The organism is Secundilactobacillus paracollinoides DSM 15502 = JCM 11969 (assembly GCF_001311135.1).
Classification (GTDB): Bacteria; Bacillota; Bacilli; order Lactobacillales; family Lactobacillaceae; genus Secundilactobacillus; species Secundilactobacillus paracollinoides.
Window position 1 is genome coordinate 57,672 of the sequence record NZ_BBAG01000003.1, and the last position, 57,671, is coordinate 115,342.

Below are 57,671 nucleotides of genomic sequence, written 5' to 3' on the forward strand. Positions count from 1 at the left end.
AGACGAGAAAGCACTAGAGTAACTGCCCTACGTGAGAAAAAGCTCGCAGGCGCCGCTTTAGACGTCTATGAGAAGGAACCCATCACCACGGACAATCCGCTTTTATCCTTGGACAACGTTTTCGTAACCCCTCACGTTGGATCCAACACCGTTGAATCCAACCAACGCATGGCTATGGGCGCTGCAAGATGATTGAACAGGTTCTTCGGGGGCAGAAACCGCAGTGGGCCGTGAATGCGCCTGAAGTGTAATTAATATAATTTAATTTCAAAAAAAAGACGCGCTTTACCTCTTTGTCAAAACCGTTAATCTCAATAGTTAATGATGACTAAAACCCTTGCAAGTTATCTCAGTTTTGGTATAATTATTTAGTGTTGTTAGTTAATGGAGAGTTGGCAGAGTGGTAATGCACCGGACTCGAAATCCGGCGAACCGGCTAATACCGGCGCGCAGGTTCAAATCCTGTACTCTCCTTATATTTTTAAAGGTTTTGACGACCATTTGATGTGGTTGTCAAACCTTTTTTTGTTTTTAATTCTGTCTCGTGTTGATGTGGGAATGAAACTATCAAAAAAGTGTGGTAAGTCTACTTGTCCAAATAGGATTTGTAAGCTTACCACACTTTTTATTCACGTTTTTCAATTTGATAATGATTATTTTAGCATTTGGATTTCTAGCAGTCGAGGTGAAATGCGTTCTGCAGCCATGGTGGCCACGTAACATGGCTTTGGGAAAAATGGCAGTTTAGGCATTTTTTGTTTTACTTTCTATTAGCCTCGAGCCGAAACGTGTTCCGCCCTCAAACCGCCTTGCTCCACACTCTTTAATACTCCATCAAACTAAAAATATCATGCCCCTTAATCTTATCACGGCCATGAAGGTCCTTCAGTTCAATAATAAAGGCAGTTCCCACAACGATACCGCCAAGGTCTTCAACTAATTGAATCGTTGCAGCAATTGTGCCACCCGTTGCCAACAAGTCATCAGTCACTAAGACACGCTGACCTGGCTTGATTGCATCCTTGTGCAAGTACAAAGCACTTGTACCATATTCAAGGCTGTACGTTGCTTTAACAGTCTCTCGGGGTAACTTCCCTCCTTACGAGCTGGTGCAAAGCCAACGCCTAATTCATAAGCGACTGGGCAACCCACGATGAACCCGCGAGCTTCTGGGCCCACAATCATTTCAACGTTCTTGCCACGCGCGTAGTCCACCAGCTGGTCAGTTGCATAACGGTAGGCTTCACCGTCTGCCATCAATGGGGAAATGTCCCGGAACATCACGCCGGGTTCTGGATAATCTGGAACAGTCGCGATGTATTGGGTTAAATCAATTGCCATTTTAAATAAACTCCTTTATTTATCGGCTGTAAAGCTCGTCAAAAGTTGTTTTAGAACCGCTGATTCGCTATACAGTAGCTGTTTCTCGGTTTCAATCTGGGTTTGTCGGGATTGATAACTCGGTGCCGTTTCGATCTTCTGATTCGCCGGCTGTGCAATGGGGGTTAATTGACCGTTCTCAATGGTTACAAAGTGCAGTTCCGAAAAGATCTGAAGCATTAAAACGAGTTGACTGGCGTCGATCTTCAAATAGGCGGCTAATTCAGCCATCCGTTTGCCAACGTCCACGTTTTGATGCGTTTTAACGAACCTAAACAGTTTAGCATATTGTGCGCGTTCTGGCATCCCCAAAAGGTAATGACTTTGCTTAAGATAAAAATAAGCAACGATTCGATCAGCCGTAATATGGCCCAAAACCCGCTGTAGATCAGCAATTGAGGCAGGACAATCCACTAAAAATAGCGTGTTGATCTTTTGGTCAGAAATTTCTTGTCCAGCCGTAACAACGATACTTACCGCGGTTGGCGGCAATTGCGTTCGGAGTTGCTCGTAGACTCGTTGATTAAAGAAGACATAGGTACCAGCTTCACTGAACATCGTTTTGTGCAGCTGCTGAGTCCGTTTATCTTCAACGACCATGCCGGTTACAGCGATATCTTTAACCATCAACTGCATGTTGGTCCGGCCCTGCCACACATTAATGTCGATCTGTGCCAACAATTTCACTTGATCAGGCGCACTGGCTAACACCGGTGCAAGCGCACCCTGGCCAAAATCAATGGCATCCACCGCCTGACCGTTATCTTCGACCTTAAACTTCAAATGTTTGCCGTCAGCCCCGATGGCCTTCACATTTTGTAAGGTTTCAGGATCGAACGCAAACAATGGGACCGGGTTATCGGTACCAAATGGTGCGAGAAGCTGAAGTTGTTCATACAACGGCATCGTCACCTTGTCAGCCGTTAACCGTGCGGCAACGTTAAGCTGGCCCTTAGGTTGATCAGTGAGATGCTGCGTTTCAGCAGCGTCATCAAACGCCGTCTGAAGTGCCGTTAGCTGATCGGCTTTGGCCGTCATTCCGACGGCACCAGCGTGACCCCCAAAGGCAACCATCAGGTCACGGTGCCCATCAAAGGCTTCAAATAAGTTGAAACCAGCCACACTTCTACCGGAACCCTTGGCGGTATTGCTATCAGGATTCACGTTCAAGACGACGGTCGGCTTCCCCATCGTTTCAACGACCTTGCTGGCGACGATTCCTAAAACGCCTTCGTGCCAGTGTTCACCTGTAATGACCAATGCTGGGTGGTCGCGGTGATCAGCATCCTGTGCTTGTGTCAAAGCTGTCTCACTAATATCCGCAACCAGTTGCTGGCGATACTTATTCTGTTTTTCAGTTAGTTGCGCAAGCTCACTTGCCCGCTCATCGTCCAGGGTCGTTAACAACTCAACGGCCGGGGCGGCATCATCTAGGCGTCCCAGTGCGTTGAGTCGCGGTGCAATGCCAAAACCAATGGATTGTTCCGTTAATTGGCTGGGATCGATGCCCGCGCCCTGCATCAGATTCACAAGGCCCAAACGATCCGTTTGCGCTAAAATCTTAAGGCCAAGGGAAACGAGGACCCGATTCTCGTCCACGACTGGCACAAGGTCAGCAACCGTCCCAATAGCAGCAAGATCTAAGAGTTCCTGTGGGACCTCTTCTAATAGTGCAGTGGCCACTTTAAAAGCCACCCCAGCACCGGAGAGCCCCCCAAATGGGTAATCTCCTTCTGGATGCCGCGGATGAATCACGGCTGCAGCGTCCGGTAACGTTTCAGGCAGTTCATGGTGGTCAGTCACCACCACATCGCATCCCAGTTCATTAGCACGAGCAATGGCATCATGACCAGAAACCCCGTTGTCAACGGTAACGATCAGTTGGGTACCCCCTTCAATCAGCCGCTCAAACGCTGCTGTGTTAGGGCCGTACCATCTACAAACCGATTGGGAATAAAGTAGTCAACGTTAGCACCGAACTGATCAAGCGTTTCATACATGATGGCCGTACTTGTCACACCATCCGCATCATAATCACCATAAATCGTGACTTTTTCAGCGTTCATGATGGCGTTTTGAATCCGATCGACCCCCTTTTGCATATCGTGCATCGCAAATGGGTCGTGCAATTGACTCAGGTCTGGCGTCAAAAACGTCTGCATTGTGTCAATGGTATCGTACCCCCGATTGATCAAAATTTGCGCGATCATCGGGTCAATCTTCAGTTGTTCAGCGGCCTGTTGGGCTGCTTCCGTCGGTTGGTCAACATCTTTGACCTGCCAATCATAGTGCGATTCGATCACTTACGGTCATCCTTTTCGTTTTGATCCTGCGTTGTTTGAGCCGCCTTGTTTTGCTCAGCGACCGCCCCAGTAATACGCCGGTTATGCTGTTTGACAGTTTCCGGTTCAAGCTTAGTTGCCGGTTGATCAGGCTGCTGTTTGTCCTGCCGGCGTTTTTGAAAATGCGTCACCGTCGTCAGCAAAAACATCAGCAGTGCACCAATGAACACCGCACCCAGCAACACAATGACCAGTGGCCAGCGAACGGTCACGAACCAAAATTGATTGGGACCGGTGTCACGTTTAAAATCGAAAAAACGGCAATAATGATAATCAAGATAATGCCTAATATCAACTGTCCTTGACGTTTCAACCCCATCGTCCCCCTAGTTTGTTTGACGTTCTTTATCAAACGGAATATCGATTAAATCGAAATCCTTAACGACCTTCGTCCGCGGAAAGATCGACTTGGCCTGTTTTTCAAGCTCTAACGCCATTTTTCCGGTATAACGTGCCGAAATATGGTTGAGCAATAGCCGACCAACGTGCCCGTCACGGGCGATATTTGCAGCCTGCATATTTGTTGAGTGGTAGTAGTTATGTGCTAAATTGGCTTCGTCCTTCGCAAACGTGCTCTCGTGCACCAGCACATCCGCATTTTCAGCCAACACACTGCTATTCGGTGTCCGTCTGGTATCACCTAAAATCGCGATAATTCGGCCTTTCTGTGCGTGCCCGATATAGTCGTGACCGTTGATCACCCGACCGTCAGGCAGTGTGACCGTTTTTCCAGCTTTCAGCTGGCCGTAGACGGGACCGGACGGAATCTGGTCCTCCCGCAATTTATCAACCATCAATTCACCCTGATGGTCGTGCTCTTCAATGCGATACCCAAAGCATTCGATCTTATGATCCAGCTTGCGCGCATAGACGGTAAACTTATCATCGCTATAGATTTCACCTTCGTTTTCAATTTCAACAAATTCAATGTAGTACGACAACTTGGTTTCGGAAACCTTTAAGCTCGTCAACACAAAGTTGCGAATGCCCTTTGGACCATAAATCGTTAATTTTTCGTTGCCACCCTGAAATGAGCGACTGCTCAGCAACCCAGGCAGACCAAAAATATGGTCGCCGTGCAGGTGGGTAATAAATATTTTATCAATTTTACGTGGCCGAATGGTCGTCCGTAAGATTTGATGCTGCGTGCCTTCACCGGCATCAAACAGCCAAATTGAATTCCGTTCTTCAAGTAGCGAAGTGCCAAACTGCTGACGTTTCTAAATTTTCCCGGGGAACCAGCACCCGTACCTAAAAATTCTATTTGCATTTATGTCGTCCTTTTCTAATGTTAAGTCCGCAGGTGAGCGCAATGGTCGCCATAACTGAGATGTTCATTTCAGTTCGTCACCACCGCTCACCTCAACCTTACAATTGTAGCATATGCCACCCTAATTTTCGTCCTTTAACGTCGATTAAAATTGGAATCTTTGCTGTTCCTTTCTGAACTGCGAAGATGGTGGTTCTGCCAAAGTACGGTATAATGAGATACGACACACCATGGTATCAGCAATATCAAGGAGGCCAGCATGAACGTCATTGAATTAAAGATCCTGACCAGTCACTTTGATCCCGCATTGAAGATTGCTTTGGATCAGGATCCATTGTGCCGATTACGCGCATCACACTGGATCATGACGGCTTTCAGTTTATCAGTCAGGCCGGGCATGAGCCTTTAGATCTGGCCACATTGAAGCACCAAACAAGAGAGTTAAAGGGGCAGCCGACCCTCTTTTATCAGGGGCAACGACTATTTGGCTTTCGCCATAGTCAAAAATGGCTGTTATTTAAATAAGGGGGAATCATCACATGAGTCATCGCAATCACTTGTGGGTCGCCGGTCTAGCCGTCATCGCTATTTCCTTAGCCGGCTGCCAGCAATCCACCAAGAGTCAAGCAACCTCGTCGGGATCACAATCCTCACAGGCAAGCCAGTCTTCAACAAAAAAGGCAGAATCTGCGGCGAGTGCGTCGTCGTCTAACAACACCGCTGCAACAATGAAGAATTATCAAGTACCAGCTAGTGAAAAACAGAAAAAATCGTATGTTAAGTCTGGCCTGCTCACGATTCCAGGTGAATTTTCGTACGACAAAGCGGGCACAAAGTTAACGTTGAAAAAGAAACAGAACTCCACTCGAAAAACGGCTAGTACCGGATTAAGTTACCAAATGATCAGTACCAAGATGATCACGAACAGCGCCAAAACGTCGGCGGCTAAGCAAATGGCTGAACAGGCCTTTAATGTGACCACCATCGCTAACCCCTACCAGACCATTCAGATCAACTTTAAAATTAACAACCAGCTTGATCAAGATGTTCGGACTGATGGGATCAATAAGGTTGTCTTTAACGGCACCAATACTGCAACAAGTGCCAGCGGTCTCAGCGACAGCAGTGCTGGCCAGACCATTAAGGCACACCAAACAAGAACCTTTCACGCCATGGTGTTGACGGGAACCGCTGACACTACTGTGACGAAACTTGCCATTCAGTTTTCCGGCAGTTTTTCTGCTAATGGTGAAAAACGGTCTTCGTCGCCGAAGACGTTGGATGTTGCATTGAATTAGAGATTCTTTGAATAATTGAGACACAAAAAGACCGGGAATTGACGTTCCCGGTCTTTTTGTGGTTTTATGGTTTCGTTGAACCTGATTATACAATTGACACATTGCATGTTAGGCAGTTCTGGCACTCAAGCCACATCTGGTTATAAGTCCGTGCCTTTCTTGGCTGCCTTGCCAAAACACGGTACAGAAGGCAGGCGTTGCATGTAAGGCACTTTCGGGACCAAATCCACATCTGGTTGAAGGCCGCGCCTTTCTTGGCTACCTTGCCGAAACGCGTTTCGGAAGGCAAGGGGCGGCCATGTAAGGGACTCTAACAAAAATGCCAAGTTCAGGCATTTCTGTTAGAGCCCCTTACATTCTGCCCCTTAAGCGCCTTCCTCCACGCTCTTTAATCCGTCATATGCTTCGCCACCAACGCCGTAAAGTACCTATTCCCTGTTGGGTTGGGGTGCACATTGTCGTTATAGAACCAGCTCTTATGGTCGGCGCTCAAACCGTGCCAATCGATTACTGTCACGTTTGAGAAACGCTTGCTTGCTTCGTGGATCGTTGTATTTGTTTGGGTTTCCCAATTTCTTGTTGGGACGTGCGTGGTTACCCAGAAAATATGCCGCTTTGGACCAATTGCGTGAATCACATCATTGATCTGCTGCGTGGTCATTGGGCCATTTGTTCCCAAATTGATCAGCACATTTTGTGACAGCGCGCCCTTTGCCTCTAACCCGTGGATCTCAGACGGTGCTTGCCAAACTTGACGGCCAACTTTCGCCATCACATAGGTGTTTGGAAAGACCTGACGTAAATCCGTTGAGACGTCGACCATGACCGAATCACCAATCGCTGTTACCGGCATATTTTTTGCTGTCAGCAATTGCGTTTTGGTCAGGTCATAGTCCTTTGCTACACTGCGTTGCTTAGACGTCAGCTTAACCTTGGCGTACTTACTTGCCGCCGTCTTCGGCTTAGCGGCCTTCTTTTGGGCCGTTTTTTGCTTCGATAAAACAGCCTCATTATCCTTCGTCACTGTTTTTTGGTTGCGCTGAATATGATTCTGAAGCGCGTTATCCTTTGCTGGTAAGTGGTTTGGCGCCGCTGCTGCACCATAAAGGGCAATCAATGTCACCATGACTGCCGGAATAGCGACCCACCGTTTCCAACCATATTGAGACTGCGAGAAAAACAGTTTTTGACCAACTGTGGCAATTCATGATAGTGATAGTGCCGTGTTGGTGACTCTAGGTACCGGTAAGACAGATCGCTCACCACTAAAATTAAAATGGTTTCGATCAACGCATTTAAGACTGGATGTGCGGCAATGTTTGTCACCCGTGCCTCATAAAAGATCATGATCGGGAACTGGTACAGGTAAATACCATAACTGCGTTTCCCGACCCAATCAAATAGCCGGTTGGTCAGCACCTGGTTCATAACCCCTGCCGGATGTGCGACCGTGGCGACTAGTACCGTTGACAGCAGTGTAAAGATAAACATGCCGCCGCGATAGGTAAAGCTCGTTTCACCAGAAAGTTTAAAGAACAGGATCACGATCAAGATAAGACTCACAGCACCAGTTATATTCAAAGCGCGGCGTGCCTGATCTGGCAATTCCGTTTTGAGCTTGGTTGCGGGCCACATAAAGGCCAGCCCGACACCCAGTAAAATGGCAAACATTCGCGTATCCGTCCCGTAGTACACCCGGTTCGTATTAGCAGGATCGTAGAGAACTGCCATCGCAATTGCGGACAGAACCGCCACGCCGATGACCAGATAAAAGATCGTCTTACGCTGATGGAACACATAGAGCAGCGCAATTAAAATCAGTGGCCAGAACAAATAGAATTGACCTTCGATCGACAGCGACCATAAATGGGTAAACGGTGATTCGCCGTTAAACCGGTCAAAATAGGATTGGCCGTGACCAATTTCCCACCAGTTGTACACGTACAGCAAATTTGTCCAAATAATTGACTTCAAATTCACAAATAATGATCGCTGAAACAGGGTAATGTACGCTGCAGTCGTTAAGACCATGGTCACTAACGCCGGGTAGAGGCGTTTCATCCGGCGCCCATAAAAGGCCCAAATGTCGATCGATCCGTTTTGCTCGTACTCCTGTAACAGCAGATCCGTAATTAAATATCCTGACACAACGAAAAATATTGGTACCCCCAAATAACCACCTTTTAGGCTGTAAGGTAGCAAATGGTACACAATAACACCAATAACTGCAATCGTTCTAATGCCATCAAACCCTGAGATGTAGCGGCTGTGTTTTAGCCGCTTGCTCCCACTTTGTTGTTGCATGATTCTCCCCCGTTCTCCTTTAATCACAACCTAATGTCGTTCATTGTGTTACTTATTCAACGAATTCAAAGGTAAAGTCATCAATTTGAACGAGATCACCATTCTTTGCGCCCTTTTCTCGTAGCGCATCATCAACACCCATTCCCCGCAACTGACGGGCAAATCGAAGGGTGCTTTCTTCGTGGTCCATGTTGGTCATCTTAAATAAGCGTTCCAACTTCTCACCACTAAGGACCCAAGTCCCGTCTTCATCCTGTTCAACTGTAAAGTCGCTATCAGGTTCGGTCGGCAGACCCAATGCTTCATCCAGATCATCCAAGCCCTTTACAGGGAATGCTGGCGTTTGGTCAAGAATTTCAGCCGTTTTAGCAATCAGTGGTTGCAGCCCATCATGAGTGACACTCGAAATCGCCATCACAACCGGTGGTGTTGGCAACGTATGGTCGTCAGCCAACTTCGCCTTAAGTTGCTCAAGGTTCTCCTTAGCATCTGGGAGATCCATCTTTGTCGCCACCACAATTTGTGGTCGGTCCAACAGCGCTGGATCATACTTCTTTAACTCTTCATTGATCTTTAAAAAGTCTTCATACGGATCGCGTTGCTCGTATCCGCCCACGTCGATCACGTGCAACAGAACACGGGTCCGTTCAATGTGGCGTAGGAATTCGATACCGAGGCCAACCCCGTTAGCGGCGCCCTCGATCAACCCAGGAAGATCCGCCACCGCAAAGTCGTGATCCACATCAATGCGAACCATTCCAAGGTTTGGCGATAACGTTGTAAAGTGATAATCCCCAATCTTTGGTTTGGCATCCGTGATCACTGAAAGCAATGTTGACTTTCCGGCCGAAGGAAACCCAATCAACCCCACGTCGGCCAACAGCTTCAATTCTAGTCGGACTCGGCGTTCTTGACCAGGTTCACCGTTTTCAGCAAGCTCGGGAGCCGGGTTCTTCGGCGTCGCAAAATGGACGTTGCCCCGTCCGCCACGACCACCTTGAACGGCAACGATCTCATCATCTGGATCAACCAGGTCCGCGATAACCGCGTTCGTTTCGTCATCAATGATGGTGGTTCCTGTGGGACGATAACGATCTTATCGTCTGCACCGCGGCCAGTCATGCCTTTGATGCCGCCGTTTTGGCCACTATCAGCTTTAAATTTTTGGTTGTACCGGAAGTCCATCAACGTCCGCAAGCCAGTGTTCACTTTAAAGATCACACTGCCGCCACGGCCGCCATCACCACCAGCAGGCCCGCCATTTGGCTCATATTTTTCGCGACGGAACGCAACCATCCCGTTACCGCCGTTTCCTGCTTTTACATTTATCGTTACTTGATCTACAAACATATTTTATTCTCCATAACTCTTCTAAACTAGTTACCTTGCCTGTGTCATTATCTAATGAATCCAGGAAAATTACCATCATAAATTGGAATATTTTCACTGAAAATGATAATTTTACGATTTTTCGACCTTTTGCGGGGTCTCATTGGCAAGTGTCAGCTTGATTGTATCCACCACAGTGTGGGAGATGCCAAGCTTCGTGAGTTCTTCCGTATCCGCATCCGCAATCTTTTTCAGGGAGCCGAACTTCCGCAACAACTTTGTCCGGGTCTTTGGCCCAACCCCTGGAATATCATCCAATCGCGAACTGAGGGAATGCTTGGTATGGACTTGGCGATGGAAGGTGATGGCAAACCGGTGCACTTCATCTTGAATTCGTTGCAGGAGATAGAACCCCTGTGACTTAGGATCAAGATGCATCGGCGTATCGTTGACTTCGGACAGCAGGTCGGCCGTCTTGTGCTTGTCGTTCTTGACCATCGCCGCTACAGGGACGTTCAAGCCCAACTCATTTTCCAGCACATCACGCGCTGCATCCAGCTGAATGTCGCCACCATCCATGAGAATTAAATCTGGCAACTCAGTGTGTTCCTTGAGCACCCGACTATACCGTCGCCGAATGACTTCCCGCGTGCTGGCGGCTTCATCCGCATGGTCCACCGTTTTCAGTTTGTATTTCCGGTAAAGATTCTTGTTTGGCTGCCCATCCACGAAAACCACCATGGCAGACACTAGATCAGCCCCTGAATATGAGAGTGGTCAAAGGCTTCGATCTTGTGTCCCGGGCGAATCCCTAACGCATCCGTAATTTCCTTCATCGCACCGGTCGTTTTTTGTTCATCTAGCTCCAATAGCCGGAACTTCTCTTCCAAAACAAGTCGGGCGTTCTTGCCCGCCATGTCCAGCAGCGCCCGTTTTTCACCCCGCTGCGGCGTCCGAAACGGCACCCCGAGCACGTTACTTAAGACGTCCTTAGGCATCTCTTCCGGGACTAGAATTTCCTTTGGCAACACGCTGTTCTTTCGATTGTAAAACTGCGTGATAAAACTACTCATCTCAGAGACCGCATCATCACAATGGGAAACAAGCGCTTCTCTCGTTTGATCAAACGGGTCTGACGAATGAAGAAGATCTGAACGGATAACCACCCCTTATCGAGATAAAAATTAAAGATATCTCGCGGTGTCTTATCTGTTGAAATGATCTTTTGCTTTTCAACCGTCACCTCAATGTAGTGCATTTGATCACGGATCTCAGCAGCCCGTTCAAATTCCAGCTTATCGGAAGCCGTCTTCATCTGACCGTTTAAGTGCCGCTTGACCTCAGCGACATTTCCATTCAAGAAAGACTTAATGCGTTCGATTTGTTTTGCATATTCTTCTTCCGGCACCTCTTTAAAACAAGCACCCAAACATTGCCCCATATGATAATAAAGACACGGACGGTGCTGAAACCCATTACACCGACGTAACGGATAGACCTTTTGCAGGAAGTGCAACGTTTCTTCTGCCGCGTAAACGTTCGGATACGGGCCAAAGTAGTACGCGCCATCTTTACGCACCTGACTCACAATTTTTGTTTCTGGATCTCGTTCGTTCGTAATTTTAATGTAGGGATAGCCCGTCCCCTGCTTTAATTTAATATTGTAATGCGGTTGATGTTTTTGAATCATCGTAATTTCCAACAGGAAGGCTTCCTTGTCATTGGAAACGATGATCGTCTCAAAGTCCGCAATTTCAGATACTAACCGGGCAGTTTTGCTTCGTGACTGCTCTTAAAATAGGAGCGGACCCGGTTCTTTAAATTTTTAGCCTTACCCACATAAATGATGTGCCCGTTGATATTTTTCATCATGTAGATGCCAGGCAGATCAGGCAGCAACGCCAGTTTATGCTCTAAGTATTCAGATGCCACGCTGAGCCCTCCTTTTTACAATGCGCTCGATTGTTCAGAAGCCCTATTATAACGCGAATACGTGTTTGGTTCAATGGAAGTGCGTGTTTGGTATGGGATACCCCCTTATCACTTTGTCACACAGCCAATAAATGGTTGTAACCGACAGAATTCACTTGTGCGTAGTTTAGCACAGTTTGTGACAAACGGGGCCGTGTTTGCACCTTGTTTTCTGATTGGTTCATTCACAAAAAAGGGCCTTGCAACCTGGGTGGTTAGGCAAGGTCCTTTGATTTTTGAGTTTTATGGTTTGACATGTTCGCTTGGGCACGATTTTTGGTGTCTTTGATTGTTTATTATGGATTAGACTATTCTCAGTTACAACAAACAGAATGGTTCTTGCTGCGGCTTTCTTGGTTACGTAGCCGAAACGCGTTCAGCAAGGCACGGGGCTAACGTGTAACGCGCACTGACCGCCTTGCTTCACGCTCTAGGCATTAATAATCTTCCCAATAAAGTCCTTCGCCCTGTCGTTTTGCGGGTTGTTGAACAATTCGTTTGGTTCGTTCTTTTCCAGGATATAGCCATCGGCCATAAACCAGACCTCGTCGGCCACCTCACGCGCAAAGCCCATTTCGTGAGTCACAACGACCATGGTCATCCCTTCATCCGCCAATTCCTTCATAACGGCCAGCACTTCGCCGACCATTTCAGGATCCAACGCACTGGTTGGTTCGTCAAACAACATCACTTCTGGATCCATTGCTAAGGCACGCGCAATCGCAACCCGTTGCTGCTGGCCACCTGACAAACTGCTTGGATAGACATCCGCTTTTTCTGCTAGGCCGACCCGTTCCAGTAATTCTGTTGCCTTCTTTGTAGCGTCCGCATCACTCATATGCTTCACCCGCACCGGCGCCAGTTTCAAGTTTTCGATAACGGTCATGTTGGGGAACAGGTTAAAACTCTGGAACACCATCCCCATTCGTTCCCGCAACGTGGTCAGTTCGTTGGTTTTTAACGACACCAGGTCAGTGCCTTCAAACAAGACGGTTCCCGATGTGGGTTTTTCCAACAGATTCAGACACCGCAAGAAAGTACTTTTCCCGGCACCAGAAGGCCCGATCACACAGATGACTTGCCCCTGATTAACGACGCCGTTGATATCCTTTAAAACGTCTGCTGAATCATACTTCTTCTCTAAGTTTTTAACTTCAATAATTGGTTTACTACTTTGCATGGTTCATCTTCCCTTCGTAGTGGTTCAAAATTCTGGTTAGGATAAAGGTCATGATGAAGTACAGGATCATCGCGATGAAGACTGGCATTACACCACGGTAAGTATCTGCCCGCACAATGTTTAACTGGTAGATCAGATCCGTGACCCCAATGATGGACACGATTGAACTTTCCTTAATCAGGGAAATAAATTCGTTCCCAAGGGCTGGCCAGATATTCTTTAAGGCTTGTGGCATCACCACGTACCGCATCGTATCTGTTCTGTTTAACCCCAGTGATTGAGAGGCCTCAGTTTGTCCCTTAGCAACGGAATCGATCCCGCCACGGATGATTTCCGCGACGTACGCCCCACTGTTCAAGGATACCGCAATGATACCAGATAACAAGGCCGGCAAATTAATAATGATCCCGATTCCAAAGTAAACGAACATCACTTGAACCATCAACGGTGTCCCACGAACGAATTCAATGTAGGCAACGGCAATGGCGTGCACCAGCTTATTGTGGCTGAACCGCATCAGTGCCAGAATCGTCCCAAGCAGAACCCCAAAGACAACTGAGATGGCTGAAATGATCAGGGTGTATTCGACCCCTTTTGCGAAGTACTTCCAGTAATGGAACATGCTGGTGTTGTTCGTGTTGGTCTTCATGTACGTCCCGGCGGTCTTGAGATAGCCGTCAGTCAGGTTTTGTTTCTTGATCTGGTCAACGCTCTTATTCATGGCATCGATCAGGGCTGTTGATCCCTTTGGCGCGGCAATCGCTGCCCCAACATCGTTCTTATTTAATTTATAACCGGAAGGAATCATCGCTAAGCTTGAATCGTTTTCGACGTAGGCCTTAGCAGTTGGGGTTTCCATCCCGACAGCTGCGATCTTGTGGGTCTTTAACGCCAACACAAGGTCGGTGTTCTTATCCATCCCCTTGACGGTCACGCCGGGGATTCGTTGTTTTGCTAAATCATATTGGAGGGTCCCAGTTTGGCACCAACCTTTTGATTCTTAAGCTTCGCTCGGCTGTAATACTTCAACTTTTCAGCTTGTTAACAAGGAAGCTTTGACCACCTGAATAATAAATGTGGGTGAAGTCAACGGATTGACGCCGCTTAGCCGTCGGGTTGATTCCCCCAATGGCAACGTCAGCTTTACCAGTTTCAATCGCAACCAGCAACGAGTCAAAGCTCATGCTCTTCACGACAAGCTTAACGCCCAAGCCCTTGGCAACTTTCTTGGCGACGGACATATCCATCCCAACAATTTTACTGTTCCCATTTTTAGTGGTTTGAAATTCATATGGTGGATAATCTGGTGATGTTGCCACCACCAGTGTCCCCTTTTGCTTAATCTTTTGTAAAGAATTATCAGCCGCATAAGCTGTTTGGTCGTTGGTTGTCACATTGCTGAAACTGACAAAGAATAATAGCGATAAACATAATGCAAGCACGACTTGCAACACGTGTTTCCCCTTAATGGTCATCCGCGAACTTCCTCTCTAAATTTGTATCCTCTAATTTTTGATACTATTAACAATACACCATTCACATTCTTTATGCAATAAAATTTAATAAAAAGACTTTTTTATACACATATTATTGATGTAACCGCTTTTTTATTCAAAAATAATCTGAGATTTATTTATGAGAATCCGTAAAAAATGACAAATGGCGCAAATTCTGATAAGATATAGTCCAAAGTAAGGAGGCATCAACCATGGGTCTTAAGGTAAAACGACAAGATAATCTCGACTCCATGTTCGGCAAATTTGCTGAAATGGATTTAAAAGACGACAAGCGCGATAAGTTCCTGAAGCGCGATGAACAAAAAGATACAACTAAGGCAGCCAAAGATTTGATTAAAGAAAAGCGGAGTTACCACAAGTAGAGTGCGGAACAAAGCGGTTAGAGGGCGGAGCATAAGTTAACTCTGACAGAAATGCCTGAACTTAGGCATTTTTGTCAGAGTTGGCTTATGCAGGAGCCCTCTGCTTTGTGGAGCACGTTTCGGCGTGGTGGCCTAGAAAGACTAGCCAATATAAAATAAAGAACACTCAATTAACTCGCGATGTTATCCGCTGGTTAATTGAGTGTTCTTTTTGGTTGTCTTTAGTTGATTGTTTTTCACGGCTAACCATTTTCAGTACTGAGTTAACAGCAACGGACCAAAGTCAAACCTGGACTTACCGGACTTAGACAGCCGAGTAATTTTGGCTACTGCGCTCCCTTTTTACGTAGACTAAACGTGTTCCGCAAAGCAAGGGGCGGCCATGTAACGGACTCTGGCAAAAAATCCAGACCCGGGATTTTCTGCCGGAGTCCGTTACATTCTGCCCCTTAACCGCTTTGCTCCACACTCTCACCCATCCAACCGATCACTATCCTCATTAAACCGCATCCCAACAAGCACGATCTGCATCACCACGACCACCATTTGTAAAGCTGGCAGATACATCAGAATGATCACCATCACAATCGTTTGAATCAACACCAGCTTCCAGTTTGTGAGATAGCGGTAAATATTCATCCGTTTAATATTGGTGGCCACCTCAGGATGGCCGCTCGCTTCGTTCGCTTTGATCAGACTTCTCGATAATTCAACATAAGCAAAACTCCACGCCGAATACACGATGAAATAAAAAATCTCCGGTCCCTGTTTGTTAATACCGCGACCAACCCAAGCCGTTGCCACAGGTAAAAACGACGTCGTAAACATCCAGAAGTTGTTTGTCCAATAGATGTCACGCGTAATATGGCGCGTTTGCGTAAACATATAGTGGTGGTTATACCAGGCAGTCCCGATGAATAAGTAACCGATCGCATATGAAATAAGATAGGGTAACTGTGCCAGCATGGCTGACAACTGAAACGACTCTGGTACCTTAAACTCGAGAATCATGATTGTTAAAATAATGGCTAAAACAGCATCCGTGAAGGCTTCAATTCGTCCTCTATTCATTTTGCGCACACCCCCGTTTAATCCAGAATACCCCACCATTATCCATATGCCTATTATTCCGTCTCAACGCATAAAAACAGCCAAGCATGTGCTTGGCTGTTTTTATACATTATAAACTCAATTCTTGCTTTGCAACTTCAATTTGGTGACGAACCTGATCAAACCCAGTACCGCCCTCGGAATGCCGGCGTTCCACCGCAACTTCCGACTTTAAATCATTGTACACGTCGGCTTCGATTGCTGGGGAGGCCTGTTTAAGGTCATCTAGGGACATATCCTGCAGATTCTGGTGCGTTTGGATGCCCTTGAGCACCAATTGACCAACAATCCCATGTGCTTCTCTAAAGGGAACCCCCTTGGCAGCTAAGTAGTCTGCTAACTCAGTCGCGTTTGAAAAGTCATTTTCGGTCGCATGCTGCATATTTTCTTTCTTAACGGTCAGCGTTGACAGCATCCCGTTGAAGACCCGCAGTGCTGGCAGCAAGGTCTTGACGGTATCAAATACGCCCTCCTTGTCTTCCTGAAGGTCCTTGTTATACGCCAACGGCAACGACTTCATGGTAGCCAATAAGCCCATTAAATGTCCATAGACCCGGCCACTCTTACCGCGAATCAGTTCCGCCATATCGGGGTTCTTCTTCTGCGGCATGATAGAGCTGCCAGTAGTGTAGGCATCGCTGAGTTCCAAATACTGGAATTCATGGCTCACCCACATGCTGAGTTCTTCACAGAACCGCGACAGGTGCATCATGAGAATCGAGCTGTTGCTGAGAAATTCAAGCGCAAAGTCCCGGTCAGAGACAGCATCTAGCGAGTTTGCGTACACTTCAGAAAATCCGAGTGTTTTCGCCGTCATTTGCCGATCGATTGGAAACGTGGTCCCCGCAAGCGCAGCTGCGCCCAATGGCGACATATCGGTGTGCTTCTCGTTGAACGTCAACCGTTCCTTATCACGCTTAAACATTTGGTAATACGCCATCAAGTAGTGGCCATATGAAATCGGTTGGGCGTGCTGAAGGTGGGTGTACCCCGGCATAATCGTTTCAACATTTTCTTCAGCCATCTTCACGAGCGTCGTTTGAATCGTCGTTAATTCATCAATGACCTTGGGCAACCGTTTCTTTAAATATAAATGAAAATCAGTTGCCACTTGGTCGTTTCGTGACCGGCCCGTATGCAGTTTCCCAGCAACGGCGCCGATCCGCTCCGTTAAGATCGATTCAATATTCATGTGGATATCTTCGTTTTCAACGGAAAATTCAAGGTTGCCAGCTTCTAAATCGGTCTGGATACCCTCCAAGCCAGCAATGATCTGGTCACTGTCGTCAGCGGTCAGAATCCCGGTAGCCTTCAACATCTTCACGTGGGCCAGTGACCCTTCGATGTCTTCCTCGGCCATCAGTTGATCAAAGGAAATGGAGGCACCAAAAGCATCGACCCAAGCGGCAGCCTGTTCCTGAAACCGACCGCCCCATAGCTTTTTGGTACTCATTATTTAGCCCCCGTTTTTTCGGATTCAGCCTTCTTGTCGGTCTTCACAGCGACCTTGACCTTACTCTTGGCATTCTTGGTCACAGCGTTCACAAAGGCTGATTGTTGGTTCTTCATCTTAACTTGTGAGTATACCTGAGTTGGTAAGCCCCAAAGCTTAATGAAGCCTTTAGCAGCAATTTGGTCAAACGAATCTGAAGCCGTGTAAGTTGCCAGGTTCTTGTCATACAATGAATTGTCTGACTTCCGACCAAGTGTGATCACGTTGCCCTTAAAGAGTTCCACCTTGATAACGCCGCTCACAACTTCCTGAGTCGTTTTTAAGAAGGACTGTAAGGCGCCCATCAATGGTGAGAACCATAACGCGTTGTAAATCATTTCGCTTAACTTGTCTTCTACAACGGGCTTAAAGTGCGCCAGATCACGTTCAAAAGTCAGGTCTTCAAGTTGTTTGTGGGCCTTCATCAAAACGGTTGCTGCGGGTGCTTCGTACACTTCACGAGACTTGATACCGACTAACCGGTTTTCAATGTGGTCGATCCGGCCAATGCCGTTTTCGCCGGCAATCTTATTTAAGTCTTGAATCAGGTCAGCCAGTTTCATTGCCTTGCCATTCAGCTTGGTTGGGACCCCTTTAACAAACGTAATTTCAATGTCCGTCGGTGTATCTGGAGTCTTATCGATTGGGTTGGTCAGTGCATAGGCATCTTCAGGTGCTGAAACCCATGGGTCTTCCAAGACGCCGGCTTCGTTAGCCCGGCCCCAAATGTTCGCATCGATCGAATATGGTGAGTCCAGATCAATTGGAATTGGAATATTGTGTTCCTTAGCATAGTTGATTTCTTCTTCACGAGACCAGTGCCAGTCACGAACTGGACTTAAAACTTCCAGGGCTGGATTGAGGGCGTGAATGGCAACCTCAAACCGAACCTGGTCGTTTCCTTTACCAGTGCAACCATGGGCAACGGCGGTAGCATTTTCTTGTTGTGCAACTTCAACAAGTTTTTTACTGATTAATGGACGGGATAATGCTGAAATCAATGGGTATTCACCCTCGTAAAAGGTATGACCCTGTAACGCAACCAGCGCGTAATCTTCGGCGAATTCGTCTAAGGCGTCAATGACATAAGCTTTGACGGCGCCGACATTTAAGGCCTTTTCCTTGATGAAATCTAAATCTTTTCCCTCGCCGACATTAATACAGCAGGCAATCACGTCATAGCCCTTGTCTTTAAGCCAAGGAATGGCAACTGAGGTATCTAAGCCTCCGGAATATGCTAATACTACTTTTTGGTTTTCTGTCATATGATTATCCCTCTCATTTCTTAATTTCAACTTAATAAATTAGAGGTTAACACCTTTATTCAGAAATTACAACCTTTTTTGAAATTTATACATGAATTTAACGATATTCACGTTTAATATACATTAAGTTTTCTAATATTCAGGATGAAAACAGGTAATAAAATTAGAATAGTTGTAATAATATACAAAAAAACGACTTAAAATCATATAAAAATTGATCTTAAGTCGCTCTATTTTTGATTTTTTAATGTTGTTTTCTGAAACCGTCACCAATGGTAATAATTGCAAGTCACTTATGATTCCGGTTGGTTTTGATACCCGTTTGGATAGCGTTCGTTCAATCGTTGGATGTTGTCCTTAGCAACCTCGTCAAAGGGAATGTTTGCCCATTCAGCAACCTGTGACAGATACCAGAGAACATCACCCATTTCCTTGGTCAGTGTCTCACGGTCGAGATCCTTTCCTTGAAACGTGTACTGCTTAACGAGGTCGACAACTTCGCCAGTCTCGCTTGAAAGTCCGAGGGCGCAGTTTGTTAACACCTGTTCACTGCCGTAAAGTGTCCGGTTCGCTGCTTGTTGGTAATCGTTAAAATTCATCCTAATTTGCCTCCAAATGCTTGTGTCTCGATCCAATCCCACACCGCATCCTTGCCCATTTTCGTCTGGGCGGAAAACGGCAACAACGCGTCTTCAGGCTTCAGCTGCAACGTCTTTTTGATCATGCTGAGCTGCTTATTCCACTTTCCCCGTGAAATTTTATCCAATTTAGTGGCAACGACTAGGGTTGGAATATCGTAGTACGCCAGCCAGGTATACATTTGCTGATCATCCTTGGTTGGCTCGTGACGACCGTCAACAAGCGAAACAACGCCGCGCAATTGTTCTCGTTGGGTTAAATAAGTTTCAATCATTTGCCCCCATTTTTCCCGATCGGTTCGCGAAGCCTTGGCATAACCGTAACCTGGAACGTCAACAAAGTACATCTGGGATTCAACGTGATAAAAATTCAGAGTCTGCGTCTTACCCGGTTGACTAGACGTGTGCGCGTAACTGTTTCGATTGATCAACACGTTGGTCAACGACGACTTCCCAACGTTGGAGCGTCCCACCAACGCAATCTCCGGATCCCCGGTCGTTGGATATTGTTTGGGGTCAACGGCGCTCATTACTAATTCCACATCATGGACTTCCATGCTGAAATCCCTCCTTAAATATGCTGTGTTCTATCATATCATGGCTGGCGAACTGGGTGTACAGAATTTGTATGACCCAAGCTCGTCACCTGTAAAAAGGCCACAAAAAATGCCCATCAACGCGACTGTCATTCACATACAGCCGTTGGTGGACATTTTTGATAGCCGCTATAAGTGGCAATTGGTTCCCCAATTAAGAGGCTTTTTGATCCTTTAAAATCAATTGTGGTTCCTCATGGTCCTTTACCGTTTCACCGGTAACCACAACTTTTTCGACATCATCACGACTTGGTAATTCGAACATGATATCGCGCATAACGTCTTCAATGATGGACCGCAGACCACGAGCACCAGTATTACGCTTCAGGGCTAATTTCGCCATTTCACGCAGTCCTGCAGCGTCAAATTCCAATTGGACGCCATCGAGGGACAAGAGCTTTTGATACTGCTTAACCAGCGCGTTCTTTGGTTCGGTCAGAATTCGCACAAGGTCTTCTTCTGATAACTTCTCAAGGGCTGTCAAGATTGGCAACCGCCCGATAAATTCTGGAATCAAACCGAATTCAAGCATGTCTTCTGGAACGACCCGTTGCATCAGACTTTCAGAACCATTGATTGGTTGGTGCGTTGAATCCGTCCCAAACCCAATGGTCTTGTCACCCAACCGGTTTTTAACGATCGTTTCGATGCCGTCAAAGGCCCCACCCACGATAAACAAAATATTCGTGGTATCGATCTGAATAAATTCCTGTTGTGGGTGCTTACGACCACCCTGCGGCGGCACGTTGGCAATGGTGCCTTCCAAGATCTTTAAGAGTGCTTGTTGAACCCCTTCACCTGATACATCACGAGTGATGGAGACATTTTCAGCCTTCTTAGCGATCTTATCGATTTCATCAATGTAAATGATACCCTTTTCAGCCCGTTCAACGTCATAATCAGCGTTTTGCAGCATCTTCAGCAGGATATTTTCCACGTCTTCACCAACGTAACCGGCTTCAGTCAAAGTCGTTGCGTCAGCAATTGCAAACGGCACGTTCAAGATCTTTGCCAGGGTCTGGGCAAGATAAGTCTTCCCGGAACCAGTGGGTCCAATCATTGTGATGTTACTCTTCTGTAATTCAGGACCCTCAGCGCCCTCGCTGGTGGCCATTTCGTTCACACGTTTATAATGGTTGTAAACCGCTACTGAAAGCGTTTTTTTTCGCTTCATTTTGGCCAATTACGTACTGGTTCAAGGAATCCACGATCTGTTGTGGTGTTGGAACATCAAAAACAGTCTCTTCTGCAGTTTCGTTGAACTCTTCATCAATGATTTCTTTGCATAAATCAATACATTCATTACAAATGTACACACCAGGACCCGCAACAATTTTCTTAACTTGATCCTGTGATTTACCACAAAAAGAACAATTTACGGGGCCATTTACGTCGGTATTTTCAAACAATTTATGAGTCACCCCTTCGTAGTTTTAAGGACACTAGGACGATTTCCCAATGCAATTGCTACTATACCATAGAACAGTCGGCATGCAAAAGAATTTACCCTAGCTCCAAACAAAAGGCCCTGGCAAGATCAGAAATCTCATCTCAGGGCCTTTTGTTTATGACGATTGAGTTGACGATTAAAGCTTACTTCTCGTCTTCTTTTTCGTCCTTCTTAGACTTGTCTTGCTTAGCTGTATCGCGGACCAAGGCAACGGCGTCTTGAACAGCAATATCATGCTTCAACATATCGTCACTCAATGCTGAGCGAACAGCTGATTCTTCCATACCATATTGGCCGGCAAGATCAGTGACTTCTTTGTTGATTTCGTCGTCAGAAGGTTCGATCTTTTCAGCTTCAACGATGGCTTCCAAAACAAGGTTCGTCTTGACACGACGTTCTGCGTCTGAAGCAAATTGCTTGTGCAGGTCGTCTTCAGTCGTCCCAGTTAACTGGAAGTACGTCTTAGGATCGATGCCTTGTTGTTGCATGTTAGCCAAGTATTGGTCCATTTGACGGTGAATATCGTCTTCAACCATGGCAGCAGGAACGTCTTCGATGGTGGCGTTGTCAACAGCTTCGCGAATTGCTTCATCTTCGATAGCTTCTTGAGCAGCGTTCGTCTTTTGTTCCTTTAATTCGTCTTTGATCTTAGCCTTTAATTCGTCAAGACTGTCAACTTCTTCGTCAACGTCCTTAGCAAATTCGTCGTCAAGGGCTGGTAATTCCTTAGCCTTAACTTCGTGAATCGTCGTCTTAAAGGTTGCTTCTTTACCCTGAAGGTCTTCAGCTTGGTAGTCATCTGGGAAGGTGACTTTAACTTCAACATCTTCACCAGCTTTATGGCCAACCAATTGGTCTTCAAAGCCAGGGATAAATGAGTTAGAGCCTAATTCAAGTGAGTAGTTGTCAGCTTTACCGCCATCAAACTGCTTACCATCAACGTAACCATCAAAGTCAATGACAACAGTGTCGCCCTTGGCTGCAGGTTGGTCTTCTTTAAGCACTAATTCAGCTTGTTGTTGTTGACGACGTTCGAGTTCGGCATCAATGTCCTTTTGGTAGACACGGGTGTTTTGCTTAGTGACACTTAAGTCCTTGTATTCGCCTAACTTAACGTCTGGCTTAACGGTAACAACCGCCTTTAATACCCAAGCTTGACCCTTTTCCATTGATTCAACGTTAACTTCTGGTTGGTCAACGGGTTCGATTCCTACTTCTTCAATAGCAGCAGCGTAAGCGTCTGGTAAGACGATGTTTAAAGCGTCTTGGTAAAGTGCTTCTTCACCATACATTTGGTTGAAGATTTGACGCGGCACCTTTCCCTTACGGAAACCAGGAACAGCTAAGTTCTTCTTGGTTTTAGCAAAGGCTTGATCCAAGCCCTTCTTAATTTGGTCGGCACCAATTTCAAAGGTCAGTTCGCCCTTGTTGGTTTCCTTCTTTTCCCATTTTGCAGACATTATTTTCCCTCCGAATCAAATATCTCTTGAATACGATCATATTCAAATTGCGTACAGCTTTTAGTTTACCGTATACGCGAAAAAAAGTAAAACTATTTCGGCAAAAATCACCGTCAATCCGGTGATATTACTGAATTTGTAACCATTATTAACAATAAAAAAAGCCCGAAAAGGAAACCTTCTCGGACTTCTCTTGTTCATTTAGGCTAAAAGTTTAGTCCATGATGTCTGAAACGACACCGGCACCAACAGTATGGCCACCTTCACGGACAGTGAACTTAGTACCCTTTTCAATGGCAGCTGGGGCAATTAAGTCAACTTCGAAAGTGACGTTATCGCCAGGCATAACCATTTCTACGCCATCAGGCAATTCGATAACACCAGTGATATCAGTGGTGTGGAAGTAGAATTGAGGACGGTAGTTTGAGAAGAATGGCGTATGACGGCCACCTTCTTCTTTAGAAAGGATATATACTTCACCCTTGAACTTCTTGTGAGTTTGGATTGAACCTGGAGCTGCAAGCACTTGGCCACGAACAACTTGTTCACGGTTAATACCACGCAACAGAACACCAACGTTATCGCCGGCTTCACCAAATTCCAAAGTCTTACGGAACATTTCCAAACCAGTTACGGTACTCTTCAAGATTTCTTCTTTAAGACCGACGATTTCAACTTCGTCACCGACTTTGATCGTACCACGATCGATACGACCAGAAGCAACAGTACCACGACCAGTAATGGTGAAGACGTCTTCAACAGGCATCAAGAATGGCTTGTCGTTATCACGAACTGGTGTTGGGATGTATTCATCAACAACGTCCATTAAGTGTAAAATAACCTTTTCTTGTTCTGGATCGCCTTCAAGGGCCTTCAATGCAGAACCGCGGATAACTGGAATATCATCACCAGGGTAATCGTATTCTGAAAGTAATTCACGGACTTCCATTTCAACCAAGTCGATCAATTCGTCGTCATCAACTAAGTCGGTCTTGTTTAAGAATACAACGATGTATTCAACACCAACTTGGCGAGCCAACAGAATGTGTTCACGCGTTTGTGGCATAGGACCATCAGTTGCGGCAACAACTAAGATAGCACCATCCATTTGTGCGGCACCAGTGATCATGTTCTTGATGTAATCAGCATGTCCTGGGGCGTCAATATGTGCATAGTGACGCTTTTCAGTTTCGTATTCAACGTGGGCAGTGTTGATCGTGATACCACGTTCACGTTCCTCAGGTGCCTTATCAATGTCAGCATAATCTTCAGCCTTAGCCAAGCCTTTAGCGGCTAAAACCTTAGTGATTGCTGCAGTCAAAGTGGTCTTCCCATGGTCAATATGGCCAATAGTACCAATGTTTACATGGGGCTTAGTTCTTTCATATGTTTCCTTTGCCATTAATGAAACCTCCTGTATTTTTCACAAAGATAATGCTGGCCATAAAAACCAGCAACCCTTTGGTGTAAATTATACTACTTCTTCCCGAAAAGGTAAATCGAGAATCCCTCAAGAAGAATCCTTAAAACATTATATAGACTGGGTAATCGTTTGTAAACAAAAATGTGTGTTTTTTCGTGATTTTTCACGATTTTTTTCAATTACGACGTCATTTCCTGCATCATTTCACCTAACCGCCCCTGCCAGTCGATCATCTGCTGGGTCGTGGGGTCATCATCCCCATCTGAAATCTGACCAGTCAACACGCACACCCATTTTTGTGGCGCCGTCACCGCCCGATTTACAAACGGATAGAGCAGCGATAACTGGACCCTCAGTGACTCGGCATAGAGCTGCTGCGTGATTGGGTCATCATCAGCCAAAAGCGTCTGTAGTGCGTCTTGCGTGGTCTGAACAACAGGCAGATCATCGAGCAGGCTTAACTGACTGGGCACCACATCGGTCGCCGTACCATCTAGCCAAACATAGCTGACTGGGTCAGTGACCTTCAGCTTGGTCAGCATTTCCAACAGGCTCACCCGAACGATTGGTTTGACAAATGGATCCGTCAGTAAATGCGTCACTGCTGTTTGCCACTCGGCTATCGGCAGTGCCTTTCCCATTTCAAACTGGTGACGTTGTTCTGTCACATCACCAGCGCTTAATTGATAAAAAGTTTGATACCGTTGTTTAAAATCAGCCGTTGGCGAACGGCGGCTTCGTACTCAGTGACCAGCAACGTCATTTCCTGTGGGACATCAGGTAACGTGACCATTGCGATTCGGACCATGATGTTCAGGTGATTTGCCAGCATGATCTTGGCCCATAAAATCATGTGGTAGTGATCCTCAAAATAGCTTTGTTCCTGTTCCCGCATCACTGCTAAGGCGATCTCATACTGTGCCAGTTCATAGTGGCACTTGACTACCAGATGGTTCAACTTAACCGTTTTGTTTTCTTGATAGAGTTGATCATAAAGGCGCGCCGCTGTCGCCCAATCCTCAGCCTTAAAGGCATCGTTTGCAGTTTTCAACACCCGTTCATTTGCCATTTTTGCCTCCCTAAAACAGCGACCGTGCTCCATGCCTGGAGTACGGTCGCTGTTTGATTATCTTAGTCGTTAGTGGTTTCTTTAGATGGCCCCTTTTTGGCAGGCTTATCCGCAGCTGGCTTGTTATCAGCTGCCTTTTTCTTTTTACCCTTATTGCTCTTGGCTTATGCCGCCGTGGGTCAACTTCCATAATAACGGGCAAGATCACAGGGTGACGTCGCGTTTGGTCAAATAGATAGTGATTTAACTTCTCGCGGACATCCTGCTTCAGATGAGTCCAGTCATATTCCTTATTATCAAGGTTAGCTTGAACAACATTCTTAATGATCTCGGCACTTTCATGCATCAGATCTTTATTTGCTTTCACGTACACAAAACCACGTGAGGTGATCTTTGGTTCTCCGATAATTTGTTTTTTCTTATGGTCGATGGTCACAACGGCGACAAAGATCCCATCTTCAGACAGCACTTTACGGTCACGCAACACGATGTTGCCAATGTCACCAACACCGATACCATCAATCATGGTGTTACCAACCTCGACACTGCCGCTCAACACCATTTCACCCTTATCATAGACCAGTTGGTCGCCTTTGGCCGTCAAGAAGATATGGTCTTCTGCCATTCCGACTTCTTCAGCGGCATGGCGGTGGGCAGAAAGCAACCGGTACTCGCCTGAACGGGAATCAAGTACGTTGGGTGCAACAGATTGATCATCAGTTGCAGATCATTCTTGCTGGCGTGGCCTGAGGAATTCAACTCATCAGAAATGGCTTTCACTTCACCGCCGGCCCGGTAAATCATATCGCGAGTCTTTGCCACAGTGGTTTCCATTGCGTGTGACGGTGTCGTTGTGATAAACACGAGGTCACCCTGGTTAATTGATAAGCCTTTTTCCTGACCGTTTGCCATCCGTTGCAGGGCTTTGATGGGTTCGCCCATCCGCCCCGTTTGAATAATGGCAATTTGTTCCGGTGCCAATTTTTCCAGATCATCCTGTTTAATTAAGAGATCATCCACCGGCAAGATCAGCTTATTCAAGCGAAGTGCTGTATCCACGATCTTTTCAATGTCGCGCCCGGTAAGCAGTACCTTACGATCGTTGCGCGCAGCAGCGTTAAACACCTGCTGTAACCGCATAATGTTTGAGCCAACACTCGCCACAATGACCCGACCGTTATGGTAGTTCAACGTTTCATCAACCATCTCAGCGATGTCGCGCTCGCTTGCCGTTTCGTTCGGATTTTCTGCATTTGCTGAATCGCTGAGTAGCGCCAAAACGCCCTGTTTACCGATTTCAGCTAGCCGTGCGTAGTCTGTTTGATAGTCCTTTGAGGCTGTCTGGTCAAACTTAAAATCGCCGGTGTACACAATGTTGCCTGAGGCTGTGCCCAAAACGATTCCCATTGATTCAGGAATTGAGTGGGTCGTCTTAAAGAACGACACCGTCACATCGCCAAAGTCGATTTCTGTGCGTTCATCAACAACGTGAAAATCATCAAAGTCCTTCACGTTGGGATCATCTTTGACGTTAAGCTTTGCTAATTCAATGGTCATTTCAGACCCAAAAACGGGCACATTAAACTCACTTAAAAAGTAAGGCAAAGCACCAATCGCATCCGCGTGGCCGTGGGTCAAGAAGACCCCGACGATCCGGTCTTTATTTTCCCGTAAATAGTTATAATCAGGAATGACAATATCAATTCCCAGCAGTTCGTTTTCCGGGTACTTCAACCCGCAATCCAACACATAGATGCCGTCATTAATATCAACGACGTACATGTTCTTACCGTTTTCGCGAACCCCGCCCAACGGCATAGTTTTTACTGTTGCTTCTTCCATAATTCACCTCAAACTGTCTTCTATCTCATTTTTGAAAGTGTTCCCCAAAACTGAGAAACACACTGCATTAACTTTTTCCCTAAATTCACTAATTTAGGCACGACTACAAGCTGTCATTAGTTTATCACACTTTAGTAGCCTGTGGAAGAAGGCGGTTGAAGACTGGATGGAAATTAAAGATGTATTACCTATTTAGCTGTTGCATCAAGTTAGTTGTGAGGTGAAACGGGACCTCTTGGCATTTTTAACTCGCACGCCGATGAGGATTATTTGCATGACTTGTTGGTAACTTGTTCGAGGGGGCCACCACTATTTTGTAGAGCAGTTTGGCTCAAATGGGCGGAGTTGTTTGTGTTTTAGTGCAGAGACCCCTTTTTATACTGCGTGCCTGCTCCCTTGCCGAATCGGGCTACAAAAGGGCAAAACGTTGCACACAAGGCCACTCTGACACGGTTTCCGGACCCAGACATTTCATTCAGCACCCCTGCTCTCTACCGAATCGGGCTACAGAAGGGCAAAACGTTGCACACAAGCGCGCCCCAGCACGGATTTCAGACCCAGACATTTCATCCAGCACCCCTGCTCTCTAGCCGAATCGGCTACAGAAGGGCAAAAGGTTGCACACAAGGCCACTCTGACACAAATTCCAGACCCAGGAATTTATGTCAGAGTGGCCTTGTGCTCCACCTTTTAGGCGCCCTTCTTGCGCACCTTACAAAAAAAGAACCGCCTAAGCGATTCTCTAAAAGACTTAATTTTAACGACGCAGACCCAATGATTGGATTAAGTCACGGTAACGTTGAACGTCTGACTTACGGAGGTAAGCTAAGAGGTTACGACGGTGACCGATCTTCTTCATCAACCCACGTTGTGAATGAAAGTCCTTCTTGTGAGCTCTCATGTGGTCGTTGATGCTGTTGATGTCAGCAGTTAAAACAGCAATTTGGACTTCGGCTGAACCAGTGTCGCCGTCGTGACGTGCATATTGCTTGATGATTTCGTTTTTCTTTTCTTGACTAATAGCCATGGTAAAAATTCCCACCTTATAAATATTTTTTTGATCCACCCAATACTGAGTTACCGTGAGTGAGATCACGAGAAACTAAGTATGGGCATATGAACCTTAATCATTGTACACAACATCGCGGTTGAACACAAGGCATTTCATTATCAAGTATTTTTACTTTACATTTCGACCAGAGGTGTTGCAATCACCCCTTATCTTCTGTATAATGACATTCGTTGAATATTAAAAAGACCGTTTGGCTCTTTTTTACTGTGGAGGTGAAATCATTGCCAATTATCAAATCTGCTATCGAGCGTGCAAAGACTAACGTTAAAGCAAACAAGCGTAACTCATCACAACTCAGCACGATGCGGACAACTGTTAAGAAGTTCGAAACTGCTGTCACTGCTCATGATGAAAAAGCTGCTGCTTTATACGTCGCTGCATCAAGCGCCGTTGACAAAGCCGCATCAAAGGGTTTAATCAAGCGTAACAAAGCTGCTCGTGACAAGTCACGGATGGCTGCACGTCTTGCTAAAGCAAACGCCTAACTTAAACGACCCATCATAAAAAGACTGATTCCTTGCGAACCAGCCTTTTTTGTGCCCTTTTTTAGGCCACTTCGTTTAAGAATTTCAACATAAACAGTTCAAATAAAGTCTCCGGGTCCTGACTAGTCGACTTTAATGACCGTTCAATGGCGATCAGACCAAGATAAGCCCGCTTTAAATCATCCAACTTAAGTCGTCGGGTGCTCTGCATGGCAAGCTTGACCCGGTATGGATGTACCTTAAGCGTACTTGCGATGCTCCCCTGGCTATACCCATTCTTAACTAAAATCTTCGTTTGAATCAACAACCGAAACTGACTCACTAAGACGGTATTGATCTTAAGCGGTTCTTCTTTGGTCAAAATCAGTTGCCGGTATAACGTCAGGGCCGCATCAATATGTTTTGCCATCACGTCGTTCACCAGGTCAAACACATTTTGGTCGAGAGACTTTGTGACCAATTCCTGCACCACTTCGGCCGTGATCTCCTTTGACTCATAGCTGGCCATTTTTAGCTTAGGCAGTTCATTCATAATCAATGAAAGATCTGACCCGGTCCGCTGCAGCAACTGATTAAACGCGTCCGGCTGAATCTTAAACCCATTGTTTTGGAGGTCATTGCCAACCAGCTGTTTGATCTGCGTTTCACCAATCGCCTCAAGGGACACAACATCAGCCACTTTTTTAAGCGTTTTAACAATTTTTTTACGGCTATCAAGTTTGCCAGTAGTCGCAATAAAAACGATGACCGTTGTTGGCTCAGGATGTTCGAGGTAGGTCAGCATCCCATCTATATCATGGTCGACTTGATGCCCTTGTGCGGATCCGTCGTCAAAAAATAGGCGTGCTCAACAAATACCAGTCGGCGTTCGCCAAAAAATGGTGCTGACATTGCATCGTCAAGCGCCTGAGCAAGTGGCGTTGATTCCATATCATAGCTTGCAAGATTCATCGTCCGCTCTTCTTCAGGAATCAAATCTGTGAACGCTTTTTTGAGTCGATTCACCAAGTACGCTTGATCACCAGTTATGAGATAAACAGAAACCGGCGTGTGGTTGTGTAGTGATTTCATGACCGTTTCGTAACTCAAGTTGCATCCTCCTTCATCACTGTTTCCCAGTACCCGGGGTGATGTGCCCGAAATCGGTACCGGATCATGCCGTTTGTTTGCGTATTAAAGTATGGGACGTGTTGTTGTTCCAGTGTTGCCAGCGTTTCTTGGTTCGGGTGGCCATACCGGTTATGCCGCCCGGCTGAGATGATACCCACCTTGGGTTGTAATGCCTGAATGAATTCAGGTGCCGAGGATGTTTTACTCCCATGATGACCGAGTTTTAAAACATCCGTTCTCAGTTGCGGATAGTGGGCAATAATTTTCTTTTCGCCATCCTGCCCCAAATCACCCGTAAACATGAACTGCAACCCGCCATACTGACCCGTTAAGACCATGGAGTCTTCATTCCCACCAAGTCCTGGCGTAAAGGGATGAACGACCTTCAAGTGCGTGCCAGGATGGTCTGACCTGCCCGGACACTAATCAACTGAGTCTGATTCAAATTGGGTCGAATCCGCTGCATAAATTGCGGGTTGGCTGCCATTCCCCAGGGAATATATAACCGTTTTACGGCCATGGTTTTCAACACATCGCCGACAAAGCCAACGTGGTCAGCGTCTTGATGGGACAAACATAGTGCGTCAATGCGGTGAATGCCCATACTCTGCATGTAGTTGATGTTCAGGCGTAATGCCCGACTTCGTTTTTTGACCTGATGCCCGCCAAAGAAAACATCACCCCCGGTATCGATCATGGTGATCTGTTTACCATAGGGTTCTCGAATCATGAAACTGTCCCCTTGGCCAATGTCAAAAAACGTTACCTCGCCCTTAACTGGATAGTGGATCATTAAAAATGATGCGGCATACGTCACCGCAAGCGCAATAATAACAGTCCGCTGCCGGTGGCGTGTCAAGAGCACTAAGGTAAGGCCAACCAGCAACACCACCAAAACGATGTGCGGCTTGCCAAAGGTGATCATCCCAGGGAAATGGGCAATCGTATCCAGCCCCTGTGTAAACCAGCCTAACAGATGCGTACACAGTTGCGCAACCACCGGAAATTTCAGACCTAGGAGACCGCCGATCAGCGTCACTGGAAAAATGAGCCAGCTAAACACCGGTAAGATCAATAAATTGGCCATCAATGACCACACGTGCCACTGATAGACGTGATACAAAACAAACGGCAGACTCACCATGTTTAATAACACTGTTTCATCAAAGTTGAGCGACCCTCAACAAAGATCAGGGCAAACGCCAGTGCATAACTTAACTGACCCCCTAATTGCATCAACAACGCTGGGTACCACAGTAAAGCCAGCATAAGGCTGAGTCCCCAAAGCGTTAGTGGTGTCACTTTCCAGTGCATTAGAGAAGCCCCCAGAGCCAGCATCGACACTAAAATTGCTCGCAGTAAACTAGGCGCCGCACCGGCTAACACAAAGTAGCTGGGTAAACTCAAAAGGATGATGACATTCACTGCGGCCTGGGAACACCGTAATCGTTTCAAAACGAATGCCATTACTGCCGTTAGCCAGACCACATGGAAGCCAGAAATGCTAAATAAGTGGATCAGGCCGAGGTCTGTAACGGCGGCCAGGTTGTCATAAAAATTATCTGCCCGGTACCCCAAGAACAGCCCCTGAACGTAGAGTGCCAGCAACGGGGGCAATTTTTTAGTTTCAATAATCAATCTTGCCCGCAAGGTATGACACGCATTCAGCCAGCGTTGCCACACATGCCCACCGGTCGCCGGCGTGACAGCCAATAACTGTGCGATTTTAACGCGGTTCAACACCCCGTTCTGGCGCTGATAGGCACCGTAATCAAATTCATTCACATTCGTAGCTGGTTCAAACTGCATGACATCGCCGGCAACAGTCAAAGTACTTGCCCGTTTGATCTGCCACTGTGGCGCCGGTCGTTCTCCTTCTGCAGCGTAATATTGGCCTGTAACTTGCTGGCCAGTTGGCAGCCTGCCCTTAAGTTGGACGCTGTCCGGCCCAACCAGGACATCATCCGGTTGCACCTGCAATTTCACCGTGGTGTTCGACATCTCAGGCAACGTTTGTAAGCGACGCTGATCACGTTGAAACACAAACCAGCACCCAAAAACAAGGCTAGTCACGATTGCCCAAATCAAAATACTGCGATCCTTCAAGCAGACAATTCGAATCAGCCAAATACCGGCCAGTCCCGCCGATACCCAAAAATTGCCAAACACACAGCCACTCAAGCAGCCCACCAGGACCGCTAACCAAATAATTGTTTTATTGATGGTCAGTCAAATAGGTCTCAAAAGAAGCTCGTTTAATCATTTCTTCGTCTAATGTCACTTGATTGAGTTCAACATTTTTCATCTTGATCAATTCCATTGCGTAAGGATCATTGTGATAGTTACGCAAGTAGGATATTTTTTTGATGCCCGCTTGAAGCAACATTTTCGTGCATTGCAGACAGGGAAAATCGGTCACGTAAATCTCCGCGCCATCCGTTTGTTCCCCAAACTTTGCACACTGCAAATGGCATTCATTTCTGCATGAATTGTCCGGACACAATGCCCGTCAACGAGGTAGCAGCCCTCATCGATACAGTGCACATCACCTGAAACAGAACCGTTATAGCCACCCGCAATGATCCGCTTATCACGCACGATCGTGGCCCCCACAGACAGCCGATTACACGTACTCCGACTGGCTAACAGGACAGATTGCATCATAAAGTATTGATCCCATGGAATTCTCTTTTTTGTCATGTGATTGCCTCCGCTTATTCGGTAACGCTCAATTCTCTCGATAAAGATTGAAACAAAACTCAGTATACCAAAAAATTGAACAACCGACTAACATCTCAAAAATCACACCGCAAGTTGTGGCTTTAACCGCTCAAATGTTTTATCACCGAATCCAGAAACGTTCTTAATATCTTCGATGGTCTTAAACTGACCCTTAGCCGTCCGGTAATCAATGATCTTTTGGGCCTTTTTTTCACCCACACCGTCCAACTGTTGCAGCTGCTCGAGGTCTGCTGAATTCAGGTTCACTTGCGGCGCTTCACTACTGGCACCCGCACCACCGCCACCCGTGGCAACTGGCGGTGCGGTTTCTCCGTGCTTTGGAATAAACACGACCTGCTGATCAGTCAGCCGCTGGGCTAAATTCACCTGTTTTTGGTCAGCATTGCTTGCAAATCCGCCGGCCAACTGCACAGCATCGATCACACGCATGTCACCGGTCACCTTTTTTAATCCTGGATTCTTAACGGCACCCTTAATATCAACATACATCGTCATTGACTGGCTAGACGCCACAGTCGAGTCACTACCGCCACTGCTCGCCACCGCCATGCTATCTGACATTACGGCTGATTCCGGTTGCGTAGATGCCTCCTGTGGGGCCTGGTGTACCATCAAAAAAACGATACCAATCGTTGCTACCGCAATTCCCGCAATGATCCAAACCTCTCGTCCCATCGTTCCTAACAGTTCTTTTAACCTATCCAACACTATTCCTCCCTTCTTACCCGTTAACTACGCAGGGAAAGTTGGAAATGGTTGTCTAGGTAGTAAATTATTTTTAAATTTTTATATGCAATGGAAAATGGGTACGAGCGGTATCTGTTTTAGTGCTCTTTTTTTGGGGATTATAAAAGCCTGAAACTAAGCTAGTTTCAGCTTTTATATTGTTTCAGGATGATTAATTTCACTGTTTGGTTAGTTATATGTGGAATTTTTTTAGTGGTTTGGGTAAGCAAATTCTGATTAGAAGCTTATTTACCACTTAGCTCTTTTTGGCGACGCACTTTGCACTTTTTAGTGGAAACGCGTTCCGCAAGGCAAGGGGCTACTGTGTAACGGACTCTGGCAAAAAAGTCAGGCCCGGACTTTTCTGTCACTGAGTGCTTTTGGCGACGTGCTTTGCCCTTCTCTAGCGGAAACGCGTTCCGCAAGGCAAGGGGCTACTGTGTAACGGACTCTGGCAAAAAAGTCAGGCCCGGACTTTTCTGCCAGAGTCCGTTACACTCCGCCCCTTAAGCGCCTTGCTCCACGCTCTACGCTCTACTTATGTGTCTCCAAATACCGCACCGCCTGCTTAAAGCTCGTCACAGGAACGACCTTCATGTTTGGTGCAACCTTCTTCGCCGTCTTCTTAGCGAGTTGATAGTTTGTTTCATGGTGCTCTTCTAACTTCAGCACCGCCTTCGTTGGTTTAATATACGGTGCGAAGAAAATTGTTGCACCGGCTTTTTTAGCCGCCACGATTTTTTTATCGATCCCGCCAATTTCACCAACGGAGCCATCCGGATTGATGGTTCCCGTTCCGGCAATTTTACGGCCGTGACGTAAATTGGTGTTGGTCAATTGCGTGTAGATCTGCAAACTCATCATTAAACCACCTGACGGGCCGCCAATTTGTCCCGGATCCACTGAAACCTTTGGCGAGGTCTTGATCTTCACGTTATCCGTCAAAATGATGCCAATCCCAGGTTGACCGCTTGATAATTTAATCAGCGGTTCCGTCACAGTGTGCTTAACGCCGTCTCGTTCATAAGTGACGGCCAATTGCTTACAAACCTTTTGCTTGCGAATATAGTTTTGGAACCCAAAGGCACTCTCAAAATGGCGACCGTTGACCTTTGTGATCGTATCACCCACTTTGAGCTCACCCTTAAACTTGGAGTTCTTCTGAACTTCCATGACATAGATGCCCAAATAATCCTTGGTCACCTTGTCCCCAGCCGCCTTAACTGCAACAGCCTTCGCTTCGTTGATGGCACTTTGCATATAGAAGTTCTCCATCCGCATGTAAGTGGCACCGCTCTGGCCGCCAGTAACGCTCTTTTCCGTGTCGATCTCATGGTAGGGCAGCACCTTGGCTAGCGCGTATGTAATGGGTCGCGCACGAGCAAGCTGCACCGTCATGATCATGTACTCACCGGGACGCTTATCCGGGTGGGATTTAATCGTCACAAACGACTTCAGATTTGTGCCCGATCCCGGCGTTTCAATGTAGTACGGCAACGGCCAAAACAGGCCAACCAGTACTAAAACACCGACGATCACCCCGAGAGTAACCTTAGTCGCCCTTTTTTTTAGGAAATTTTTCATTGGTCCCCCAACCTCACTTTTTAGCCAATGCGGCCACAACTGCTGGCGGCACGAGCTCTGAAATATCGCCGCCAAAGTGCAGCACTTCTTTTAAGAGGCTTGACGAGATAAACGCATATTTCGCGTCCGTCAGTAAAAATAACGTCTCGATGCCATTATCCAGATAGTGGTTCATCTGTGCAATACCGGCCTCATAGTCATAATCTTTTGAATTGCGCAGACCCCGTAAAATAACGCTGGCGTTGACCGATTTCACAAAATCGACCGTTAACCCGCTTTCCATCTGCACGCGCACATTGGACAAATCCGCGACGCTCTCTTGAATAAGGGCCACCCGCTCATCTGGCGTAAACAACGACCGTTTACTTATATTCGTCCCCACCGTCACAATCAGCTCATCAAACAAGCCGCTAGCGCGTTGAATCAAATTAAGATGGCCCATCGTCAGCGGATCAAAACTGCCAGGAAAAACAGCCTTAGTCATCAGTCTCCCCCTCTTCCGGCATCTCGTAGATGGTCACCTTCGTGATGCCATAAGATTTTTGTTCGACCAGTTTTGCAGCACCGACCATTTCTGGCAGTTCAGCTTCCTGGTTCGTTTCACACATAATACAACATTCTGGTGCTAACAGCGCCAGATCCTGTAAAATCTGGATTTCCTTCATGATCTTTTGTTCGCGATACGGCGGATCAAAATAAACCAAATTAAAGGCTAACCCTTGGCTCTTTAATTGCGGCAACATTTTTTCAGCATCGCGTTTGTAGACACTAAATTTGTCGGGTTCTTTTGTAACCTCAATGTTTTGGTGAATCGTTTTGATGGCAGCGCCCTGCCGATCAATTAACACCGCATGGTCGATGCCCCGAGAAACACCTTCAATACTAAGGCCGCCAGAGCCCGCAAATAAATCCAGACTCGTCCCGCCATCAAAGTACGGGCCAATAATGTTAAAAATAGCTTCTTTCACCTTATCAGTGGTCGGCCGGGTCTTCATACCGGGGACGGCTCGCAACCGACGACCACCGTATTCACCTGAAATGACACGCATCTAATCGTCGTCCTCCTCGGCCTTCGCCTGTTCGTCTTTCGCAACCGGATTACCAGAAAGTCCCAGTAAATCGATCAATGCTTTATGCGGCGACGTAATGATTCGTTTCACAAATCGCAGCTCTTTTAATTGGGCAGTAACGTCACTGATTGATCCGTGTTGACATAAATCACGGCATACCGCATCCGTTTGGACACATAAGCCACATGACCATAGCGTTTTAACTGTCGCACCTGTCGCAAATTAGACACGTAAACGACTAAATCTTCTCGTTCTTGAATTGCCGGCACAGTTTACAGCCCCTTTCGTCTTGCAATTTTTTCCTGAGCACTCACGTTGATGAGCAACCCCAAACAAAGTGTGAGGGACATCATACTCGACCCCCCGTAACTAATAAATGGGAATGTCACCCCGGTAATTGGGAGAAACCCAACCACCCCGCCAATGTTCACGAAAGCTTGGATGGCAAAATACGTTGCCACACCATAGCAAATTAAAATATTAAACGTGTTTTTTGAATGAATGCCAATGTAGATTGCGCGGCAGACGATAAACGCCAGCAAACACAAAATAATGAGCACCCCGATCAACCCTAACTCTTCACTAATGATCGCCATAATAAAGTCGGTGTTCGGTTCGGGTAAATAACCCCGTTTTTGAATCGAATTGCCAAGACCGACACCAAACAATCCACCGTTACTGATGGCATAGTAAGAATTTACCAGTTGTGAACCAGAACCAGATTGGTGACCAAACGGATCCACAAATGCCACGATTCGCGCCAGTTTATAGCTCGTGACGTGAGTTGCTTTACCGATTTTAAACATGATGGGCAGCAAAATACACAGATAAAACGCGATCCCGCCGCCAACAATGGCGCCCATGAGTTTATAAGAAAACCCACTGGCAAGATACATCATGACTAAGATACCAGAAATAATCATGGCACTCCCCATATCAGGCTGCAGGAGTACGAGCATAATCATCAGCAGGCTCAGTGCCAACGGTTTTGCGTTAGTGGTCCACCAGTGCCCATTAAGCATCGGTTCCTCGTCACTCCTTCTCCCAAGACGAGACGCCGTAGCCACGATCAAAAAGAATTTTACAAATTCAGCAGGTTGAATGTTGATTGGGCCAAGCGTGATCCAGCCAGCGGCCCCGTTGATCGTCTTACCGCCAACCAGTAAGCCAGCCAGCATGACGTCAAGAATCAGCATTCCGCCCCAGTAAAATTGCTTATAGTGAAGGTACCGCGTGTTCATAGCGGTCATAAAAATGGTGATCAACAGGCCGATCACGACCCAAAATGCCTGACGTACTAAATAAGCGCCCGGCGTTGTACCGTTTTCAATGGCAACGTTAGAACTGGCTGAATACACCATCACGATGCCGATTGCACACAATAATAAATATGGTACGATCAAAAAATAATCTAAATCTCTTAACCTTTTCATTTAACTATCCCCACACTCGTGAATACACCTGCGTACAGCAAGTCTTTTAAATTATAGCATACCCGTGAAAAATCGTGGTTGTTGAGTGTGAAGCTTAAACAAATTATTTTGAATTGAGCGGCCACATTCAAGTGGGTATCAGGTGTCTGTCATTATTTACTGTACTAGTCCCCCTATGACGGAATAAAAAACGCCACCCACCAGTTGTGAGTGACGTTTTTGACTAAGATGAACTCAGTCAATTATTTTTCGAATTACCGTGAACCGGCACGACGCTTCTTAGCTTCCTTTTCACGAGTGTTCGTGTCAAGGATCTGCTTACGCAAGCGAACGTGGTTAGGGGTAACTTCACAGAATTCGTCTTCGTTCAAGAATTCAAGTGATTCTTCAAGTGATAAGTGGGTTGGTGTCTTGATCCGAGCCATGTCGTCAGAACCGGCAGCACGAACGTTGGTCAAGTTCTTACCCTTGGTGATGTTAACCGTAATGTCGTTTTCACGACTGTTTTGGCCGACAATCATGCCTTCGTACACATCGGTACCTGGATCGATCAGCAAGGTCCCACGAGATTCAACACCCATCATAGCGTAGGTCGTTGCCTTACCGGCGTTCATGGAAACCAGCGTCCCCTTAGTACGGCCTGGGTGCCAGTTCTTGATTACTGGGGCGTACTTTTCAAAGGTATGGTTCAAGATCCCATAACCACGAGTCATGGACATGAATTCGGTTGAGTAACCGATCAACCCACGTGAAGGGGCAATAAACGTCAAACGAGATTGGCCGTTATCAGTTGATTCCATGTTTTGCATTTCACCTTTACGTTGTGACAGACTGTCAATCACGCTACCAGTGTATTCTTCAGGGGTATCGATCTGAACCTCTTCAAATGGTTCGCTCATAACGCCATCAATATCGCGGTAGATAACTTCTGGCCGTGATACTTGTAATTCAAATCCTTCACGACGAAGGGTTTCAATCAGAATTGACAAATGCAATTCACCACGTCCTGAAACGACCCATGCGCCTGGTTCGTCAGTGTCATCAACACGTAACGACACATCGGTTTCCAACTCAGTCCTCAACCGGTCTTCCAATTGACGACTGGTAACAAACTTCCCGTCTTGACCAGCAAATGGTGAGTTGTTGGTTTGGAAAGTCATTTGCAAGGTTGGTTCGTCGATCCGTAAGATTGGTAATGCTTCTGGGGTGCTTGGGTCAACGACAGTTTCACCAACGTTGATGTCTTCCATCCCGGAAACAGCAATCAGATCACCGGCCTTAGCGGTCTTGATCTCCAACCGCTTCAAGCCAAAGAACCCGAATAACTTAGTGACCCGGAAGTTCTTCTTTGTGCCGTCAAGCTTCATCACTGTAACGTTGTCACCAACGCTGACAGTCCCACGGAAGATCCGGCCGATCCCAACACGACCAACAAAGTCGTTATAATCCAACATGGCAACTTGGAACTGTAATGGTTCGTCAGAGTTGTCAATTGGTGCTGGGATGTGATCAACAATGGTGTCAAAAATTGGCTTCATGGTGTGTTCTTGGGTTGCCAAGTCAGAATCGTAGCTTGACGTCCCGTTCATAGCTGATGCGTAGATCACTGGGAAGTCCAGTTGGTCTTCATCAGCACCTAATTCGATGAAGAGGTCAAGGACTTCGTCAACGACTTCTTCTGGACGGGCGCCTGGGCGGTCAACCTTGTTGATGACCACGATTGGGGTCAAATGTTGGTCCAAAGCCTTCTTTAACACGAAACGGGTTTGTGGCATGGTCCCTTCAAAGGCATCAACAACCAGCAAAACACCGTCAACCATCCGCATGATCCGTTCAACTTCACCACCGAAATCGGCATGTCCTGGGGTATCCAAGATGTTGATCTGCTTGTCGCCGTAACGCACGGCAGTGTTCTTTGAAAGGATCGTGATCCCACGTTCCCGTTCAATGGCGTTAGAATCCAAAGCCCGGTCTTCAATCTGAACGTGTTCGTCCAAAGTGTCAGATTGTTTCAATAATTCATTAACCAAGGTCGTCTTACCGTGGTCAACGTGGGCGATAATTGCAATGTTTCGAATATCATCTCTGGTTTTCAAAGTGTGTATCTTCCTTTCATAGTGACTCGTTATTAAACCTGTTGCGTGAAAATGGTTAAACCTGGCCGCTCAATGAGCACCCTACGCTGACCTTGCGCCATAAAAAAACTGTGACTAAGTGTCACAGTCAGACGCTTTAACCGATGATTGGCAGAATGTCTTGTTGTGCTTTTTCCGTTGCTACCATTACGAAGTCTGATGATAGCATACTCAGTGGCGTCCCGTCAACTCTAGTTACCCGAAGTCCTAAGGTTTCGGCTAAAATTTTGCCCGCACCGAAATCCCAGGGTTTTAAATAGGAAACATACGTAATAAGTTCACCAGTTAACATGAGACTGAACTCAATCCCCGCTGAACCATACGCCCGAAAGCCAGCGCTTTGTCGGATGACCTCCGGCATATTCATGACATCCTCTGTAACAAGCGGGCCGCTGATGGCCACAAGCCCGTCGCGCAACGCAACGTTAGCTGGTTTGGCCACCGGCTGGTCATTTTTAAAGACGCCAAGCGAAGGCCCGCCAGAATAGAGGCGTCGTTGATCACATCGTAAATGTAACCCAAGACACCTTGCCCATCAATGTATAAGGCAATCATCATCGCAAAGTGGTCACGCTGTTTGACAAAGTTCATCGTCCCATCAATGGGATCGACCACCCAGACCCAGCCCGCCGTATCCGTCACTTGATCGCCGAAGCCTTCCTCGCCTAACACTTGACTGTCCGGTGAAAAAGCTCGAATCTTGCTCACCAATAACCGCTCATTTTCCTTATCCACGTTTGTGACCAGGTCTTTGCGGCCGGTCTTCTGGTCAACGTTTAACGGCGTTGCCATCCGCTTTAAAACGAGGTCGCGGGATTCTCTCAACCAGGTCTTGACCGTTTGATCAACCTGTTCAAGTGTTGGTTCACTCATCGCGCATCCCTCCCAGTGCTCATTTTCACTGATTTCTTGGTCGTTTCTCGGGATTGTTTCATCGTCAAATAAATACTGTACCCCGTGACTTTGCCAAAGGCTTTATCCAACTGCTTTTCTTGGGACTTTGAGGTTACGATCGTTTTAAACGCCCGGTAAGCCGCTGTTAACTCGCTGATCAAAACGCCCTGTGAGAGTTCATAAGCATTTTCAACCAGTTGATAAAAATGCGTGACGGTGATGATTTCATCCGTTGACCAATCATCCGCTAAAGGATACGCATAGTTTTCACTCATTCGGTGCCACCTATCTTTCCGTTTTCAATTTCTGTAATGGTTTGTCTGAGCTGGCCAATGATCGTCTCAAATTCGGTCTCTTCAGAATCTGAAAGTGTTAGATCAGTTAACCGATGGACCCCTGCTAGGCTCACCAAAACCGGTGTACTGATTGCTAATGGGCCAACTTCATGGTCGGTCTGGATATTCGACACCGTCGCAATCAGAGGCTGGTCGTCCACCAAGGCCATCAAAAGACGCTCCAGGGCCATGTCTTGAATCACCCAATTATCAACCAACGCCTGGCTGGAGGCTTCAGTCTCCAATTCCGCAATGTCCTCAGCACTAAAATGGTTGTCCTGATTGGCCAAATACATCAAAACGGGGGCCGGTCCAACGTAACTGCGACTCCAAACAATCAACTGCTGCTGCGGTGTCCCGACCACTAACGCCCGCACATCATTTTCACCAACGTGTAGCCGATGCTTTAACTGAGACTGAAGAAACAGGGTCTGACTGAACGTCCCCACGCCGACCAATTGCGTTTGCGGTAAGCCGGAGAACCGCCAAGCAAAGTACACCAGCAATTCGTCAAACGGTGCGGATATCAGTATTTTCCCCTTAAACCCATTTTCAATCACGCTATTCACAAGCTGACGAAATCGGGGCATAATGCCCTGAACATAGGATAACATGTCCTCAGCCGCGATTTGTGGCCGTTCAAGGGCAATGATGACAACATCTGCACTTACCAGATCTTCATTTTGACCCAGTGTCAGTGAAAAATGCTGGCATAATTTAGCGGCCGTCTGTAAGGCTGCGAATTCAGTTGACGTTTTGGCCGGTTCATCAGCGGGCAACACAACACCTGCCACCGGATGATCCTTCATGATCAAGGTCGCTAAAAGACTATCGATGCGTGATGAATCCCCGCAAATGACAACTTTAGCTTTCATAGACAACCCTCCATTTTCTCTGAAAAACTGCTAGTTTAATTATAGGTTAAATCCGAAGTTAATCAATAGATAGAATTTAGAGTACGATCTCAGAGCCCTGCCGCAGTCGATACTATAAACAAGCGTGTTCGCTACTTGTTTCCATGTTTAGAGGCTAGTTCAATGCATGCTGTTATTTCATACAGCATCAAGATCGATTGCGATACAAGGCAAAATAATGGTTTTCAGTTGAATGGCGCTTATTTAGACATGGATTAAAAACGACAACAGTTTTAATCACTACTGAAGAAAATCAGCACTGAACTGCCACCATTCTGCGTTCTGCAATGCAATGATTCACTCCATTCTTTTGATTCCCTTGTCCACTGCCAATTCTTGGCAGCAATTCGGCGGAGCGGAGGTGTTCGGCATTTTACCACTATTTTAATATAAGAGACCAAAAAAGACCCGGAGCAATCTCCAGGTCTTTAATCATCGCAAAGTGTTTAGATATGGGTTGGGAATCCAATCGCAATATCGGCAGCTTCTTGAATTGGTTCGCTTAATGTTGGGTGTGGGTGAATGGTCAAAGCAATATCTTCGGCGTTCATCCCGCTGTTAACAGCTAAGCTTAATTCAGCAATCAAGTCAGATGCACCGGGTCCAACAACTTGGGCACCCAGAAGATTGTGGTTGTCGTCTTTAGTCGTCACCAAACGAACAAAGCCATCTGGTTCGTCAAGTGAAACGGCACGGGCGTTACCAGCAAATGGGAACTTGGCAGTTGAAACTTCAATGCCCTTGTCCTTAGCTTCGGTCTGAGTTAAACCAACAGTGGCTAATTCAGGATCAGCGAAGCAGACTGCAGGAACACCGACCCAGTCATTGGCTGTCTTGTTACCAGCAATTGCGCCGGCAGCAGTCTTAGCTTCAAAGAAGGCCTTGTGGGCCAAAGCTGGACCAGGAACGATATCACCAATGGCATAGATGTTAGGTACTGAGGTGTGACCCTGAGTATCCACTTCGATCAAGCCACGGTCAGTCGTCTTAACATCAGTCATTTCAAGACCAATGTCATCCGTGTTAGGCTTCCGGCCAACAGTAACCATGCAGTAGTCAGCCTTGATAGTGGCTTCCTTGCCGTCAACTTCGTAGGTAACAGTGACACTGTTATCGTCTTGAACAGACTTCTTTGCCATGGCACTTGTCACAACATCGATGCCCTTCTTCTTCATTTGCTTCAGAACAACAGCAACCATGTCCTTGTCGAAGTTAGGTAAGATCGAAGGTGTCCCTTCAAGAATGGTCACGTGTGACCCTAAGTTGGCATAGGCGCCAGCCAGTTCAGTCCCAACGTACCCGCCGCCGATAACGACGAATTCTTTAGGGATTTCTGGTAAGTTCAAGCCACCAGTTGAGTCAACGACCCGACCATCAAACTTGAAACCAGGAATTTCAACAGGACGGCTACCAGTAGCAATGATCAAGTTCTTAAATTCGATGGTCAGACCATCGTCAGCACTCATAAATTGCTTTGGACCGGTTGAAACGACACGAAGCTTAGTATCTGAATCCAAAACTGCTTCGCCTTGGATAACATCAACCTTGTGCTTCTTCAACAGCATCCGAACACCGCTGGTCATTCGATCAACGACCTTCTTTTGCTTCCATTCTTGCGTCTTTGAGAAGTCGATTGAAGGTGCTTGGGTAGTAATCCCAAACGTTGAAGCATCCGCTGCTTCTTGGAAACGATGACCAGCATTGATCAACGCTTTCGAAGGAACACAACCAACGTTCAGGCAGACACCGCCGACAGTTTCAGATTTTTCGATCACTGTGACGCTTTGGCCTAATTCAGCTGCCCGGATAGCGGCAACGTACCCACCAGGGCCGGCACCGATAATGACAGTATCGCGTTTTTCAACATCTGACATATTAAGGGTCATCCTTCCATTAATAACAATTCTGGTTCATGAAGCAGATCATTGAGTTTGTTCAAGGCACGTTGTGCTAACGCCCCATCGATCAAACGGTGATCGTAACTCAAGGATAGCTTGAGCATGTTGCCAACTTCGATTTCGCCATCTTCGTTGACATATGGTTCCTTGGCAATCTTGCCGACACCTAAGATTGCAACTTCTGGTTGGTTGATAACAGGGGTGAAGAAGCCGCCACCAATTGAACCAACGTTACTAATGGTGATTGAACCGCCGGACATTGCGTCGGCACTCAGCTTGTTATCCTTAGCAGCTTGGGTGTTTTCAGTAATTTCCTTAGCAATTTCAAACAGACCCTTAGCATCAGCGTTCTTAACGTTTGGTACGTAAAGACCGTGATCAGTATCCGTTGCAATACCCACGTTGAAGTAGTGCTTGTAAACGATTTCTTCTGAAGCGCTGTCAATTGACGCGTTGAATTCAGGGAAGTCCTTCAAAACAGCAACCATTGCTTTAACAATGTATGGTAAGAATGTCAAATGGATATCCTTATCAGCTGCCAATGCCTTGTACTTCTTCCGGTTAGCCATCAAAGCAGAAACTTCGACGTCTTGGAATGAGGTAACGTGAGGTGAAATATCCTTTGAAGTCCGCATTGCCTTAGCGATAACCTTACGAACCATTGACATTGGTTCACGGGTTTCAAGTTCAGGTGTTGCTGACTTGTAAGGCTTGATTGGTGCGGCAGCTGGAGCGGCAGCAGCAGCTGGTGCAGCGGCAGCGGCCGGAGCAGCAGGTGCAGCGGCACCGTTAAAGTTGTCAACATCGGCTAACAAGATCTGCCGTGGTTACCAGTTGGGGTAACGGCTGAGATGTCAACACCCTTGTCACGTGCATGTTGACGCACTGAAGGCATTGCCAAAACGATCTTGTTAGGATCTGATAAGGCAGGCACGCCAGTTGCGGGTGCTGGTGCAGCAGGTGCAGCAGGTGCAGCAGGTGCGGCTGGGGCTGCTGGTGCAGCGGCAGCTGGAGCAGGTGCGGCAGCTTCTTCTTTAGGTGCTTCTGCAGCAGGGGCTGCGTCGCCACCGTCGTCAGGTGTGTCAGGTGAACCGTCATCGATTTCAACTAACGTATCACCAATTTCAGCAGTTTCGCCTTCCTGCTTAACGATTTTCTTAATTTTACCGGCTACAGGTGATGGCAATTCTGAAACGGACTTATCGTTTTGGATTTCAACTAAAACGTCGTCTTCCTTAACGTCGTCCCCTTCTTTGACAAGCCATGATGCAATTTCACCTTCGGCCATCCCTTCACCAAGCTCTGGGAGTTTGAATGCAAAAGCCATGGGAAAACTTCCTTTCTATATCACAAAATCACAAAGTATTCGTTTGAGTGAGCTATCTTAGTAGTTCAAAATTTCGCGAGCTTTTTCTTCGATGTCATCGGCATTTGGTAACCAGTCGTTTTCAACTTGAGCCCATGGATATACTGAATCTGGGGCAGCCACACGGCCGATAGGTGCATCCAAGTTCATGATAGCGTGTTCAGCGATTTCTGAAGCAACTTGTGCCCCAACGCCGGCCATCTTTTGTGCTTCTTGAACGACAACTACTTTGTGGGTCTTTTCAATTGACTTGAAAATGGTGTCAGTGTCAATTGGAAACAATGAACGAAGGTCAATGACTTCAGCAGAGATGTTGTCCTTAGCTAAAGCATCAGCAGCCTTGAGAGATTCGTTGACTTCTGCACTGTAAGCAACCAGGGTAATGTCAGTTCCTTCCTTAGCCACCTTTGCAGTGTCTAGTGGAACAGTGTACTTGCCATCAGGAATTTCGTCCTTCATTGAACGGTATAACTTCAGGTTTTCCATGAACAGAACTGGGTCGTTGTTTTCAACGGCAGAAATGATCATGCCCTTTGCATCGTATGGGTTAGCAGGTGTGACAACACGTAAGCCTGGGGTCCCAACGAAGTAGTTTTCAAGGTTATCAGCATGCATTTCAGCAGTATGGGTACCACCACCAAATGGGGTCCGGATAGTGATTGGCATTGCACGCTTGCCACTGAACCGGAACCGGTTACGTGACATTTGACCGCCAATTGAGTCAACGGCTTCAAAAGTGAAGCCCATAAATTGGATTTCAGGAAGTGGACGCCAGCCAGTTGCAGCTAACCCGATTGCTAATCCTAAAATACCTGATTCGGCTAATGGTGTATCAAAGACCCGGTCTTCACCATACTTGTCTTGCAAGCCTTGGGTAGTCCGGAACACACCACCGTTTTTACCAACGTCTTCACCGAAGATCAACGTCTTTGGATCTTCGCCTAAAACAACGTCTAAACCATCTGTAATCGCTTTGATATAAGTTAATTTAGCCATGGTTACTTCGACTCCTTTGCTTCGAATCTTGCAATGTCAGCCTTGATTTGTGGAGTTGGTTCTTCGAACGTGGTCTTCAACATATCAACAACTGATTGCGTTGGTGTATTTTCAGCTTCCTTCATTGATGCCTTGAAGCTGTCTTTATATTCTTCGACAAGTTTGTCTTCTTGATCTTGTGACCATAAGCCCTTGTCAGTTAAGACTTTACGCATACGGATCAGTGGATCAGCATCGAACCAAGGTTTTTCTTCTTCCTTAGTCCGATAACGACTAGGATCATCACCAGCACTTGAGTGAGCACCGAAACGATAAGTTAAGGTTTCAACTAATGCTGGACCATTGCCTTCAGCGGCAAAGTCACGGGCTGCTTTGGTAGCTAAGTAAGTCGCCAAAACGTCCATCCCATCAACTTGAACACCTGGAACACCTGAGCCAACACCCTTTTGTGCTAAGGTTTCAGCAGCGTTTTGCTTCTTCCGTGGAACGGAAATAGCCCAACCGTTGTTTTGAACCATGAACACTGCAGGAGCTTGGAAGGCTGAAGCAAAGTTAATCCCTTCGTAGAAGTCACCCTGTGAAGTACCACCATCACCGGTATAAACGAAGGATACGGCATCTTTTTCACCGTTCTTCTTAATCCCTAAGGCTGCACCAGCAGCTTCAACATATTGTGCACCGATAATGATTTGTGGGAACCAGTTACGCGTATCGCCATAGTCATCACCAACTGCGTTACCCTTTGACCATAAGAAGCCTTGAGCAACTGAAGCGCCATGCTTAATTAATTGTGGTAAATCACGATAAGCAGGGAACAGGAAGTCTTGATCTTTGAAAGCTGCGATTGAACCCATTTCACTTGCTTCCTCACCATAGGTTGGGGCATAGAAGCCTAACCGACCTTGACGAGAGAAGTTCATTGTTTGTTCGTGCAATGCACGCTCCCAAACCATGTCTTTCATGAAATTGACGAGTTCGTCATCTGAAAAACTATCGAAAAGTTCCTGATTTACGATCTCACCCTTTTCATTGATAACTTGGAGTGTTTTCTTGTAAGGATCGCTCATCTTGGCTTTGATTGACGCAAAATCAACTACTTGCCCAGTTTTCTTCGCCATAACTAACACTTTCCTTTCCGTTTGTACGCATTCAATCTATTCGGCCTTTCCAAACCGAGAAACGATTGTTTGCTTTCTCAACTACACTCTTAAATTAACACGCTTTCACAGTTCACGCAAGCCCTTTCATTACTTTTATATCGCAAAAGTCACCGTTTTGCCGTAACGGCGGGGAATCCCGTTTTCAGAAAAAACATTGTTATTTTCTTCACATTTTTAATGGTTTCATTCTTTCTCATTTTTATGCTAAAATTAACTATTAAGTGAGTTCCATTTTTATTGGTATGCGGAGGTAATTTTTTGATTTTAATGAAAGATATTACGCGTGACGGCAATCCCGTTTTACGCAAAGAAGCTGCTAAGGTCACCTTCCCCCTCTCAGAGGAAGATCAAAAGTTAGCTGCTGACATGATGGAATACCTGGAAGTGAGCCAGGATCCAGAGTTATGTAAGAAGTACGGCCTGCGCGCTGGTGTTGGTCTAGCAGCACCCCAGGTCGGTGTTTCAGAAATGATGGCCGCGGTACTGGTTCCCGCTGAAGAGGAAGGTGGCGAGTCACCCTTTAAGCAAGTCATCATTAATCCAGTGATCATTAGCCACTCCGTTCAGGCCGGAGCATTAACGGAGGGCGAAGGCTGCCTTTCAGTCGATACGGAAGTCCCAGGCTACGTCCCACGCCACGACCGAATCACGTTGCGTTACCAGGATCTGCAAGGCGAACAACACAAGGTACGGCTGAAGAACTACCCAGCAATTGTGTGCCAACACGAGATCGACCACCTGCATGGTGTTTTGTTCTATGATCACATCAATAAGGATGCACCGTTTGAGATCGATGAGGATACGGTGATGTTTGATTAGAGGCAGAGCGTGGAACAAGGCGTTTAGAGGCGGAGCATAAGGTAACTCTGGCAGAAAATCCCGGGTTTGGATTTTGTGTCAGAGTTGCCTTATGCAGTAGCCCTCTGCCTTGTGGAACGCGTTTCCACTATGAGGACAAGAAAGTACACTATCTAGCTACTTTCAACCAACCACTGAAACCCATTTCAAACACCAAAAAATGAAAAGCAACAAAAAGACACCATCCACTAACAATCCAGGATGATGTCTTTTAATTTATCCAGAAACCAAAGCAAGACCACGCAATCCACTACTCAGCCCGATCCCCCTTCTCCGGATGTTCAAGCCGGTGCAGATCCTGCAAATACTCCACAGTTGCCTCATTGACCAAATAAGCGATACTCATATGAATTCGCGTCTCATGGCGCCAAATATCGGTAATGAAAAATGCGGACTGTTGCGCGCCGTCAGCTGACGCAATTTTATAATCTTCAGTAAACTCGGCTAAAATATGATTGAGGCGCTGCCGTAAAATGGGCAGCTGGTCATCGGTCACGTGATCCAGCTTGATCACGTATTCAAACGCCATGACACCCCGGCCCCAGCCGTCAGGATTAATGGTCGATTTCACAAATTCTGCCGGTTCACTAATAAACCGATCATCAACCAACCGCTGTAATGACGCCTTAACAGCAACGTTCGTCTGGTTCAAAGCTGCTTCTTGTGCATTTTGTGTCGTGCGCCGGACAATCAGCCGGTGAACGAGCATGTACACGATGAAAGCAACGATCACCGCGATTACGATTGTAAGCGTAACCCCCATTTTCAACACCTCCGTTTTCGTTTTCTTCTATAATATCACTTATGACGTGGATTATAACCTACTATACAAAATGACATGGGTATGCTAATATTTAACCAACTGTTGTTTCATAAACAACTAAGACGTTCGGTACAAATAGTTTAGAAAATGAGGTGCCCTGTTTCAGGGTGCTGATTATGAAAGGATGTTTAATAACCCACTATGATTTTTAAAGTCTATTACCAAGAAGATAATGTTCGTAACCCGAAGCGTGAGGACACTAAGTCCTTATTTATCGAGGCGGACACCGAAGTTGAGGCCCGGGCAGAGGTTGCCGCAAACACCGACCACAACATCGAATTCATCGAACCGCTTGAGGGTAAGTTCCTTGAATATGAAAAAGAAAACCCGGACTTTTCGTTGACGGAGTTTAGTAAATGAAAAAACTGAACGTCAAAAATAACGAAACTGCAATTTTTGGCGTTGGTGGTTTAGGTGAAATTGGTAAGAACACGTACGGTATTCAGTTCCAGGATGAAATTATCCTGATTGATGCCGGGATCAAGTTCCCAGAAGATGACCTCTTAGGAATTGACTATGTCATTCCTGACTACCATTATCTGGTCGCCAACCAGCAAAAAATTAAGGCACTCGTCATCACCCACGGTCACGAAGACCATATTGGTGGTGTTCCTTACCTGTTAAAGGACCTCAACGTTCCGATCTATGCTGGTCCCCTAGCCCTAGCGCTCATTAAAAACAAACTGGAAGAACATGGCCTCTTGCTCCAAGCTGAACTCCACGAGATCGATGATGATACCGTGCTGAAGTTCCGAAAAACAAGTGTGTCGTTCTTCCGGACCACCCACTCAATCCCAGATACAATGGGAGTTGCAGTCCACACTCCGTCCGGCGTGATCGTGGAAACGGGTGACTATAAGTTCGATCTCACGCCCGTTACCAACCAGCCGCCTGATCTGCAAAAGATGGCCCGGCTTGGCGAAGAAGGTGTGCTCTGTTTAATGGCAGACTCCACCAACGCTGAGCGGCCCATCTGGACCAAGTCAGAAAAATGGGTCGGCAAATCAGTTCGTAAGATTTTTGACCAAGTCGATGGCCGGATTATTTTCGCCACCTTCGCCTCAAATATCTCACGGATCGAAACGGCTTGCGAAACGGCACTTGCGCACGATCGTAAAATTGCCGTGTTTGGCCGAAGCATGGAAGCCGCAATCGTCAATGGGCGTGAGTTAGGCTATCTGAATATTCCAGACGATGCCCTTGTGGATGCCAACGATTTAAAGTCGTTGCCTGCAAACAAGACGCTGATCCTGTGTACCGGTTCTCAGGGTGAACCAATGGCCGCCCTGTCTCGAATTGCGAACGGGACCCACCGGCAAATTGCGATTCAACCTGGTGACACCGTGGTCTTCTCAAGTAACCCAATTCCTGGGAATACTGTGAGTGTTAACCACGTGATCAACGAGTTGGAAGAAGCCGGTGCCAACGTGATTCACGGTAAGGTCAACAACATTCATACCTCTGGTCATGGTGGCCAAGAGGAACAAAAACTCATGTTACGGCTCATGAAGCCCAAGTTCTTCATGCCAATTCACGGGGAGTACCGGATGTTGAAGATCCATACCGAACTTGCCGAACAATGCGGCGTGCCGCTTGACCACAGCTACATCATGGAAAATGGTGATGTGCTCGCGTTGACCAAGGACACCGCTCGAATTGCCGGTCACTTCACTGCTGGTGATGTTTACATTGATGGCAGCGGCATCGGTGATATTGGCAACGTGGTCTTACGTGACCGCCAACTGTTGTCAGAAGAGGGCTTAGTTGTGGTTGTTGCCACGATCAGTCTTAAGGATAAGATGATTCAGGCTGGCCCTGACATCCTGTCTCGCGGGTTTGTGTACATGCGCGAATCCGGTGAATTACTCAATGAAGGACGACGGCTTGTGTTCTCAACAATTCGCCGCGCAATGCGTTCTAAGAAAGCCACTGAGGCTTCGATTCGAAACGCGATCATTGATGATTTACAAAACTTCCTATTTGAAAAAACTGAACGTCATCCAATGATTCTGCCAATGCTGATCATGGATTAATAAAAGACACCATCACACTTTTCGGTTGTGATGGTGTCTTTTTTATGGTTTACTATAGCAGGCACTCATTTAGGAGATCACCTCACTCCTGAAATAAGTCTAAACTTTTACGGGTTCAATCTAGCCTGGAACTATAAAGTTCGTTATAATTAAAAAGTATGTATTTTGAGAGGATGGTCTTGTTGTCGTGTCAGTCAATTTTTACGTTATTTTAAATGAATTTGCCGGTGGCGGCAAAGCGAAGAACTTGTGGCCCGAAATTAAAACGGTGCTGCAAGAACGCCAGGTCAGCTACCAAGTGGCGAAGTCCACCTACCCTGGCCAAGCCACGTTACTGGCACGGCAGTATGCTAAACAGCACCCAGATCTCACGACGGCCACCAATGTCGTTTTAGCTGTCGGCGGCGATGGCACGTTGCACCAAGTGCTAAATGGACTTGCGAGTGCAAAACTCACGCATCCCATCCCCGTTGCTTACTTACCCGTTGGTAACGGCAACGATTTTGCGAAGGGCATTAAGATGGCCACCCGTTGGCGCTCGGCCCTTGACCAGATTCTGGGCTGTAACAGTGCATCATGGCTAAATGTTGGCACCTATCGGGACGCAGAAAAAAATACAACTGGGGTATTTACCAACACTGTCGGCATCGGTTTTGACGCCGCTGTCGTGAATGATGCAAATGGCAAGTCACCTAAACGGTTGACCAAGCGGCTTCACCTCGGGTGGCTCAGTCGACTATCATCGCTAATCAGCGTCGTTTACAATGAATTGCCATTCCCGTTAACAGTCCATGTGGGCCAGCACCGTGACATTTATGCCCATGCCTACCTTGTGACTGTTTCGAATCATCCCTATCTTGGCGGTGGCATTAACATTGCTCCAACAGCAGAGGTCACTGACCCTAACCTGGATCTAATCGTCATCGAAAAACCGCATTTGCCAAAGTTACTGTTCATTGCACTGATGCTGCGTCTGGGAAGACACATGCACTTGAAGTCAGTTCATCACTACCACGAACAAACTGCACCTCATCGTCCCATCAATTGAGTATGGTCAAGAAGATGGTGAAGAAATGGGTGGGCGCTACTGGGATACCTATTTTGAGATTGCCCAGTACCCTTTCTGGATTGATACAACAATCTAGACTAATAACTTGTATGATACAAAATTAAGCAGTAACAGTTTTTATAATAAGTTTGATCAAAAGATAATTGCATGATGCAATTAGCATTTTTTCGTGGTTAACATGTCCATTTTCCCGATATCACCTAGTTACTAATATTAAATCAGGCGCCGTGCTCATCTTTTTATTAAGTCGACAACTGAGATAAGGACTTCACATTCTAACGAACATCATTCCCCATAATCATGCCAGCCTAATTGTCACCAGTGCCAACTTAATTTGCGTACCTGGAATAACGTAAGCGGGTTCTTCTTAGGGTTGGGCGACAGACAGCCCATGATTGTGATTTCTGGGCGCCTACTGTGTCATTTTAGACTCACACCACAATTCACATTTAAATGCGTCTCTGTGCAATTTTGCCCACAAAAAAACTGGCCCCTATTCTCCCACAGAAAACAGGTTACCAGTTATTAACACGCACGATCAATCTTCCGATGCGTCCATAGCTTCAAGGATCGCACTTAATTCTGAACACTGCTCAGATAAGGCTGCCATCTGCTGACCGTATTTCGGTTCAATCGTTATTGTGTCGGTACAGGCCTCCACGTGATGCGCTTCATCACGCTTGAGGTCATCTAATTCACGATTCTTTTGTTGGTATTCTTCGATAATTTCTGAACGATTACTCATCAGATTACACCCCTTTAACTAGCATAATAATCTAAGCAACTTAAGCGACTCAGAAACTATAACACCAAACAATCAAAATGTGAACACTTATTTCAAAATAAATTAGCTATTCACAGTACCAGCAAAACTTGGCATGAAGTATGAACTGATCGTCTGAATCTGAACATTTTCACCAGGTTCTGGTGCGGCAACGTATTCGCTGTTACCAATGTAAATGGCAACGTGATAGGTTGCACCGGCACTCCCCCGGAATAAGAGATCGCCCACTTGAGCCTTGCTGACTGAGTGTTTTGAAACCATTGCTTCTTGGGAAACCGTGTTATGTGGTAATGAAATGCCCGCAGCGTGTTGGTAAACGTAGCTGGTTAATCCAGAGCAATCCATCCCCTTTAAGGAAGCACCGCCCCAAACATATGGGATCTTTTCACTCGCAAGTTTAACGGCATAGCTGGCAACTGAAGCCGTCGATGCAGAAGGAACAGCATCAGCTTTATCGGTTGTTGCGGCCTTCTTTGTCGTTGTCGTCGTGGCTGCTTTTTTAGTCGTCGTTGCGGCGGCCGTCGTGGTCTTGCTTGTGGTGGTCTTGCTTGTGGTTGCCTTCTTTGCAGTAGTGGTTACTGTGCTAGTGCTTGTTTTAGCCGCACTGGCAGAGATGACCAACTTTGGCCCGTGGCAATTGAGTCACTCTTTAAGTTATTCCATTTTTGAATTTGGCTTACGGTCACGCCGTACTTTGAGCTAATTGCCCACAGCGTGTCGCCAGACTTAACAGTGTATGTAGTCTTTGAAGTCGTGGCTTTAGTCGTCGACGTTGATGCTAACTTCGTTGTCGTTGCTGCCGCAGCATTAGCCTTAGTTGTTGTTTTTGTGGTGGTCTTCGTTGTCCCTGGCAACGTGATCTTTTGACCCGCAAAATTTGATCCTTTGTGATATGATTGGTCTTCTCTAAAGCACTGGCAGAAACATCGTACTTACTGGCCAGAGCTGAAACTGTATCTCCCGACTTAACAGTGATAGTTTTGGCGCTGGCAGATTGAAATGACCCGGCAATCATAAAGCCGCTGCGCCAATAACACCCGCTGTCAGTACCTTTACAGATGAATATTGTTTTCCCAAATCGGATCACCCCTCCTGTTTTGCCATCTTGGCGTATACAAAAGCTCATATTTGATTCAAGTTACAAGCTTATAGTACCACAGTTTCTAAAATTTACGTTTTAAAGTTTAAGAATTCCTTGCGATTCCTAAGATTCTCTGAACGTATGTTCCACGAAAAAGCACGTTCTGATGGCGTTTCCAACGTCACAGAACGTGCTTTTTGGGTTAATTATTACATCTTTGTTACAGACTAGAACAGATTTGAAAAGAAATTAACGATTGCCTGCCAAATGCGACTCAGGAAGCCCATAATGCCACTTGTGTCTGCCCGACTAGCAAAATCCTTGAGTTCAGCCATCTTGTTACCTACAGAACTACTCAATGAGCTGGCCATCGACTTCACGTTTGACACGTAACTGGACGTGCTTGAAACCGGTGCTTTCTGCACTTTGGCTAATGCAATTACTAAGTTGTTGATCACCGTAGTCGACGTGGATGACTTGATACCACGACTGGCTAACGCCTCGTTCAACATCTGCTGAATATCGGCCTTTGTTGCGTATTCATTGTTATTCTGGCGCTGCTTAGCAGCTTAGAGGAAACATCTCCAACAGCTGACATGAGCTTACCAGGGTAACTCTTATTATTAGAATTTGAATCAATTGCTGGTTGCGTTGCATCCAGAACACTGTTGGCTGCAGATGTGTTCTCAGAGTTCAGCGAGATACCATCTGCTGCCAGTGCCTTATAAACACCCGTCAGCGCCGATTCACCCGAAACGGCCTTATCAGCTGTAACGGTAATAATGACGTCCTTAACCCCAGCCATTGTAGCGACCATGGCATACTGTTGGGAGGTCACCTCAGTAATGTTATCCTTGCCGTCAAAGTCCGCAATGTTCACTTTAACGCCTGAACCGGGATCAGCTGGCGCTAGCGATACAGAACTGATCATGCTGGCATCCGTCGTTCCTGCTGAATTGATGTATGTTGCATAATCCGATCCCGTCACTGTTAGTGCCTCATAGTTTGACTGCACACCCAGTGCCTTCGCAACGGCATCCTTGTCCTCAGAAGCAAGCCCGCTGCCATAAACCACATACGATTTGGACAGCGCCTTCGTTTGCACCGCGCTGCTTGAATCAGCACTATCACTGCTGCCCGCCGTCGCACTAGACGTGGTGCCAGTGGTCGTATCCGCGTGACTCAATGCACTACCTGTTCCTAAAGTTAGCAATAACACCGCAGCTAAGAGTCCTAACCGAATTGTTATTTTCATGATTGTTATTCACCTGACTGTGATCAAACCGCCTCACAGATCAGGTGAGTCTCCTTTCCTTTACCGCAAGATCTGCTGAATCCCAAGTAAAGACTGGGCTCAGCTGCGGCAGCTCATAAAAAGTAACTCAGAAAAACTGGCTGATCCGCCCATGGTCAGGTCATAGCACACAGCAAAACAGCAAATAGCATATATGCTACCCAGACCCTGGAAGTTCAACTATCATCAGTGTAGCATGCCAACAAAAAGTCGCATAAACTTGCGACTTTTTTATAAAAATTTATACGCCTGTTAAAGATTACTTAAGAGTGTCTGGGCAATGCACTGGCCAACGCGCTGGTGCAGCAGAATAGCCTGCGACCGGTCGGCGATGTCTGCAGTGAGCAGTGCCACGTCATAGTAATCCGTCCCAATGAAAAACCGGGCAACGTCGTGATCAACGGCTGGCCCTTCACCGGTTTTATTGAGGACTGTGATCGGTGTCTCAAGCTCATCAATTGTCGCTGGTAATTTATAGCGAAACTGCTGATGCGCGAACCACGCCTGTGTTTCAGGGTAATCGGTCAGCGCAGTGCGAAACAATTGCCATGCATCTTGAGCTGTAGTGACATTATCAAGCCCCTTTTTCACAGATTTTGTATCCATTAAATAACGCTGTAATTTGGTGTTGACGTCACCGTGATCAATCAGCCACTCATTAATAGCTGTCATCGATGATCGGGCAAGCATCAAATTAGCTGCATAGTTATCAGAAACCGCCAGCATCAGCTCCAACACCGTTTTAAGCGGCAGGTGCGTCACACTGGGCATTAATTGCAGCACACCAGCACCGCCAACCACCGGCGTCGTGTCAAGCGCAATAGGGGCTTCCAAGTCGGGATGTTGGCTAAGTGTCTGATTTAAAATGGCTAATTTAATCAACGACGCAGCCGGAAACACCTGGTTTGCTTGCCAAGAGAGGATAATCTGGTCACCGTGGCTGACAACCAACCCGACCTGATGCGCCGCAAACGGCGTGACGAGTTCTCGTAACTGGTCAGCTAAACTCATCGCCAATACCGCCTTGCACCCACGTATTCAGGTGCGTATCGCATCTCAGTCAACTTTGCAATATCGACTTCTTTACCCGGTGTCCGCGACTGGATCATCTGACCATTGCCAATGTACATCCCAACGTGGTGAACGTACCCCTTGCCGTGATCATAAGCGTAAAACAACAAGTCGCCAGGCTGCAGATTTTCAGGTGCAACTGGCTGCCCATTCACGGATTGGTCATCTGCATCTCTGGGAATCAGGAACCCCATGACCCGGTGCAAGGTATACATCAAGCCGGAGCAATCAAACCCGTATGACGAAATACCAGCCCACAGATAACGTAGTCCTAAAAACTGTTTGGCCATCGCTACCATCTGTTCTCCGGTAGTTGCACCTTCTGCAGTTACAATAATGCTTAACTGTTTAATGTAGCCCTCGCCAAATGGGGTGGCAACCTTAAGCCACTCACCTTCGTTGGCCAGCTCCGTAAAGGTCGTGCCCATGCTGACATCAAAAATCGGCGTTTTATGCTGATCGTATAGTGTTGTGGTCGGCTGAGCAACGACAACGCGCGCCGTGGTGGTTGGATAGGTCACTTCAGTCTCAGATAAGGACGCCGTTGGCACCCAGCCAGCGTACCCGCGCGGATCACTATCATCCGTCTGAGCTGTAATAAAAGCACGGGTCCACGACCCCTCAATGTGATCGATAATCACTTCATCGTTAAATAGTGCCTGTGTCTCTAGCCGCTTACTGTCGCATAGATCAATGGTCTGTTCAGTGGTCATTTGCGCCACCCAGTTCTTCACATCACCCTTTAACGCTAAGGCATCAACGTCACGCGGGGCATCCTTACGGGTCCAAAAAGTGGCTACTGGCACGATTACTCTTCTCGTCTGCATTCTTATCACCTCGTTTGTCGTTCAACTTACTGTTGCTGAAGACTGACACCGATGCCGGGCGTATCGGGTACCGTGATCACGTGACCATCATGGGTGATGCCACCGGTCGTCGGTTGATCACGAAACATCATCGCTGCATCCAGGTCATAGTACTGAATATTGGTCTTTGCCGCCGCTAAATGTGCCGCCGCTGTGACGGATACCTGCGACTCGATCATGCTGCCCACCATACAAGGCACGCCAAATGCTTCTGCAAGCGTGTTAATTTTGAGTGCATTGTCAATTCCGCCAGCCTTCATCAGCTTTAGATTAATAATATCACAGCCATCCATATTTAAGAGCCGAAGTGCATCGGTCACGGAGAAAATACTTTCATCCGCCATGATTGGAATTGGCGTGTGCGCAGTAACGTACGCCATGCCTTCAAAATCCGCCGCCGGAACGGGTTGTTCCACCAACTCCAAATCGAGCCCCTCATCAACCATTGCGTTGATGGCCACTGTGGCCTGTTTTTTTTGCCAGCCCTGGTTCGCATCCAACCGAATCTTGATAGCGGGGCCGACCGCCTTGCGAATCGCACGCACCTGTTTCACATCGTCAAAGGCTGATTGAT

The 57,671-nt window shown here is 46.7% G+C and carries 50 protein-coding genes, 1 tRNA gene and 12 pseudogenes (2 of these 63 cut by a window edge); 12 read left to right on the forward strand and 51 right to left on the reverse strand.

The features are described 5' to 3' along the window. The 3 genes and pseudogenes from JCM11969_RS19565 to JCM11969_RS02315 all read left to right on the forward strand — a co-directional run. Positions 1-22 carry the end of an NAD(P)-dependent oxidoreductase gene (locus JCM11969_RS19565; RefSeq protein ID WP_054707749.1) on the forward strand. Its footprint begins 293 nt before the window's first position, so the window shows 22 of its 315 coding nt (coding positions 294-315); its start codon lies off the left edge, out of view; the stop codon is at positions 20-22. Positions 23-75: 53 nt separating this feature from the next. Next, positions 76-192 (forward strand): annotated as a pseudogene (locus JCM11969_RS20195) (phosphoglycerate dehydrogenase); the annotation flags it as partial. A gap of 194 nt (positions 193-386) precedes the next feature. Beyond that, positions 387-474, forward strand: a tRNA-Ser gene (locus tag JCM11969_RS02315). A gap of 349 nt (positions 475-823) precedes the next feature. Here the strand turns inward: JCM11969_RS02315 and JCM11969_RS02320 are convergent. From JCM11969_RS02320 to rnz, 4 genes and pseudogenes are all read right to left on the reverse strand, one after another. Then, positions 824-1,341, reverse strand: a pseudogene (locus JCM11969_RS02320) (adenine phosphoribosyltransferase). Positions 1,342-1,356: 15 nt separating this feature from the next. Continuing rightward, positions 1,357-3,683: pseudogene (gene recJ, locus JCM11969_RS19570) on the reverse strand (single-stranded-DNA-specific exonuclease RecJ). After that, entirely contained in the window at positions 3,680-3,934 is a 255-nt protein-coding gene (locus JCM11969_RS02330) for a lipopolysaccharide assembly protein LapA domain-containing protein (RefSeq protein ID WP_054707752.1), read from the reverse strand. Before JCM11969_RS02330 ends, recJ begins: the two are co-directional and overlap by 4 nt. 114 nt (positions 3,935-4,048) lie before the next feature. Beyond that, positions 4,049-4,992: pseudogene (gene rnz / locus JCM11969_RS02335) on the reverse strand (ribonuclease Z). Between the two features lie 259 nt (positions 4,993-5,251). Between rnz and JCM11969_RS17525 the strand changes: the two are divergent. Next, the gene (locus JCM11969_RS17525) at positions 5,252-5,401 is read left to right on the forward strand and encodes a hypothetical protein (protein ID WP_156319233.1); all 150 of its coding nucleotides are present in this window, start codon (positions 5,252-5,254) and stop codon (positions 5,399-5,401) included. Between the two features lie 130 nt (positions 5,402-5,531). Next, positions 5,532-6,290 carry a hypothetical protein gene (locus JCM11969_RS02340; RefSeq protein WP_054707755.1) on the forward strand — a complete coding sequence of 253 codons (759 nt, stop codon included), beginning with the start codon at positions 5,532-5,534 and terminating at the stop codon, positions 6,288-6,290. Positions 6,291-6,678: 388 nt separating this feature from the next. Here JCM11969_RS02340 and JCM11969_RS18520 read toward each other — a convergent pair whose 3' ends face one another. From JCM11969_RS18520 to JCM11969_RS02365, 6 genes and pseudogenes are all read right to left on the reverse strand, one after another. Then, positions 6,679-7,416, reverse strand: a complete 738-nt coding sequence (locus JCM11969_RS18520) for an SGNH/GDSL hydrolase family protein (RefSeq protein ID WP_225353094.1) — start codon at positions 7,414-7,416, stop codon at positions 6,679-6,681. Continuing rightward, positions 7,410-8,594: an acyltransferase family protein gene (locus tag JCM11969_RS18525; protein WP_225353095.1), complete on the reverse strand. Its 1,185-nt coding sequence runs from the start codon at positions 8,592-8,594 to the stop codon at positions 7,410-7,412. The genes JCM11969_RS18520 and JCM11969_RS18525 overlap by 7 nt, the downstream gene beginning before the upstream one ends. A gap of 52 nt (positions 8,595-8,646) precedes the next feature. Next, positions 8,647-9,944: pseudogene (gene obgE / locus JCM11969_RS02350) on the reverse strand (GTPase ObgE). A gap of 111 nt (positions 9,945-10,055) precedes the next feature. Continuing rightward, positions 10,056-11,855 (reverse strand): annotated as a pseudogene (gene uvrC / locus JCM11969_RS02355) (excinuclease ABC subunit UvrC). 469 nt (positions 11,856-12,324) lie between these two features. Then, complete coding sequence (locus JCM11969_RS02360) at positions 12,325-13,074, reverse strand: amino acid ABC transporter ATP-binding protein (RefSeq protein ID WP_054707758.1); 750 nt, start codon at positions 13,072-13,074, stop codon at positions 12,325-12,327. After that, positions 13,064-14,549: pseudogene (locus JCM11969_RS02365) on the reverse strand (ABC transporter substrate-binding protein/permease). The gene JCM11969_RS02360 and the pseudogene JCM11969_RS02365 overlap by 11 nt, the downstream one beginning before the upstream one ends. A 233-nt stretch (positions 14,550-14,782) precedes the next feature. Here JCM11969_RS02365 and JCM11969_RS18175 point away from each other — a divergent pair. Then, complete coding sequence (locus tag JCM11969_RS18175; RefSeq protein WP_169790395.1) at positions 14,783-14,953, forward strand: SPJ_0845 family protein; 171 nt, start codon at positions 14,783-14,785, stop codon at positions 14,951-14,953. Between the two features lie 471 nt (positions 14,954-15,424). On the opposite strand, the gene JCM11969_RS02370 is transcribed toward JCM11969_RS18175, so the two are convergent. From JCM11969_RS02370 to rpsO, 12 genes and pseudogenes are all read right to left on the reverse strand, one after another. Continuing rightward, positions 15,425-16,024 (reverse strand): TMEM175 family protein, encoded by a 600-nt coding sequence (locus JCM11969_RS02370; protein ID WP_054707761.1) that lies wholly within the window; start codon positions 16,022-16,024, stop codon positions 15,425-15,427. A 109-nt stretch (positions 16,025-16,133) separates the two neighbouring features. Continuing rightward, positions 16,134-17,516: an argininosuccinate lyase gene (gene argH / locus JCM11969_RS02375; RefSeq protein WP_054707764.1), complete on the reverse strand. Its 1,383-nt coding sequence runs from the start codon at positions 17,514-17,516 to the stop codon at positions 16,134-16,136. Then, complete coding sequence (locus tag JCM11969_RS02380; RefSeq protein ID WP_054707766.1) at positions 17,516-18,820, reverse strand: argininosuccinate synthase; 1,305 nt, start codon at positions 18,818-18,820, stop codon at positions 17,516-17,518. The genes argH and JCM11969_RS02380 overlap by 1 nt, the downstream gene beginning before the upstream one ends. Before the next feature lie 293 nt (positions 18,821-19,113). Continuing rightward, complete coding sequence (locus JCM11969_RS02385; RefSeq protein ID WP_054707769.1) at positions 19,114-19,419, reverse strand: nucleoside triphosphate pyrophosphohydrolase family protein; 306 nt, start codon at positions 19,417-19,419, stop codon at positions 19,114-19,116. Beyond that, entirely contained in the window at positions 19,416-20,015 is a 600-nt protein-coding gene (yihA, locus tag JCM11969_RS02390) for a ribosome biogenesis GTP-binding protein YihA/YsxC (protein ID WP_054707772.1), read from the reverse strand. The genes JCM11969_RS02385 and yihA overlap by 4 nt, the downstream gene beginning before the upstream one ends. Before the next feature lie 193 nt (positions 20,016-20,208). After that, a pseudogene (gene clpX, locus JCM11969_RS02395) lies at positions 20,209-21,463 on the reverse strand (ATP-dependent Clp protease ATP-binding subunit ClpX). 184 nt (positions 21,464-21,647) lie between these two features. After that, entirely contained in the window at positions 21,648-22,964 is a 1,317-nt protein-coding gene (gene tig, locus JCM11969_RS02400) for a trigger factor (RefSeq protein ID WP_054707775.1), read from the reverse strand. 214 nt (positions 22,965-23,178) lie between these two features. Continuing rightward, the gene (gene tuf, locus JCM11969_RS02405; protein ID WP_054707779.1) at positions 23,179-24,366 is read right to left on the reverse strand and encodes an elongation factor Tu; all 1,188 of its coding nucleotides are present in this window, start codon (positions 24,364-24,366) and stop codon (positions 23,179-23,181) included. Positions 24,367-24,566: 200 nt separating this feature from the next. Continuing rightward, positions 24,567-25,055, reverse strand: coding sequence for a hypothetical protein (locus tag JCM11969_RS02410; RefSeq protein WP_054707780.1), 489 nt, complete (start codon positions 25,053-25,055; stop codon positions 24,567-24,569). Between the two features lie 11 nt (positions 25,056-25,066). Continuing rightward, positions 25,067-25,456: a hypothetical protein gene (locus JCM11969_RS02415; RefSeq protein ID WP_054707782.1), complete on the reverse strand. Its 390-nt coding sequence runs from the start codon at positions 25,454-25,456 to the stop codon at positions 25,067-25,069. A gap of 10 nt (positions 25,457-25,466) precedes the next feature. After that, positions 25,467-27,298, reverse strand: a pseudogene (locus JCM11969_RS02420) (ribonuclease J). 757 nt (positions 27,299-28,055) lie between these two features. After that, the gene (rpsO, locus tag JCM11969_RS02425) at positions 28,056-28,325 is read right to left on the reverse strand and encodes a 30S ribosomal protein S15 (protein WP_054707784.1); all 270 of its coding nucleotides are present in this window, start codon (positions 28,323-28,325) and stop codon (positions 28,056-28,058) included. Positions 28,326-28,591: 266 nt separating this feature from the next. On the opposite strand from rpsO, the gene rpsT reads away from it, so the two are divergent. After that, positions 28,592-28,855 carry a 30S ribosomal protein S20 gene (gene rpsT / locus JCM11969_RS02430; RefSeq protein WP_054707787.1) on the forward strand — a complete coding sequence of 88 codons (264 nt, stop codon included), beginning with the start codon at positions 28,592-28,594 and terminating at the stop codon, positions 28,853-28,855. A 61-nt stretch (positions 28,856-28,916) separates the two neighbouring features. On the opposite strand, the gene holA is transcribed toward rpsT, so the two are convergent. The 21 genes and pseudogenes from holA to pdhA form a co-directional block, all read right to left on the reverse strand. Then, entirely contained in the window at positions 28,917-29,639 is a 723-nt protein-coding gene (gene holA / locus JCM11969_RS02435) for a DNA polymerase III subunit delta (protein ID WP_369523176.1), read from the reverse strand. Between the two features lie 5 nt (positions 29,640-29,644). Then, a complete protein-coding gene (locus tag JCM11969_RS20200; protein ID WP_369523177.1) occupies positions 29,645-29,944 on the reverse strand; it encodes a DNA polymerase III subunit delta in 300 nt (99 codons plus the stop codon). Then, the gene (locus tag JCM11969_RS02440) at positions 29,941-30,354 is read right to left on the reverse strand and encodes a ComEC/Rec2 family competence protein (RefSeq protein WP_156319234.1); all 414 of its coding nucleotides are present in this window, start codon (positions 30,352-30,354) and stop codon (positions 29,941-29,943) included. The genes JCM11969_RS20200 and JCM11969_RS02440 overlap by 4 nt, the downstream gene beginning before the upstream one ends. Continuing rightward, a complete protein-coding gene (locus tag JCM11969_RS19580; protein WP_156319235.1) occupies positions 30,351-31,121 on the reverse strand; it encodes a ComEC/Rec2 family competence protein in 771 nt (256 codons plus the stop codon). The genes JCM11969_RS02440 and JCM11969_RS19580 overlap by 4 nt, the downstream gene beginning before the upstream one ends. After that, a complete protein-coding gene (locus tag JCM11969_RS19585; protein WP_156319236.1) occupies positions 31,112-32,134 on the reverse strand; it encodes a ComEC/Rec2 family competence protein in 1,023 nt (340 codons plus the stop codon). Before JCM11969_RS19585 ends, JCM11969_RS19580 begins: the two co-directional genes overlap by 10 nt. 46 nt (positions 32,135-32,180) lie before the next feature. Next, positions 32,181-32,384 carry a cytidine/deoxycytidylate deaminase family protein gene (locus JCM11969_RS20205; protein ID WP_369523180.1) on the reverse strand — a complete coding sequence of 68 codons (204 nt, stop codon included), beginning with the start codon at positions 32,382-32,384 and terminating at the stop codon, positions 32,181-32,183. Beyond that, positions 32,376-32,665, reverse strand: a pseudogene (locus JCM11969_RS20210) (cytidine/deoxycytidylate deaminase family protein); the annotation flags it as partial. The gene JCM11969_RS20205 and the pseudogene JCM11969_RS20210, both read right to left, overlap by 9 nt. 102 nt (positions 32,666-32,767) lie before the next feature. Beyond that, positions 32,768-33,412 (reverse strand): helix-hairpin-helix domain-containing protein, encoded by a 645-nt coding sequence (locus tag JCM11969_RS02460; RefSeq protein ID WP_056987889.1) that lies wholly within the window; start codon positions 33,410-33,412, stop codon positions 32,768-32,770. 555 nt (positions 33,413-33,967) lie between these two features. After that, positions 33,968-35,017, reverse strand: coding sequence for a SepM family pheromone-processing serine protease (locus JCM11969_RS02465; protein ID WP_054707801.1), 1,050 nt, complete (start codon positions 35,015-35,017; stop codon positions 33,968-33,970). Between the two features lie 13 nt (positions 35,018-35,030). Next, positions 35,031-35,501 (reverse strand): pantetheine-phosphate adenylyltransferase, encoded by a 471-nt coding sequence (coaD, locus tag JCM11969_RS02470; RefSeq protein WP_054707804.1) that lies wholly within the window; start codon positions 35,499-35,501, stop codon positions 35,031-35,033. Next, complete coding sequence (gene rsmD, locus JCM11969_RS02475; protein ID WP_054707807.1) at positions 35,494-36,066, reverse strand: 16S rRNA (guanine(966)-N(2))-methyltransferase RsmD; 573 nt, start codon at positions 36,064-36,066, stop codon at positions 35,494-35,496. Before rsmD ends, coaD begins: the two co-directional genes overlap by 8 nt. A 125-nt stretch (positions 36,067-36,191) precedes the next feature. Beyond that, positions 36,192-36,356 (reverse strand): DUF2129 domain-containing protein, encoded by a 165-nt coding sequence (locus JCM11969_RS16930; protein WP_082409138.1) that lies wholly within the window; start codon positions 36,354-36,356, stop codon positions 36,192-36,194. Between the two features lie 3 nt (positions 36,357-36,359). Next, on the reverse strand, positions 36,360-37,520 hold the full coding sequence (locus tag JCM11969_RS02480) for an FtsW/RodA/SpoVE family cell cycle protein (RefSeq protein ID WP_054707810.1): 1,161 nt from the start codon (positions 37,518-37,520) through the stop codon (positions 36,360-36,362). Positions 37,521-37,774: 254 nt separating this feature from the next. Further along, the gene (gene typA / locus JCM11969_RS02485; protein ID WP_054707813.1) at positions 37,775-39,616 is read right to left on the reverse strand and encodes a translational GTPase TypA; all 1,842 of its coding nucleotides are present in this window, start codon (positions 39,614-39,616) and stop codon (positions 37,775-37,777) included. A gap of 136 nt (positions 39,617-39,752) precedes the next feature. Continuing rightward, positions 39,753-40,528 (reverse strand): annotated as a pseudogene (locus JCM11969_RS02490) (inositol monophosphatase family protein). Beyond that, complete coding sequence (locus JCM11969_RS02495) at positions 40,525-40,824, reverse strand: UPF0223 family protein (RefSeq protein ID WP_054707814.1); 300 nt, start codon at positions 40,822-40,824, stop codon at positions 40,525-40,527. Before JCM11969_RS02495 ends, JCM11969_RS02490 begins: the two are co-directional and overlap by 4 nt. Then, positions 40,821-41,759: a lactate/malate family dehydrogenase gene (locus JCM11969_RS02500; protein WP_054707817.1), complete on the reverse strand. Its 939-nt coding sequence runs from the start codon at positions 41,757-41,759 to the stop codon at positions 40,821-40,823. Before JCM11969_RS02500 ends, JCM11969_RS02495 begins: the two co-directional genes overlap by 4 nt. A gap of 485 nt (positions 41,760-42,244) precedes the next feature. Continuing rightward, positions 42,245-43,672: a dihydrolipoyl dehydrogenase gene (gene lpdA / locus JCM11969_RS02505; protein WP_054707820.1), complete on the reverse strand. Its 1,428-nt coding sequence runs from the start codon at positions 43,670-43,672 to the stop codon at positions 42,245-42,247. An 8-nt stretch (positions 43,673-43,680) separates the two neighbouring features. Further along, positions 43,681-45,023: pseudogene (locus JCM11969_RS02510) on the reverse strand (dihydrolipoamide acetyltransferase family protein). A gap of 57 nt (positions 45,024-45,080) precedes the next feature. Beyond that, positions 45,081-46,058: an alpha-ketoacid dehydrogenase subunit beta gene (locus JCM11969_RS02515; protein ID WP_054707823.1), complete on the reverse strand. Its 978-nt coding sequence runs from the start codon at positions 46,056-46,058 to the stop codon at positions 45,081-45,083. A 2-nt stretch (positions 46,059-46,060) separates the two neighbouring features. Beyond that, positions 46,061-47,176 (reverse strand): pyruvate dehydrogenase (acetyl-transferring) E1 component subunit alpha, encoded by a 1,116-nt coding sequence (gene pdhA / locus JCM11969_RS02520; protein ID WP_054707826.1) that lies wholly within the window; start codon positions 47,174-47,176, stop codon positions 46,061-46,063. Positions 47,177-47,476: 300 nt separating this feature from the next. Between pdhA and def the strand changes: the two genes are divergently transcribed. Next, positions 47,477-48,037, forward strand: coding sequence for a peptide deformylase (def, locus tag JCM11969_RS02525; RefSeq protein ID WP_054707828.1), 561 nt, complete (start codon positions 47,477-47,479; stop codon positions 48,035-48,037). A gap of 289 nt (positions 48,038-48,326) precedes the next feature. Here the strand turns inward: def and JCM11969_RS02530 are convergent, their stop codons facing one another. Then, positions 48,327-48,839 (reverse strand): hypothetical protein, encoded by a 513-nt coding sequence (locus tag JCM11969_RS02530; RefSeq protein ID WP_054707831.1) that lies wholly within the window; start codon positions 48,837-48,839, stop codon positions 48,327-48,329. Positions 48,840-49,040: 201 nt separating this feature from the next. Between JCM11969_RS02530 and JCM11969_RS02535 the strand changes: the two genes are divergently transcribed. From JCM11969_RS02535 to JCM11969_RS02545, 3 genes are all read left to right on the forward strand, one after another. Beyond that, entirely contained in the window at positions 49,041-49,259 is a 219-nt protein-coding gene (locus JCM11969_RS02535; RefSeq protein ID WP_054707834.1) for a DNA-directed RNA polymerase subunit epsilon, read from the forward strand. Then, positions 49,256-50,932: a ribonuclease J1 gene (rnjA, locus tag JCM11969_RS02540; protein ID WP_054707838.1), complete on the forward strand. Its 1,677-nt coding sequence runs from the start codon at positions 49,256-49,258 to the stop codon at positions 50,930-50,932. Before JCM11969_RS02535 ends, rnjA begins: the two co-directional genes overlap by 4 nt. Before the next feature lie 187 nt (positions 50,933-51,119). Continuing rightward, positions 51,120-51,980 (forward strand): diacylglycerol/lipid kinase family protein, encoded by an 861-nt coding sequence (locus JCM11969_RS02545; RefSeq protein ID WP_225353096.1) that lies wholly within the window; start codon positions 51,120-51,122, stop codon positions 51,978-51,980. Positions 51,981-52,539: 559 nt separating this feature from the next. Here the strand turns inward: JCM11969_RS02545 and JCM11969_RS02550 are convergent. Together JCM11969_RS02550 and JCM11969_RS18540 are read right to left on the reverse strand one after the other, a co-directional pair. Next, the gene (locus tag JCM11969_RS02550) at positions 52,540-52,746 is read right to left on the reverse strand and encodes a hypothetical protein (RefSeq protein ID WP_054707841.1); all 207 of its coding nucleotides are present in this window, start codon (positions 52,744-52,746) and stop codon (positions 52,540-52,542) included. Between the two features lie 102 nt (positions 52,747-52,848). Further along, the gene (locus JCM11969_RS18540; RefSeq protein ID WP_054707844.1) at positions 52,849-53,406 is read right to left on the reverse strand and encodes a C40 family peptidase; all 558 of its coding nucleotides are present in this window, start codon (positions 53,404-53,406) and stop codon (positions 52,849-52,851) included. A 93-nt stretch (positions 53,407-53,499) separates the two neighbouring features. On the opposite strand from JCM11969_RS18540, the gene JCM11969_RS18550 reads away from it, so the two are divergent. Beyond that, complete coding sequence (locus JCM11969_RS18550; RefSeq protein ID WP_225353103.1) at positions 53,500-53,652, forward strand: hypothetical protein; 153 nt, start codon at positions 53,500-53,502, stop codon at positions 53,650-53,652. Positions 53,653-54,093: 441 nt separating this feature from the next. On the opposite strand, the gene JCM11969_RS18560 is transcribed toward JCM11969_RS18550, so the two are convergent. From JCM11969_RS18560 to JCM11969_RS02575, 5 genes are all read right to left on the reverse strand, one after another. After that, a complete protein-coding gene (locus JCM11969_RS18560) occupies positions 54,094-54,378 on the reverse strand; it encodes a hypothetical protein (RefSeq protein ID WP_225353097.1) in 285 nt (94 codons plus the stop codon). Continuing rightward, positions 54,372-55,121: a DUF1002 domain-containing protein gene (locus tag JCM11969_RS02560; RefSeq protein ID WP_225353098.1), complete on the reverse strand. Its 750-nt coding sequence runs from the start codon at positions 55,119-55,121 to the stop codon at positions 54,372-54,374. Before JCM11969_RS02560 ends, JCM11969_RS18560 begins: the two co-directional genes overlap by 7 nt. A 291-nt stretch (positions 55,122-55,412) precedes the next feature. Then, positions 55,413-56,171 (reverse strand): serine hydrolase, encoded by a 759-nt coding sequence (locus JCM11969_RS02565; RefSeq protein ID WP_054707848.1) that lies wholly within the window; start codon positions 56,169-56,171, stop codon positions 55,413-55,415. Then, on the reverse strand, positions 56,168-57,058 hold the full coding sequence (locus JCM11969_RS02570; protein ID WP_054707851.1) for a C40 family peptidase: 891 nt from the start codon (positions 57,056-57,058) through the stop codon (positions 56,168-56,170). Before JCM11969_RS02570 ends, JCM11969_RS02565 begins: the two co-directional genes overlap by 4 nt. Before the next feature lie 26 nt (positions 57,059-57,084). Beyond that, positions 57,085-57,671: the 3' portion of a mandelate racemase/muconate lactonizing enzyme family protein gene (locus JCM11969_RS02575; protein WP_054707892.1), read on the reverse strand. The gene runs 499 nt beyond the window's last position; 587 of the gene's 1,086 nt are visible here — the last part of the coding sequence; its start codon lies beyond the right edge, outside the window — the gene reads right to left on this strand; the stop codon is at positions 57,085-57,087.

What these genes read in the sequence shown, in the direction of transcription:
- yihA (WP_054707772.1), bottom strand. Translation starts at nt 20,015, where the DNA reads ATGGAAGTCCATGATGTGGAATTAGTAATGAGCGCCGTTGACCCCAAA.
- JCM11969_RS02480 (WP_054707810.1), bottom strand. Translation starts at nt 37,520, where the DNA reads ATGAAAAGGTTAAGAGATTTAGATTATTTTTTGATCGTACCATATTTA.
- JCM11969_RS02370 (WP_054707761.1), bottom strand. Translation starts at nt 16,024, where the DNA reads ATGAATAGAGGACGAATTGAAGCCTTCACGGATGCTGTTTTAGCCATT.
- JCM11969_RS02380 (WP_054707766.1), bottom strand. Translation starts at nt 18,820, where the DNA reads ATGACAGAAAACCAAAAAGTAGTATTAGCATATTCCGGAGGCTTAGAT.
- rnjA (WP_054707838.1), top strand. Translation starts at nt 49,256, where the DNA reads ATGAAAAAACTGAACGTCAAAAATAACGAAACTGCAATTTTTGGCGTT.
- JCM11969_RS02535 (WP_054707834.1), top strand. Translation starts at nt 49,041, where the DNA reads ATGATTTTTAAAGTCTATTACCAAGAAGATAATGTTCGTAACCCGAAG.
- holA (WP_369523176.1), bottom strand. Translation starts at nt 29,639, where the DNA reads ATGCTGACCTACCTCGAACATCCTGAGCCAACAACGGTCATCGTTTTT.
- JCM11969_RS02465 (WP_054707801.1), bottom strand. Translation starts at nt 35,017, where the DNA reads ATGAAAAATTTCCTAAAAAAAAGGGCGACTAAGGTTACTCTCGGGGTG.
- JCM11969_RS02385 (WP_054707769.1), bottom strand. Translation starts at nt 19,419, where the DNA reads ATGAATTTTAACGATTACCAACAAGCAGCGAACCGGACACTTTACGGC.
- JCM11969_RS18560 (WP_225353097.1), bottom strand. Translation starts at nt 54,378, where the DNA reads ATGTTGAACGAGGCGTTAGCCAGTCGTGGTATCAAGTCATCCACGTCG.
- JCM11969_RS02565 (WP_054707848.1), bottom strand. Translation starts at nt 56,171, where the DNA reads ATGAGTTTAGCTGACCAGTTACGAGAACTCGTCACGCCGTTTGCGGCG.
- JCM11969_RS02530 (WP_054707831.1), bottom strand. Translation starts at nt 48,839, where the DNA reads ATGGGGGTTACGCTTACAATCGTAATCGCGGTGATCGTTGCTTTCATC.
- JCM11969_RS17525 (WP_156319233.1), top strand. Translation starts at nt 5,252, where the DNA reads ATGAACGTCATTGAATTAAAGATCCTGACCAGTCACTTTGATCCCGCA.
- tig (WP_054707775.1), bottom strand. Translation starts at nt 22,964, where the DNA reads ATGTCTGCAAAATGGGAAAAGAAGGAAACCAACAAGGGCGAACTGACC.
- tuf (WP_054707779.1), bottom strand. Translation starts at nt 24,366, where the DNA reads ATGGCAAAGGAAACATATGAAAGAACTAAGCCCCATGTAAACATTGGT.
- JCM11969_RS18175 (WP_169790395.1), top strand. Translation starts at nt 14,783, where the DNA reads ATGGGTCTTAAGGTAAAACGACAAGATAATCTCGACTCCATGTTCGGC.
- JCM11969_RS02340 (WP_054707755.1), top strand. Translation starts at nt 5,532, where the DNA reads ATGAGTCATCGCAATCACTTGTGGGTCGCCGGTCTAGCCGTCATCGCT.
- rpsO (WP_054707784.1), bottom strand. Translation starts at nt 28,325, where the DNA reads ATGGCTATTAGTCAAGAAAAGAAAAACGAAATCATCAAGCAATATGCA.
- JCM11969_RS02560 (WP_225353098.1), bottom strand. Translation starts at nt 55,121, where the DNA reads ATGAAAATAACAATTCGGTTAGGACTCTTAGCTGCGGTGTTATTGCTA.
- pdhA (WP_054707826.1), bottom strand. Translation starts at nt 47,176, where the DNA reads ATGGCGAAGAAAACTGGGCAAGTAGTTGATTTTGCGTCAATCAAAGCC.
- JCM11969_RS02495 (WP_054707814.1), bottom strand. Translation starts at nt 40,824, where the DNA reads ATGAGTGAAAACTATGCGTATCCTTTAGCGGATGATTGGTCAACGGAT.
- coaD (WP_054707804.1), bottom strand. Translation starts at nt 35,501, where the DNA reads ATGACTAAGGCTGTTTTTCCTGGCAGTTTTGATCCGCTGACGATGGGC.
- JCM11969_RS02570 (WP_054707851.1), bottom strand. Translation starts at nt 57,058, where the DNA reads ATGCAGACGAGAAGAGTAATCGTGCCAGTAGCCACTTTTTGGACCCGT.
- JCM11969_RS02500 (WP_054707817.1), bottom strand. Translation starts at nt 41,759, where the DNA reads ATGAAAGCTAAAGTTGTCATTTGCGGGGATTCATCACGCATCGATAGT.
- JCM11969_RS02415 (WP_054707782.1), bottom strand. Translation starts at nt 25,456, where the DNA reads ATGGCAAATGAACGGGTGTTGAAAACTGCAAACGATGCCTTTAAGGCT.
- JCM11969_RS02550 (WP_054707841.1), bottom strand. Translation starts at nt 52,746, where the DNA reads ATGAGTAATCGTTCAGAAATTATCGAAGAATACCAACAAAAGAATCGT.
- rsmD (WP_054707807.1), bottom strand. Translation starts at nt 36,066, where the DNA reads ATGCGTGTCATTTCAGGTGAATACGGTGGTCGTCGGTTGCGAGCCGTC.
- argH (WP_054707764.1), bottom strand. Translation starts at nt 17,516, where the DNA reads ATGAGTACCAAAAAGCTATGGGGCGGTCGGTTTCAGGAACAGGCTGCC.
- JCM11969_RS18525 (WP_225353095.1), bottom strand. Translation starts at nt 8,594, where the DNA reads ATGCAACAACAAAGTGGGAGCAAGCGGCTAAAACACAGCCGCTACATC.
- JCM11969_RS18520 (WP_225353094.1), bottom strand. Translation starts at nt 7,416, where the DNA reads ATGGTGACATTGATTGCCCTTTATGGTGCAGCAGCGGCGCCAAACCAC.
- lpdA (WP_054707820.1), bottom strand. Translation starts at nt 43,672, where the DNA reads ATGTCAGATGTTGAAAAACGCGATACTGTCATTATCGGTGCCGGCCCT.
- JCM11969_RS02515 (WP_054707823.1), bottom strand. Translation starts at nt 46,058, where the DNA reads ATGGCTAAATTAACTTATATCAAAGCGATTACAGATGGTTTAGACGTT.
- JCM11969_RS02360 (WP_054707758.1), bottom strand. Translation starts at nt 13,074, where the DNA reads ATGCAAAGTAGTAAACCAATTATTGAAGTTAAAAACTTAGAGAAGAAG.